A 54797-nucleotide genomic window follows, 5' to 3' on the forward strand; every position below is an offset into this window, starting at 1 on the left:
CGGGAGAGGGTTAGGCTGAGGGGAAACTAGCTCTGTCTTAGCTGCAAATCCAGCGGCGTCTTGCTCGGTTCACCGCCAATCTCACGCGCCAGCTTCGGCACCATATAACCTGACACCAGCGTTAACAGTTCACGCACGATCTGCCGGGCTTCTTCATCCGTCACCATGAAATGGGCCGCACCCTGAACGCGATCCAGCACGTGCAGGTAATAGGGCATCACTCCCGCATCAAACAGCGCATTGCTGAGGTCCGCCAGCACGCGGGCATTATCATTTACACCGCGCAGCAGCACGCTCTGGTTCAGAAGCGTCACGCCTGCCTTGCGTAAACGCACCATTGCCGCACGAAATGCATCATCAATTTCATTGGCGTGATTGATATGGTTCACCAGCAGCACCTGCAGGCGGGACTGCTCAAGGCGTGAGACCAGTCCGTCGGTGATACGTGCCGGAATAACAATCGGCAGACGGCTGTGTATGCGCAGGCGCTTAATATGCGGAATGGCTTCAAGCTGGATCAGCAGCCAGTCCAGCTCATGATCTTTCGCCATCAGCGGATCGCCACCGGAAAAAATGATCTCATCCAGCTCAGAATGGGCGGCGATATAGTCCAGCGCGACCTGCCAGTTGCGTTTATTGCCCTGATTTTCGGCATACGGGAAGTGTCGACGGAAGCAATAACGGCAATTTACCGCACAGCCACCTTTCACCAGCAGCAGCGCACGGTTCAGATACTTGTGCAGCAAACCGGGTACCACGCTGTTCTGCTCTTCCAGCGGATCGGTGCTATAGCCCGGTGCCGTAATGAACTCTTCCTGTGCGGTAAGCGTCTGTTTTAATAATGGATCGTCAGGATTGCCTTTCTCCATACGGGCAACAAACGCGCGGGGAACGCGCAGGGCGAAAAGCCGCTTCGCCTCCCGGCCGGCCAGCAAATCGGTATGCTGTTCGAGCTCAAGAAGACGCAGTAATTCATCAGGACTGGTGATTACATCGGCAAGTTGCGATAACCAATCTTCTCTGGACGGGGTGTTTAGGGTTACAATATGCGCCATTTTGTGGCTAAGCTACCAGTTAACAAATTTAGAGGGCCTTATGGCAACGTACTATAGCAACGATTTTCGTGCTGGTCTTAAAATCATGTTGGACGGCGAACCGTATGCGGTTGAAGCCAGCGAATTCGTTAAACCAGGTAAAGGCCAGGCATTTGCACGCGTTAAGCTGCGCCGCCTGCTGACCGGTACCCGTGTCGAAAAAACCTTCAAGTCTACTGACTCCGCTGAAGGCGCTGATGTTGTCGATATGAACCTGACTTACCTGTACAACGACGGTGAGTTCTGGCACTTCATGAACAACGAAACGTTCGAACAGCTGTCTGCTGACGCTAAAGCCATTGGCGATAGCGACAAATGGCTGCTGGATCAGGCTGAGTGCATCGTGACCCTGTGGAACGGCCAGCCTATCGCGGTTACCCCACCGAACTTCGTTGAACTGGAAATCGTTGAAACTGACCCAGGTCTGAAAGGTGACACCGCCGGTACAGGTGGTAAGCCAGCGAAACTGTCTACCGGTGCCGTGGTAAAAGTGCCACTGTTCGTACAGACTGGCGAAGTGATCAAAGTGGATACCCGCTCCGGCGAATACGTATCTCGCGTGAAGTAAGTGTTAAGGCGCAGCGTTGCTGCGCCTGATTTTTGCAGGCAGGGATGATGAAACGCACCGTTAAAATTCTGCTTCTGTTAGCGCTGTCCAGCGCGTTGCTTTCCGGCTGTAATACCACACGTGGAATGGGGGAGGATATCCAGGATCTCGGCCATATCATTTCTCACGCCGCCAGCTAATCCCGTCTAATTTTCCTAAAAATGCTTCCTTTTCCGTCAACTGGCGGGATCTTGTCTATTCTTAAGTTGCTATACACAAAACAACTCTGGCTATAAAAGGAAGATATTATGGTTAAGAAGACAATTGCAGCGATCTTTTCAGTTCTGGTACTTTCTTCAGTGTTAACGGCCTGTAATACCACGCGCGGCGTTGGTCAGGACATTTCTGAAGGCGGTAGTGCAATCTCCGGCGCGGCAACAAAAGCTCAGCAGTAATTTAAAAACGGTACGGGCCCGGACGGGTTTCGTACCGTCAGTTTTCTGATTCCTGCAGAGATAAAAACGGGGAAAAGCGCGTATCCATATGCAATTTCATGCGGATATTTCGCTTATAGGTATAGACCGTTTTTCCATTGATACTCAGGTGAGTGGCAATCTTCTGATTGCTTGCGCCATCCATCCACAGTGTCAACACCTTCTCCTCCTGGCGAGTCAACAGGGGGGCTGCGACCGCAGGGATCTCAACGCTTGCGCGAGTCGTCAGGGCGTCGTTGATGACCGTCGCCAGCGTCTCCAGTCCGGCATTTTTGGTAAGCGAAGCCCATATCGGAAATTGGGACAGAAAGCCTGCCATCTCTTTATCCTCCCCCGACTGCAGCAAAATGAAAGGCACTTTTTCACTGGCGTTCAACAGGGAAGAAAGCTGCTGGAAATGGTGAATGTCCTGCATAAAGCCGTGCAGATCGGCGATAACCACCGACGGATCCCACTGCAGAATATGCTCTCTGGCGAGGATGAGATTATTCAGCCCGGTCACGACGAAGTGCCCGGGAAACAAACCGGAATGATTGAGCCATGCTTCAAACCCCGCGCGGGTGAAGTGACAACGGTCAATCAAAAGAATTTTGAACATAATAGATTCGCAGTCGGCTAGTGGTTTGGCTTCCTGCCATCAGAAAGCACATCATGATAGAGAAGTCGGATGAGTGATAAATGCCTGAACTACGCGCCATACTGAGGCTATTTCTTGCCTTAACAGGTTCAGCACAAAGGGATTGAAAAAAAATCGTTCGTTAACCAAAATAAGTGACCTAATCTATGCCTTACGGGACGACCCGTAAGCGTTTCGTTCACCGGGGACGGCCCCAACTTGCAGTTAAGTTAAGGAGCCTGAAATGTCCTGGATTATTCTTGTTATCGCCGGTCTGCTCGAAGTGGTTTGGGCAATTGGTCTGAAGTACACCCACGGATTTACCCGCCTGACACCCAGCGTGATTACCGTTACCGCCATGATTGTGAGTATTGTGCTGCTCTCCTGGGCGATGCGCTCTTTGCCGGTGGGGACGGCCTATGCTGTCTGGACGGGCATTGGTGCAGTGGGCGCGGCGATTACCGGGATTTTGCTGCTGGGAGAGTCGGCGAGTCTGGCGCGTATCGCCAGCCTCGCGTTGATTGTGTGCGGTATCATTGGGCTGAAACTCAGCGCCCACTAATGCGGTTGTTCTACCCAGATGAGTTTTGACACATCAAACCCTTGCCGGGTCGCAACGTCCAGCATCTGCTGTTTCATCTCTGACGAAATGGTCGGCGTGCGGGAGAGTATCCATAAATAGTCGCGATCCGGCCCGCAGACCAGCGCATGGCGGTACTCTCTGTCGAGGGCGATGACATTGTACCCGCCATAGAACGGGCCAAAGAACGAGACTTTTAGCGCGGCCCGGCGCGGGTCGCCGGTAAAGTACGCTTTTCCCGTCGACTGTTGCCACATCTGCCGATCCGGATTGTATCCACGGTTGATCACCTGAATACCCCCGTCGTCCATCGAACTGTAATGTGCTGTGACTTTCTCTAACCCCCGCTCAAACCGATGATCGAGCCGGGCGATTTCATACCAGGTTCCGAGGAAACGTTGAGCGTCGAAATTACTTACAACAGTGACGCCGGAGGGAGGGGTAGGGGAACTGCAGGCAACCACTAAAAACACGGCTGTCACCGCGGCGATAACAGGCAGAATGCGCATAGGAGTTTCCTTACTGTTTTTTGTTAAGTGTAGATGACAGCAGGGAAATTGCGGAAGATTGTGCAGCGTGTTTCGCCGGGTGGCGCTGCGCTTACCCGGCCTATACAACGCGTAAATTTTGTAGGCCGGGTAAGGCGAAGCCGCCACCCGGCAAAGGTTTACTGTAGCGTCTCGAGAATACGGTAAGCCGTTTCCACCCGTACCGGGTTCGGATAGCTTTTATTTGCGAGCATCACAATACCGATCTGCTTTTCAGGAATAAACGCCACGTAGCTGCCAAACCCACCCGTAGAGCCCGTTTTATGCACCCAGGAGGCTTTTACTGGCGGAGCCGGAGGATTCACTTCTGCGACCGGCAACGGCGCCAGTGCGACCTTATTGTCGCTGCCATCCACCACGGTTTTGGCGTCGACCGGCCAGTTGAGCATCTCCCAGCCTAACCCTTGATACATGGCACCCACGCGCCAGTAGCGAGACTGCGCCAGCGCAATACCCTGCTGCAGAGTGGACGGCGGGAGTGTCTCAGGTGCCATATTGGCCATCACCCAGCTCGCCATATCTTTGACATTAGATTTCACGCCATAGGCTTCTGCATCCAGCATACCAGGCGAAACGTGGACCGCTTTTCCCTCACGATAACCCCATGCGTAGTGCGGCTCTTCAGCGTGTGGAACGTTTATCCACGTATGGTTGAGTTTCAGGGGCTTAAAGACCCGCTCCGCCATGGCCTGCTCGAAGCGCATGCCGGACGGTTTAACGGCCAGTGAGCCAAACAAACCGATGCTGGTGTTGGCGTACAGACGCGTGGTACCCGGGGCCCACTTTGGCTGCCAGGACTGGTAGAAACGCAGCAGAGAGGCGTTATCGGTGACATCATCCGGTACCTGCAACGGCAATCCGCCTGCGGTATAGGTTGCCAGGTCTAGCAGGCGAATGCCTTGCCACTGCTTGCCCGTCAATTCAGGCCAATATTTCGTGACCGGGTCGGCCAGCGAAATCTCTTTGCGGCCAATGGCATCGCCACCCAGCACGCCGGTGAAGGTTTTGCTGACGGAGCCCAGCTCAAATAAGGTTTGCGGCGTGACGGGCTTATTCGCCGCAACGTCTGCTTTACCGAAAGTAAAATAGTGTGGCTGGCCCTGATAAATGACGGCCACGGCCATTCCGGGTATGGCCTGCGCCTTCATCAGGGGCGTAACGGTACGTTCCACGACGTCAGCCAGCTGTTTTTCTGACATCGGCGCGGCAAAAGCAGAGCAAGCAACGCTGAGCAGCAGGGCGCAGCTTAGGGATTTTTTCATCATCAGTTATCTTCCGTAATAGCGAATCAAGGGGATGTCCGGGCCCGTCAGACGTTCGTAGTCTGGGTGATTTGACTGAGGCTGACAAACGGTTAAATTTAGCATTAGCTGTTAATTTTTCTAACGGAAGGAACCATGACACGCAGCTATCTCCCTCTTAATTCGCTTCGGGCGTTCGAAGCCGCCGCCAGGCATCTCAGTTTTACTCATGCCGCGATTGAGCTGAATGTGACCCATTCCGCGATTAGCCAGCACGTTAAGGCGCTGGAGCAACACCTTAACTGCCAGCTGTTTGTCCGCGTTTCGCGCGGGTTGATGTTAACCACCGAAGGCGAGAATCTGCTGCCGGTGCTGAATGACTCCTTCGATCGTATCGCAGGCATGCTGGATCGCTTTGCTAACCATCGGGCGCAGGAGAAGCTGAAAATTGGCGTGGTGGGGACCTTTGCCACTGGGGTGTTATTCTCACAGCTGGATGATTTCCGTCGCAGTTATCCGCATATCGATCTTCAGCTTTCGACGCACAACAATCGCGTCGATCCGGCAGCGGAAGGGCTTGATTACACCATTCGCTACGGTGGGGGAGCGTGGCACGGCACGGAGGCGACGTTCCTCTGTTCAGCGCTGCTGGCACCACTTTGCACGCCTGACATTGCAGCCGCGCTGCACACCCCTGCCGATATCCTGAAGTTTACCCTGCTGCGCTCTTACCGGCGCGACGAGTGGACAGCCTGGATGCAGGCCGCCGGAGAAAACCCGCCTTCACCCACGCATCGGGTGATGGTGTTTGATTCGTCGGTCACTATGCTGGAGGCCGCACAGACAGGCACAGGCATTGCTATCGCCCCTGTCGATATGTTTACCCATCTGCTGAACAGCGAGCGCATTGTGCAGCCGTTTACGACGCAGATTGATCTTGGCAGTTACTGGCTAACGCGGCTGCAGTCACGCGCCCAAACCCCGGCAATGCGTGAATTTGCTCAGTGGCTGGTGGGGAAGATGCCGAAATAACAGGCCCGCCGGAGGGCGGGCCTGGTGTGTCAGATAGTGACTACGGCAATCAGTGTGACCACGGTCAGGATAGTTGCCAGACCGTAGAACACCCATTTACCGCTCGGTACGTGGATCTTCAGATCATGCATCGCATGATGGATACGGTGCAGGCCGCACCACAGCGGCAGGACAATCATCAGGAAGATGAATACCCGGCCAATAAAGCTACCTGCAAATGCCAGGACGCGCTCATAGCTCAGCGCATCACCGGGGAACAGACCCAGCGGCAGCGTAATGCCGACCAGCAGGATAATGACAGGCGCAATGATGGCACTCCACATGCCGCCTGCGCCAAAGAGGCCCCAGAAGACCGGCTCGTCTGAACGTTTTGGATTTGGATTGATCACAATAGTCTCCTTACCAGAACAGTGCGACAAACAGAATGACCACAGAGACCACTGCCGTCACTGCCCAAAGCCCTTTAATGACCGGCTCTGGCCCCATTTTCTCGCCTTTTACGATAATATTCGCCGCTTTTGGCGCCAGTTCAAACCAGGTTTTGGTATGAAGCAGGGCGGCTGCGAGCACAATCAGGTTCAGGATCACGATGATCGGGTTTTGCAGGAACCCGACAAAACTGGCCCAGGTTTCAGGACCATGTTTGAGGGCAAAGACGCCATACATCAGTTCAAGGCTGAACCAGACCGCAGGCACCGCAGTGCCTTCACGCAGCATATAGAAGCGATAAAACGGCAGTTTCTTCCACCAGGTGGACGGCATCGGCCGCACGTAGGCTTTGCGTTTAGTCGTCATCATGCACTCCTTAGCGTGGTTTCAGGGTGGCGATAAGAAAGTCTTTCGAGCTTTCCACTTTACCCTGCTGAATAGCGGCGGCCGGGTCGACGTGCTTCGGACAGACTTCGGAGCAGTAGCCCACAAAAGTACAGCTCCAGACGCCGTTCTGGCTGTTAAGCTGCGGCATACGTTCTTTTTTACCGTGGTCGCGGCTATCCTCGTTGTAGCGGTGCGCCAGCGTGATCGCCGCCGGGCCGATGAACTCAGGGTTCAGGCCAAACTGTGGACACGCGGCGTAGCAAAGACCGCAGTTGATGCACCCGGAGAACTGATGGTATTTCGCCATCTGGGCGGGTGTCTGGGTATTCGGTCCCTGATCCGGCGTGCGCGGGTTGCCAATGATGTACGGCTTAATGGCTTCCAGGCTTTCGATAAAGTGGGTCATATCGACCACCAGATCGCGCTCAATCGGGAAGTTGCCCAGCGCTTCAACCTTGATGCCTTTGGTGTAATCACGCAGGAAGGTTTTACAGGCCAGTTTCGGTACTTTGTTCACCATCATGCCGCAGGAGCCGCAGATGGCCATGCGGCAGGACCAGCGATAGCTCAGGTCCGGTGCCAGGTTATCCTTGATATAGCCGAGCGCATCCAGCAGAGAGGTTTGCTCGTCATAAGGCACTTCATAGAAAGCGCTGTGTGGCGCGGTGTCCACTTCCGGGTTGTAGCGCACCACTTCAACTTTCAGTGTTTGCATCTCAGCCATTCGCCTTCTCCTTCTTCTCGGCGGCTTCTGCTTCTGCGCCGTAAACGCGTTTAGCCGGTGGCAGCGTTGTGATCTTCACGTCGCTGTAGTCCAGACGAGTGGTGCCATCCGCGTCGCGCCAGGCGAGGGTGTGTTTCAGGAAATTGACGTCGTCACGCTCGGTGCAGCCCTCATCAAGACGCTGATGCGCCCCGCGTGACTCTTTGCGTGCCAGCGCAGAGTGCGCCATACATTCCGCGACGTTCAGGCCGTGACCGAGCTCGATGGTATAAAGCAGGTCGGTGTTGAACACGCTGGAGGTATCGGTGATGCGCACGCGTTTGAAACGCTCCTGCAGTTCCGCCAGCTTATCGACAGTTTTCTGCATCAGCTCTGGTGTACGGTAGATACCGCAGCCCTCTTCCATCGACATGCCCATTTCGTCGCGGATTTTCGACCAGTTTTCGTTGCCTTCCTGGTTGACCAGATCCTTCAGCCGTTTCTCGACATCAGCAACCTGCGCGTCCAGTGCTGCGCCGTTGGCTTCGCCCGCCGTTGCGGCACGCTCCATTGCGCGTTCGCCCGCCATGCGGCCAAAGACAACCAGCTCAGCCAGTGAGTTTGACCCGAGACGGTTGGCACCGTGCAGGCCGACAGAGGAGCATTCGCCGACGGCGAACAACCCTTTGATGCGCGTTTCACACTGCTGGTCGGTTTCGATCCCACCCATGGTGTAGTGTGCTGTTGGGCGTACCGGAATCGGCTCTTTCACCGGGTCGACACCCACGTAGGCTTTTGCCAGCTCGCAAATGAACGGCAGACGTTCCAGCAGTTTCTTCTCGCCGAGGTGACGCAGATCGAGGTAGACCACATCGCCACGCGGCGTGGAGATCGTGTTGCCTTTGCGCCACTCATGCCAGAAGGCCTGAGACACTTTGTCGCGCGGGCCGAGCTCCATGTATTTGTTTTTCGGCTCACCGAGCGGCGTTTCCGGGCCCATGCCGTAATCCTGCAGATAACGGTACCCATTCTTGTTGACCAGAATACCGCCTTCGCCGCGGCAACCTTCCGTCATCAGAATGCCGGAACCCGGCAGGCCGGTAGGGTGATACTGGACAAATTCCATATCGCGCAGCGGTACGCCGTGGCTGAGCGCCATGCCCATACCGTCACCGGTGACGATACCGCCGTTGGTGTTGTAGCGGTAAACCCGGCCCGCGCCGCCCGTTGCCATCACTACCGCGTTAGCGCGGATCTGCACGAGCGTGCCTTCCATCATGTTCATCGCCACCAGACCACGCGCGTGACCGTCATCGACCAGAATATCGAGGACAAAATGTTCGTCAAAACGCTGGATTTGTGGGAACTGAAGGGAGGTCTGGAACAGGGTGTGCAGCATATGGAAGCCGGTCTTATCGGCGGCAAACCAGGTGCGTTCAATTTTCATTCCGCCGAAGCGGCGAACGTTGACGCTGCCGTCCGGACGGCGGCTCCACGGGCAGCCCCACTGTTCAAGCTGGGTCATCTCCGTTGGACAGTGATGTACAAAGTAGTCAACGACATCCTGTTCGCAAAGCCAGTCGCCCCCTGCAACCGTGTCGTGGAAATGGTATTCGAAGCTGTCATGATCCTGCGCAACGGCGGCGGATCCTCCTTCTGCGGCAACTGTGTGGCTGCGCATCGGATAGACTTTTGAAATCAGTGCGATTTTAGCGTTGGGATTAGCCTGTGCTGCAGCAATCGCAGCACGTAATCCCGCTCCGCCAGCGCCTATTACGGCAAGATCGGCTTGAAAAGTTTGCACGACATTCCTCCAGATTTTTGTTATTTCGCAACGCGATAAACTAAAGGTAGCCCACCTGTCCGCAAGGACGATTGCGAAAGCGTTTCCACTGCTCCTTTATGGGTAAAGAAGTATAACCGCGCGAACGGCAGGGAAATTTGACGTGTTCGATTTTTTTGCTGTTCTGTGCGGTGATTTATCATCATGAATGATGAATTCCGTCACGTGATAGTTGCCCTAAATGAAATGCGATTTTTATTGCGCAAAATTTGTCTCTGTCCGTGCTAACGAGTAGACTTCGTGCCCTTGTCTGAAATCGGAGAATTACCCATGAGCGAAACGGCCACCTGGCAGCCGAGCGCATCCATCCCCAATCTGCTGAAACGCGCTGCAATTATGGCGGAGATCCGCCGCTTCTTTGCCGACCGCGGAGTCCTTGAGGTGGAAACGCCGTGCATGAGTCAGGCTACGGTAACGGATATTCATCTGGTGCCGTTTGAAACCCGTTTTGTTGGCCCCGGCCATTCACAGGGCATGAACCTCTGGCTGATGACCAGCCCGGAATACCATATGAAACGCCTGCTGGCGGCAGGGTGTGGCCCGGTGTATCAGTTGTGCCGCAGTTTCCGTAATGAAGAGATGGGGCGTCACCATAATCCGGAATTCACCATGCTGGAGTGGTACCGTCCGCATTACGATATGTACCGCCTGATGAACGAGGTAGACGATCTGCTGCAGCAGGTTCTCGACTGCTCAGAAGCGGAAACGCTCTCTTATCAGCAGGCTTTCCAGCGTTATCTGGAAATTGATCCACTGTCAGCGGATAAAACCCAGCTGCGCGAAGTCGCGGCAAAACTGGATCTGAGCAACGTGGCGGATACTGAAGAAGATCGCGACACGCTGCTGCAACTGCTCTTCACCTTTGGGGTTGAACCGCAGATTGGCAAAGATCGTCCGACTTTCGTCTACCACTTCCCGGCAAGCCAGGCTTCTCTGGCGCAGATCAGCACTGAAGATCACCGCGTGGCGGAGCGTTTTGAGGTCTATTACAAGGGCATTGAGCTGGCGAATGGCTTCCATGAACTGACCGACGCCCGCGAACAGCAGCAGCGTTTTGAGCAGGATAACCGCAAGCGCGCCGCGCGAGGTCTGCCGCAGCAGCCTATTGATACTAACCTGCTGGAGGCCCTGAAAGCGGGTCTGCCGGATTGTTCTGGCGTGGCGTTGGGTGTGGATCGTCTGGTGATGCTGGCGCTGGGCGCGGAACAGCTGGGCGATGTGATTGCTTTTACCGTCGATCGAGCCTGACGGCAGTACCCCCTCTCCCATGGGAGAGGGGGTACTGGCTGGCTTACAAACTCCCCGCCGGGCGTTTACGCGCCGCAGAGGTTAATGTTTTTCCTGTCTTAAGTCCGTCCAGGCTTTCCAGACGCATCTGGAACGGTGGGAACGGCATATCAATACCGTGCTCACGGAAGCCAGCCAGAATCAGCTGGTGGATCTCATGGCGTAGCGGCATACGGTGCCCCATTTCGGCGGCGTAAATACGCAATTCGAAAATCTGGATACCCTGCTGGAGATCGACCAGGAACACTTCCGGCGCCGGGTTATCAAGGACCAGCGTGCAGCGTTCGGCGGCGGTGTAGAGGATCTGTGTGACCTCTTCACTGTTGGCATCCGAGGGCGCCGGTACCGTCAGTACCACACGCGTGACGGAGTCTGACAGCGACCAGTTGATAAACTGCTCGGTGATAAACGCCTTGTTGGGCACGATGATCTCTTTGCGATCCCAGTCGCTGATCGTGGTGGCGCGGGTGTTGATTTTGGTGATGCTGCCTGTCAGATCGCGGATCGTCACCGTATCGCCAATACGAATCGGTTTTTCAAACAGGATAATCAGGCCGGACACAAAGTTAGCGAAAATCTCCTGCATGCCAAAGCCCAGACCAAACGTCAGCGCGGCAACCAGCCACTGCAATTTAGACCACTCAATACCAATCATAGAGAACCCCACCATCCCGCCAAAGAGCAGAATCAGGTATTTGGTGATGGTGGTAATGGCATAGCCCGTACCAGGAGTTAAATCCAGGTGCTGCAACAGCGCCAGCTCCAGCAGTGCCGGGAAATTACGCACCAGCTGCGTGGTGATGATCAACACCAGAATGGCAATCAGCACCGCACCTAAGGTTATGGGCTCCAGGCTCTCCACACCCTGCACCGTGGACGTCACATCCCACAGCGAGATGTTCTCCAGGAAACCAAACGCGGAGTGGATTTCTGACCACAGGAAGATCACCGACAGCAGCGCAATCAGCATCAGGATGGAGCGTACCAGACGCAGAGACTGGGTGCTGATAGCGTCGAGATCCAGCTCAACCTCGTCCGCATCTATCGTGCCTTCGGTGCTGTTGACGTGGTTTGGCTCATCCTCGCCTCGCGCACGCTGGGCGAGGATCTCTGCCCGACGGTGCTTGGCGCGGTCAAACGCCAGACGGCGTCGCTGGATCAACATCCCCCGGCGGATGACGTGATAGATCACCAGCAGCAGGAACCAGATGGCAACGGAGGTTTCCAGTCGCGCCAGCAGTGCCTGCGAGGTCGCCAGGTAACCCACCGCTGCTGCCAGCATGGCAACCAGGGGGGCGCACAGCAGCAGGTTCCAGAGCATGCGGTTAAACATGTTGTCGCCGCTGCCGGTTTTATCCAGATAGAGCGGTATACCAGCCCGTTTCAGGCTGAGCGTGACGATGGCCAGCGCACCGCATATCAACATAAAGCAGAGACGGCCCAGCGATCCCGAAAACTCCCGGTCATTGAGATTATCAAACATGATCAGTGCCATAATCAGCGGCACAATCAGCCCGATGCTCATCAGGTAGTAACGCATGGCGCGCGCCACGCGGTTACGCGGCCAGCCAAAGTGAGCAATGAACAGACCATTCGGTCGCGCAAACGTGGCGCAAATCATCACTACCCACAGCAGGGGGACGGTAGCGGTCACGCCATCGCCAATGGCGACCGCGAGCGGGTAGGGCCAGGCCTCCCGCAGTCCATAACCGAGCGTCATCCACAGGACCGGCAGCGGCGAGGCGACAAGTATTGACCAGAACACGGTACGCAGCGTCAGCCAGAAGTGATCCTGCGTAACCTTACCCACCCGGGCGCTGGAGCGTTCCAGGAAGCGGGTGAAGTGTCTGCGTGAGTAAATGCTAAAGCCCACCAGAATCAACGCGCCCAGAAGAGGGAAAATGGTCTCTTTGCTGGTGAGCATCATCACGCTGGCTTTTCCAAGCTGGCTAAAGGTATCCAGCGAGATCAAACGGCGCAGATCCTGAACGATCTCGATTGGCCATGAGAAGGTCATTGGGCGCACGTCAGAGGTCCAGAAGAGATAACGGTGCGTTGCCTCGTTCACCTCTTTCAGCGCATCTTCCAGCTGACTGTTGGAGACCTTCAGCTTGGTCAGCTCCAGAATCAGCGTATCCCCGCCCTGTAACAGGGAGTTCAGCAGCTCGCGCTGGGTCCGCAACTGGGCTTCCAGAATACGGTTTTGCTCGCTGGTGAGAGGCTGCCCATCGGCCTGACGGATCTGGCGGATTTGCGGCTGTTTATTGAGAAGGTCTTCATAGTGCAGGCGTTGAACACGCAGCTGCGCCATCTCGGTATCCAGCTGCTGCGGTTTTGGCATCTCCGGCAGGCGTGAAACCTGGGCGCGTAATGCCTCTCCCAGCAGGTTGGACGAGCCCAGCCACTGAGACTGCTCGCGCAGGGTGTTGAGCGCCTGGCGAACCTGAAGGGTTTGATTGGTGGCCTGACGTTGCTGGGACGCCACCAGATCCATACGCTGCGCCTGCTGATTCAGTGCAGCAGAGAGTTCACGGTTAACCTTAAACTGGTCAACGATGCCCGCTGGCAGGTTATCGCTGTTTTCTGCCAGCAGCTCGGTGCTTTCCAGCGCGCGCTCAGCTTCACGCTGGCGCTGGCTGTTAAGTTGATTACGTAAAGCCTGCAGGTAAGCATCGAGCTGTTCGCTCTGCTTTTGCGCCAGTTCGGAGCGCATCCGCGACAGCTCCTGGCGGTTGTTTGCCGAGAGCTGCGCCAGCTCCAGTTCATCGACCAGTGCTTTAAGTCTGGCTGATTCAGCCTGAAGCGACAGATTTTGCGCCTGGTTCTGCGGTGTGTTACCCGTTTGGGTACCGATACGGCGCTCAACCTCGTTGAGCTGACGGCGGGCATCGGTTTGCTGTTGCGGAAGCTGGCTCAGCGAGTCGGCGATTTCACGTGCGCGTTCCTGCTCCTGCTGTGCCAGACGGCTCTTTTCCAGAAGCTGACTGCTAACCTGCAGGATCTCCTGATTCAACGCGTCAGAGGTCATGCCAGCAGGCACATCGCGCGGTTCATCGCGCAGATTGCTCAACTGATTGCGTAGCGTTTGCGAGAGTTTGGGGAAGTTGTCGATAACCTGCTGATATTGCTGAGCGCGCTCGAGGGAGCCTTTCCGCTCCTCAAGCGCATTCAGTGCAGACTGGAGCGACTCCACGGTCTCTGGCTGAGCGGGTTTTGCCGCTTTCGCCTGCTCCAGTTCCTGGGTTATCTGTTTTGCGTCGGGGGCTGTCGCTGCGTACGCCCCCATGCTGAGGAACCAGGCCATCAGTAGTACGATAATCGGGCGCACGTCAGCGTTCCTTCTGTTGTTAGCCTTCGTCTTTTTTGTCGTCAACCAGCGGGCTGGCGTCAAGTTCGGCCTTGATCTCTTCTTCCGGGAGCGGTGCAGGCTCTGCGTCCGGCGTCACGAAAGGTTCAGTCGAGACCGCCAGCGGCTGGCCGAGTTTGGTGACCGACAGGCTCTGGAGCTGTTCAACCAGTTTCACTTTGCCAGGGGCAAAGAGGTTGATAACCGTGGAACCCAGCTTGAAGCGACCCATCTCCTGGCCTTTCAGCAGAGCGACCGCGCCTTCTTCTTCACCGGCAGGCCAGGTCCAGCGTTTGATCACGCCTTCACGTGGCGGGGTGATGGTTCCAGCCCAGACCGTTTCGATGCTGCCGACAATCGTTGCACCCACCAGAATCTGCGCCATTGGGCCAAATTCAGTATCAAACAGGCAGATGACGCGTTCGTTACGCGCGAACAGGTTGGGAACGTTTTGCGCGGTCAGGTGGTTCACGGAGAACAGATCGCCCGGCACGTAGATCATTTCACGCAGGATCCCGTTGCACGGCATGTGCACGCGGTGATAGTCACGCGGAGAGAGATAGGTGGTGGCGAAGGTACCGTTGCGGAACAGATCCGCCATCAGGTAGTTGCCCGCCAGCAGCGCTTCCAGGCTGTAGTTGTGGCCTTTTGCCTGCAGGATTTTATCGTCTTCGATGTTACCCAGCTGGCTAATCACGCCATCTGCAGGCATGACCAGCACGTTAGGATCGGTATCAACCGGGCGGACTTCGTCACGCAGTGGGCGCACGAAGAATTCGTTGAAGGTGCGATAGCTGGCGGTATCTGGCTTCTGCGCCTCTTTCATGTCGACCTTGTAATATTTTACGAAAAGGTCGATGACCAGTTTGGTCAGCCAGCCCGCTCGTTTGCTCGCGCCCCAGCCCGCCAGGCGAGTGAGCCACAGTTTTGGCAGAATGTATTGAAGCGAAAGTTTAAATGCGTTTAACAAGGTAGCCTCCAGGCCATTTTTTGTCGTTCCTGATCCGGCTGTAATCAGCCGGAACCTGAAAAAAGGGGACGATTTTAGCGGTGCTTAGCTTAGTTGTCAGTTATCAGAATCAGAAAAGTTTTTACGCGTTTTTACCTGATCCATGCTCTCAAGAATGCGGTGGTAGTTATCAAAGCGGGTCTCCGCAATCTCACCTTTCTCGACCGCTTCGCGGATGGCACAGCCCGGGTCGTTATCGTGTTTGCAATCCCGGTATTTGCAAGCCCCTAAATAATCATGGAATTCGACAAATCCGTTGAAGATTTGTTCCGGTTCAAGGTGCCACAAACCGAATTCGCGCACGCCCGGAGAGTCAATCACATCGCCGCCATGCGGGAAGTGGTAGAGACGAGAAGCGGTAGTGGTGTGCTGGCCCAGGCCCGAGACATCAGAGACATCGTTAGTCAGAATTTCTTGCTGGAGACCGAGAAGATTATTCAGCAGGCTGGATTTCCCCACGCCGGACTGACCCGCAAAGATACTGATGCGCCCGGTCAGCGCTTCTTCTAAGGGTTTCAGGCCATCTTTGGTGTAGCTGGAGACCATCAGCACGCGATAACCGATCTTGCGGTAGATATCCATCTGCTCATTCACGAAGTCCATACCTTCATCATCCAGCAGATCGATCTTGTTCAGAACAATGATTGGCTCAACCTGTAACGTTTCGCAGGCAACAAGGTAGCGGTCGATAATATTGAGCGACAGCTCGGGCAAAATCGCCGAGACGATGACGATCTGGTTGATATTGGCGGCAATGGGTTTAACCCCGTCGTAGAAATCGGGACGGGTAAGTACCGACGTGCGCTCGTGAACCGCTTCAACGATACCTTTGACCGTTACGCCTTCCGCCGCCTCTTTACCTGGACGCCAGACAACGCGATCGCCGGTAACCAGCGAACGAATAGTTCGTCGAATATTGCAACGGTGGATCTCACCGTCGGCGGATTCCACGTCGGCATGCATACCGAAACGGCTGATGACGACGCCTTCCGTCGGCTCACCAAACAGGTTGTCGTCGTAATCGACCTTCTCCGAAGTGGTTTTAAGACGGCGCTGGTGATTGGCATTCACGCGGCGCTGCTGCCCTTTGGAGAGTTTATTTTTACTCAATCGCGCTGGCTCCTGGTCGCCCGTAAGGGGCAAAACCTCTATGATACACTCTAATTAATACTAGTTAACCTGCTACAGCCGGTTATGCGAGAAGGGTGGAAAATAACATGAGCGCGGATGAAAACAACCTGATTTGGATCGATCTTGAAATGACCGGGCTGGATCCCGAGCGCGATCGCATTATTGAGATTGCCACGCTGGTCACCGATGCAAACCTGAATATTCTGGCGGAAGGGCCAACCATTGCGGTGCACCAGTCCGACGATCAGCTGGCGTTGATGGATGAGTGGAACGTGCGTACCCACACCGGCAGCGGGCTGGTTGAACGGGTGAAGGCGAGCACGATGGGCGACCGCGAGGCGGAGCTGGCGACGCTTGAGTTTCTGAAACAGTGGGTCCCGGCGGGCAAATCCCCTATCTGTGGTAATAGCATTGGCCAGGATCGTCGTTTCCTGTTTAAGTACATGCCGGAGCTGGAGTCTTACTTCCACTACCGTTATCTGGACGTGAGCACCCTTAAAGAGCTGGCGCGCCGCTGGAAACCCGAAATCCTCGATGGCTTTAAAAAGCAGGGTACGCATCAGGCGATGGACGATATCCGTGAGTCCGTCGCGGAGCTGGCGTACTATCGCGAAAACTTTATTAAGCTGTGATTTTGAGACCTGGCGCCTTGCGTGGCCGGGTTTTTGTCGTTAAATTGTTCAGCTTGCCGATTAAATAAGCACTTGAACTGATTTTCGAAAAAATCGCGTTGAGGGGGGTTGCAGCTAAAAGGATTTCTCGTATAATGCGCCTCCCGTAACGACAGAGAAATACGCGTTACGACAGCAACAAAAGCAGTACAAATTTGCGGGAATAGCTCAGTTGGTAGAGCACGACCTTGCCAAGGTCGGGGTCGCGAGTTCGAGTCTCGTTTCCCGCTCCAAAATTTGAAAAGTATCGCAAGATACGCCAGCACCAGAACACCCAAGCGGGAATAGCTCAGTTGGTAGAGCACGACCTTGCCAAGGTCGGGGTCGCGAGTTCGAGTCTCGTTTCCCGCTCCAAAATTTGAAAGTATCGCAAGATACGCACAGCTTCAGAACACCCAAGCGGGAATAGCTCAGTTGGTAGAGCACGACCTTGCCAAGGTCGGGGTCGCGAGTTCGAGTCTCGTTTCCCGCTCCAAATTCTTCTTGATATCAAAAATATCCACAGCGATAAAATGCGTTGGGGACGTTTTCTATTACTTCCGAAATACTCTTGTAAACAGAGTTATCCACAGATTTTGGGTATGACCGAAACCGTGTGAAAAGTTAGCAGGGTGAATAGTATCTCTGTAACTTGCTGTATATGCTTGAGAAAATTTGATTTCAAAATGTTATTGAGATCACTTGACCTCATCTCCAGCCCTGATGCTGCTTGAGTTTGTAATTTTATTCACAGGCTGTGAATAGTTCACGCATCCCGCGGAAGCCCTTTTTCTATCACCCTCACCAGGCGTTGTTTTTGCGGTGGTTGCACCTCAACCACGCAGGCATTTCGCTTCTCGATTTGCTGCGCAATCGCCCACTCTATGTGTTCATCGAGAAGTGGGTGCTCACCTCTACGGCTCTCAAGCGCCCGGATATTCGCTTCATCCCACGGGGCATTCCCCAGCGCAACGGCGACATTACGCAGCCAGCGCAGATGGCCAATACGGCGAATGGCCGAACCTTCCGTCACTTTCAGGAACCAGGCTTCACTCCAGGCGAACAGTTCAATGAGCTGTGGCGCATGCAGCGCCTTACGCGGGCTAAAATCCTCTTCGTCTGTGAGCTGCGAATAACGGTTCCACGGGCAAATTAACTGGCAGTCGTCGCAGCCGTAGATGCGATTGCCAATAAGTGGTCGGAATTCTTCAGGGATCGCCCCTTCCAGTTCGATGGTGAGGTAAGAGATGCAGCGTCGGGCATCCACCGTATAGGGCTCAACGATAGCGCCCGTCGGGCAGATAGTCATACAGGCCACGCAGCGCCCACAACCTTCTTCTACCGGGCCGTCTACCGGCAGTGGTAAATCAATCAGCAGTTCACCAAGGAAAAAGAACGATCCGGCGTCGCGGCTCAGAATAAGTGAGTGCTTACCAGTCCAGCCAAGCCCGGCTTTTTCAGCGATAGGGCGCTCAAGAACAGGCGCGGAGTCGACAAACGGTCTAAAATTCAGCGAAACACAGTGCTGCTGAATAGTTTCGCCGAGTTTTTTTAGTCGGTTACGCAGAAGCTTATGGTAATCACGCCCCAGGGCATACCGGCTAACGTAACCGAGAGAGGGATTTTTTAACGTACGCGCAAAAGCCGCGTTGGCGGGAAGATAATTCATGCGTACGCTGATAACGCGTAACGTACCCGGCAACAGCTCGTGTGGACGGGCCCGCATCATGCCATGACGCGCCATCCACTCCATTTCGCCGTGGTATTGTTTATCCAGCCAGGCCTGCAGTTTTGGCTCGCTGGCGGAGAGATCGGTGTCGGTGATCCCCACCTTCTGGAAGCCCAGTTCAGCACCCCACTGTTTTATTTTTTGCGCTAACTGATTGAGATCGAGGGGCTGTGACATGACGGACCATACTGTGAAGAAAAACCCCGCAAGTATACCACATTCCATCTGGCATGCGGATGACCTCAGACGCGCCGAAAAAGAGGCTGCAGACAGTCTTGGCATTACCCTTTATGAGCTCATGCAACGGGCGGGTGAGGCGGCATTCAACATTGCCCGCAGTGCGTATCCGCAATCCGGCCACTGGCTCATTTTATGCGGACACGGCAATAACGGCGGCGATGGTTACGTTGTCGCCCGTCTGGCGGTCGCGGCAGGTCTCCGCGTTACGTTACTGGCGCTGGAGAGCGATAAGCCGCTGCCGGAAGAAGCCAGCGCCGCGCGGGAAGCCTGGCTGAATGCAGGCGGAGTGATTCATGCATCCGATATCGTCTGGCCAGAGGATGTTGATCTGATTGTTGATGGTCTGCTGGGCACCGGGTTACGTAGTGCGCCCCGTGATAACGTAGCCGCTCTGATTGCGCGCGCCAATGCCCATACCGCGCCGGTGGTGGCGCTGGATATTCCCTCTGGTCTGATGGCAGAAAGCGGTGCGACACCGGGAGCGGTGATCCTGGCCACGCATACCGTCACGTTTATTGCCCTGAAGCCCGGGTTACTCACCGGGAAAGCGAGGGATGTGGTGGGCTCGTTGCACCATAACGCCCTGGGGCTGGAGAGCTGGCTTGCCGGGCAGGAGACACACCTTTCCCGCTTTGATGCTACTCAGCTTAGCCACTGGCTGCCGCCGCGTCGGCCAACGTCGCACAAGGGCGACCACGGCAGGCTGGTCATCATTGGAGGCGATCACGGCACGGCTGGCGCAATCCGGATGACGGGGGAAGCTGCGTTGCGCAGCGGGGCGGGGCTGGTCCGGGTGCTGACGCGCAGTGAAAATATCCCGCCCATTATTACGGCCCGACCAGAGCTGATGGTGCATGAGCTTACGCCGCAGACCCTTGAAGAGAGTCTTGAGTGGGCGGATGTGGTGGTGATTGGCCCGGGACTCGGGCAACAGGCCTGGGGTAAGCAGGCGCTGCAAAAGGTCGAGAATTTTCGTAAACCGATGCTCTGGGATGCCGACGCGCTGAACCTTCTGGCAATCAACCCGGATAAGCGTCACAATCGCATCCTGACGCCACACCCCGGCGAAGCCGCGCGGCTGCTTAACTGCAGCGTGGCAGAAATTGAAAGCGATCGCTTACTTTCTGCTCGCCGTCTGGTAAAACGTTACGGAGGTGTTGCCGTTCTCAAAGGGGCGGGAACCGTCATCGCAAGCGATGAGGCACTGGGCATTATTGATGCCGGAAATGCGGGCATGGCGAGTGGCGGAATGGGCGATGTGCTTTCAGGTATCATCGGCGCATTGCTCGGGCAGAAACTTCCCCTTTATGATGCAGCCTGTGCCGGCTGCGTGGCTCACGGTGCGGCGGCTGACAGCCTGGCTGCACGGTATGGCACACGCGGTATGCTGGCCACCGATCTTTTTTGCACGCTGCGGCGTGTTGTTAACCCGGATGTGATTGACGTAGAAAATGACTAATCGAGCGATTCCTTTACCTGATGAACAAGCCACTTTAGAACTCGGCAAGCGCGTGGCGCAGGCCTGTCAGGGGGCGACTGTCATTTATCTTTATGGTGATTTAGGTGCGGGTAAAACCACCTTCAGCCGGGGTTTTTTGCAGGCGTTAGGCCATAACGGGAATGTGAAAAGCCCAACCTACACGCTGGTAGAACCGTACACTCTTGAAAATCTCATGGTGTATCACTTCGATTTATACCGACTTGCGGATCCTGAGGAGCTGGAATTTATGGGGATCCGTGATTATTTTGCCAATGATGCCATCTGCCTGGTGGAGTGGCCGCAACAAGGTGCGGGTGTGTTGCCTGACCCGGATGTCGAAATTCACTTAGATTACCAGGCACAAGGGCGTGAGGCGCGCATCAGTGCTGTTTCCTCATCAGGCAGTTCCTTACTGGCGCGTTTAGCCGGTTGAGCGTAGGGATGACGGGATGATAAATCGCGTTAAAGGTTGGTTATTGGCTGCCACAGTGCTGCTGTGCGCGCAGGCTGGTGCGGCAAGCCTCTCGGATATTCAGGTGTCGAACGGGGAGAGTCAGGCCCGGATCACGTTCAGTTTTATGGGCGACCCTGAATATGCTTTTTCTCAACCAGACAGCCGAAGCGTGGCGCTGGATATCAAACAGACGGGTGTGATCCAGGGGTTGCCCTTGCAGTTCAGCGGTAACAACCTGGTCAAAAGTATTCGTTCCGGTACGCCAAAAGACAGTCAGTCATTGCGCCTGGTGGTCGATCTGACCGAAAAGGGTAAAACGCGGGCGGTGAAGCAGCAAAACGGCGCGAATTATACGGTGGTCTTTACCATCAATGCCGATGCGCCTCCGCCACCGCCACCGCCACCGCCGCCGGTTGTGGCGAAACGGGTGGAAGAGCCGGTTTATACCCCGCGCCCGTCTGAACCTGCGCGTAATCCGTTTAAAACCGACAACGATCGCATCACCGGCGTCACCAGTAGTAATACCGTGACGCGCCCGGCGGCCAGCGCGCGTCGGGTGGTCAGCGGTGATAAAGTGATTATCGCCATTGATGCCGGTCATGGCGGGCAGGATCCTGGTGCAATTGGTCCAGGTGGTACGCGCGAGAAAAACGTGACCATCGCCATTGCCCGTAAGCTACGGACGCTGTTGAACAATGACCCGATGTTTAAGGGCGTAATGACCCGTGACGGCGATTATTTTATCTCCGTGATGGGACGCTCAGACGTGGCGCGTAAGCAAAATGCTAACTTCCTGGTCTCCATTCATGCGGATGCCGCGCCAAACCGTAACGCCACGGGGGCATCGGTGTGGGTGCTGTCAAACCGTCGGGCGAACAGTGAAATGGCTAACTGGCTTGAAGAGCATGAGAAGCAGTCCGAACTGTTGGGTGGTGCGGGCGATGTGCTGGCCAACAGCCAGTCTGACCCGTATCTCAGCCAGGCGGTGCTCGATTTACAGTTCGGTCATTCTCAGCGCGTCGGGTATGATGTCGCCACCAACGTACTGAATCAGCTGCAAGGCATCGGGGCATTGCATAAACGCCGTCCGGAGCATGCGAGCCTTGGGGTTCTGCGTTCGCCGGACATTCCATCGATCCTCGTGGAAACGGGCTTTATCAGTAATAACAGCGAAGAGCGTTTGCTGGGCAGCGACAGCTATCAGCAGCAAATTGCCGAAGCGATTTATAACGGTCTGCGTAAATACTTTGAGGCTCATCCGCTGCAGTCTGCGCCGCAGGGCGGTGCAGCCCAGACGGCCAGCGCCGTGCTGCCGGGTGAGATGACCGCGACCAACTAAGGAGAATTCATGCCGATTCAGGTTCTACCGCCGCAGCTTGCGAACCAAATCGCCGCCGGTGAGGTGGTGGAGCGCCCTGCGTCGGTGGTGAAGGAGCTGGTCGAAAACAGTCTTGATGCGGGAGCTACCCGCATCGATATTGATATCGAACGTGGTGGCGCAAAGCTGATTCGCATTCGGGACAACGGGTGCGGTATCAAAAAAGAGGAGCTGGCGCTGGCGCTGGCGCGTCACGCGACCAGTAAAATCGCCTCTCTGGATGACCTGGAAGCGATCATCAGCCTCGGGTTTCGCGGCGAGGCGCTGGCCAGTATCAGCTCGGTTTCCCGTTTAACGCTAACCTCCCGTACGGCCGAACAGCAGGAAGCCTGGCAGGCCTATGCCGAAGGGCGCGATATGGACGTCACGATTAAACCTGCGGCGCATCCTGTTGGCACGACGCTCGAAGTATTGGATCTCTTCTACAACACTCCCGCCCGCCGTAAGTTTATGCGCACCGAGAAGACCGAATTCGGTCATATCGATGAGATTATCCGCCGTATCGCGCTGGCGCGTTTCGATGTCACCATCAACCTCAGCCACAACGGCAAGGTGATGCGCCAGTACCGCGCAGTAGCGGAGGGCGGGCAGAAAGAGCGTCGTCTGGGGGCAATCTGCGGCACGCCGTTTCTGGAACAGGCGCTGGCCATTGAATGGCAGCACGGTGATTTGGCCTTACGCGGTTGGGTTGCCGACCCGAACGCCAGCAGCGCCGCCTTCGCGGAGATCCAGTATTGCTACGTAAACGGCCGCATGATGCGCGACCGTCTGATCAACCACGCCATTCGTCAGGCCTGTGAAGATAAGCTCGGCGCGGATCAGCAGCCTGCGTTTGTGCTTTATCTGGAAATCGACCCGCATCAGGTTGATGTTAACGTCCATCCTGCCAAGCATGAAGTTCGGTTCCATCAGTCGCGGCTGGTGCACGATTTCATCTATCAGGGCGTGCTGAGCGTTTTGCAGCAGCAGGTTGAACCCACGCTGCCGCTGGAAAAAGAAGAGCCCGCTCCGCGTCCAATACCGGAAAACCGTGTTGCGGCGGGGCGTAACCATTTTGCCGAGCCAGCTGTCGCGCGTGAACCGGAAGCGCCACGTTTCTCGTCGGCAGGAAGCGCGCCGCGACCCACCGGTGCGAACTATCCCAACGCTCAGCCCGGCTATCAAAAGCAGCAGGGGGCGTTGTACCGTAAACTGCTGGAAACTCCCGCAGTCACGCGTAAAGAGCACAGTGAGGTACAAGCGCCTTCGCTGGAAGGGCATAGTCAGAGCTTTGGCCGGGTACTGACGATTATTGCGCCGGATATGGCGTTACTCGAACGCGAGGGCAAGCTCATGCTCCTGGCCCTGCCGGTTGCAGAACGCTGGCTAAAACAGGTGCAGCTGACCCCGGGAGAAAACGCGGCTTGTGCGCAACCGCTTTTGATCCCGGTTCGACTAAAAATATCCACTGAAGAAACAAGGGTACTGCAGCGCGCAGAGGCCCAACTGGCGCAGATGGGGATTGAAATGGTACTGGAATCACAGCATGTGACAATTCGCGCAGTGCCTTTACCCTTACGCCAACAAAATTTACAAAACTTGATTCCTGAACTGATAGGCTACCTGGCGCAACAAACAACGTTTGATGCCGCCAACACCGCGCAGTGGATCGCCCGCCATTTGGCCAGCGAACATACGCCGTGGAGTATGGCACAGGCGATTAGCGTGCTGGCAGAGGTGGAACGCCTTTGCCCGCATCTGGTGAAAGCACCGCCGGGTGGATTATTACAACCTGTTGATTTACAAACGGCGATGACTGCCCTTAAAGATGATTGATGTCAGTAAGGCGAGCCTGCCTAAGGCGATTTTTTTGATGGGCCCTACGGCCTCCGGCAAAACGGCGTTAGCCATTGAGCTACGTAAAGTTTTGCCCGTAGAGTTGATTAGTGTCGATTCTGCCCTCATCTACCGAGGAATGGACATTGGCACGGCGAAGCCCGACGCAGCCGAACTGCGCGCGGCTCCGCATCGTTTGCTGGACATACTCGACCCGGCGCAGGCTTACTCCGCAGCGGATTTTCGCCGCGATGCCTTAGCCGAGATGGCCGAGATAACGGCGGCGGGACGTATACCGCTGTTGGTTGGCGGCACCATGCTCTATTTCAAGGCGTTGCTGGAGGGGCTCTCTCCTCTGCCATCGGCGGACCCTGAAATAAGAGCAAAAATTGAACAGCAGGCGGCAGAGCAGGGATGGGACGTTTTGCATCAGCAACTGGCAGAGATTGACCCGGTTGCCGCAGCACGGATCCATCCAAATGATCCGCAAAGGCTTTCCCGGGCACTGGAAGTTTTTTTCATTTCGGGTAAAACTTTAACGGAACTGACGCAAACGTCAGGAGACGCTCTGCCGTATCAGGTGCATCAGTTCGCTATCGCCCCGGCGAGCCGTGAACTGCTCCATCAACGAATTGAGCAGCGTTTTCATCAGATGTTGGCTTCAGATTTTGAAGCAGAAGTGCGGGCGTTATTTGCCCGTGGAGATTTGCATACGGACATGCCTTCCGTTCGTTGTGTGGGATACCGCCAGATGTGGTCATATCTTGAAGGCGAGATTTCATATGATGAAATGGTTTATAGAGGTGTTTGCGCCACGAGACAGTTAGCGAAGCGCCAGATCACCTGGTTGCGCGGTTGGGAAGGGGTTCACTGGTTAGACAGCGAAAAACCGCAACAGGCGCTAAACGAAGTGATTGAGGTTATTGGTGATATCGCTCACTGAATGTGTACAATTGAGACGTATCGTGCGCAATTTTTCAGAATCGCAAGGTTCTAAGTACAAAACAAGCATATAAGGAAAAGATAGAATGGCTAAGGGGCAATCTTTACAAGATCCGTTCCTGAACGCATTGCGTCGGGAACGTGTTCCAGTTTCTATTTATTTGGTGAATGGTATTAAGCTGCAAGGTCAGATTGAGTCTTTCGATCAGTTCGTGATCCTGTTGAAAAACACGGTCAGCCAGATGGTCTACAAGCACGCTATTTCTACTGTTGTTCCGTCCCGTCCGGTATCTCATCACAGCAATAACGCTGGCGGCGGCACTGGTAGTAACTACCATCATGGCAGCAACGCGCAGGGTTCTTCTGCTCCTGCGCAGGACAGCGACGAGACCGAATAAGGTTTCGCACTGTTATCCACACGGGGAGCCAGGGATCCTGCGTTCCCCGCTGATATTTTTAGAGGGTTTTACGCTTGTTTGACCGTTATGATGCCGGTGAGCAGGCGGTGCTGGTACACATCTATTTTTCGCAAGACAAAGATATGGAAGACCTCCAGGAGTTTGAATCTCTGGTCTCTTCCGCCGGTGTCGAAGCAATGCAGGTGATTACCGGTAGCCGTAAAGCGCCGCACCCAAAGTATTTTGTTGGTGAAGGTAAAGCAGTAGAAATTGCGGATGCCGTAAAAGCAACCGGTGCGTCAGTCGTGTTGTTTGATCATGCGCTGTCTCCGGCTCAGGAGCGTAACCTGGAAGCGCTTTGCGAATGCCGTGTTATCGATCGCACGGGGTTGATTTTAGATATTTTTGCTCAGCGTGCACGTACCCACGAGGGTAAGCTGCAGGTTGAGCTGGCGCAGCTGCGCCATCTGGCCACGCGTCTTGTACGTGGCTGGACCCACCTTGAACGACAAAAAGGCGGGATTGGTTTGCGCGGTCCGGGTGAAACCCAGCTCGAAACCGACCGCCGTTTGCTGCGCGGCCGTATTACCCAGATCCTCTCTCGTCTGGAAAGAGTCGAGAAACAGCGTGAGCAGGGACGTCGGGCGCGTACGAAAGCCGACATCCCGACGGTGTCGCTGGTGGGGTATACCAACGCCGGTAAATCCACCCTGTTTAACCAGATTACCGAGGCCCAGGTCTATGCCGCAGACCAGCTGTTTGCGACCCTGGACCCAACGTTGCGTCGTATCGACGTGGCGGATGTGGGTGAAACCGTGCTGGCGGATACCGTAGGGTTTATCCGCCACCTGCCGCATGATCTGGTGGCCGCGTTTAAAGCCACCCTGCAGGAGACGCGTCAGGCGACCCTGCTGCTGCACGTGATTGATGCTGCAGATGTCCGCGTGCAGGAAAACATCGACGCGGTGAATGTGGTGCTCGAAGAGATCGAGGCCCACGAGATCCCAACGCTGTTGGTGATGAACAAGATCGACATGCTGGATGATTTTGAGCCGCGTATCGATCGTGATGAAGAGAACAAACCAATTCGGGTCTGGCTTTCCGCCCAGACCGGTATTGGCGTGCCACTGCTTTTCCAGGCTTTGACAGAACGTCTTTCCGGTGAGGTAGCCCAGCACACGCTGCGACTGCCACCACAGGAAGGCAGGCTGCGCAGCCGGTTTTATCAGCTTCAGGCGATAGAAAAAGAGTGGATGGAGGATGACGGCAGCGTGGGGATGCAGGTGCGTATGCCGATCGTTGACTGGCGTCGCCTCTGTAAACAAGAACCTGCGCTGGTCGACTATATCGTCTGATCGGAAAGGGGATGCCTGAATAATTCGCCCTTGCATAACAAATATGGAGCATATACATGGCGTGGAATCAGCCCGGTAATAACGGACAGGACCGCGACCCGTGGGGAAGCAGCAATAATCAAGGCGGCAACTCTGGGGGAAATGGCAACAAAGGTGGTCGCGATCAGGGGCCGCCGGATCTGGATGATATCTTCCGCAAGCTAAGCAAGAAGCTTGGTGGGCTTGGTGGAGGAAAAGGGTCTGGCTCGGGTGGCAATTCTACCCAGGGCCCGCGTCCGCAAATGGGTGGTCGCATCGTGGGCATTGTGGCCGCTGCCGTGGTCATCATCTGGGCAGCCAGCGGGTTCTACACCATTAAAGAAGCCGAGCGCGGCGTGGTCACCCGTTTTGGTAAGTTCAGCCATCTGGTTGAGCCGGGCCTGAACTGGAAACCGACCTTCATTGACGACGTCACTGCAGTGAACGTGGAGTCGGTGCGTGAGCTGGCCGCTTCCGGCGTGATGCTGACCTCTGATGAGAACGTAGTGCGCGTTGAGATGAACGTGCAATATCGTGTTACGGACCCAGAACGTTATCTGTTTAGCGTGACCAGTGCCGATGACAGCCTGCGTCAGGCGACCGACAGCGCCCTGCGTGGCGTGATCGGTAAATACACCATGGACCGCATTCTGACTGAAGGTCGTACCGTTATTCGTAGCGATACCCAGCGTGAGCTGGAAGAGACCATTCGTCCGTACAACATGGGTATCACCCTGCTGGACGTCAACTTCCAGGCTGCTCGTCCGCCGGAAGAGGTGAAAGCCGCGTTTGATGACGCGATTGCCGCGCGTGAGAACGAACAGCAGTACATCCGTGAAGCGGAAGCGTACGCCAACGAAGTTCAGCCACGTGCTAACGGTCAGGCGCAGCGTATTCTTGAAGAAGCACGCGCGTATAAGACCCAGACCATCCTGGAAGCGCAGGGTGAAGTGGCACGTTTCGCGAAAATCCTGCCGGAATATAAAGCGGCTCCGGAAATTACCCGCGAGCGTCTTTATATCGAAACCATGGAAAAAGTGCTGAGCCATACACGTAAAGTGCTGGTTAACGACAGCAAAGGTGGAAACCTGATGGTACTGCCGCTGGATCAGATGCTGAAAGGCGGTTCTGCACCGGCAGCAAAAGACAACAGCGGTGCGAATAACCTGCTGCGTCTGCCACCTGCATCGTCCGGTAGCTCCAGCGCAACAACCACGCCTTCTTCGAACGATGGTGACATTATGGACCAACGCCGTGCTAACGCGCAGCGTAACGACTACCAGCGTCAGGGGGAATAAGGATGCGTAAGTCAGTTATTGCGATCATCGTCATCGTACTGGTCGTACTTTATACCTCTATCTTTGTGGTGAAAGAGGGCGAGCGCGGGATTAAGTTCCAGTTCAGCAGCGTCGTCCGTGACAGTGACAAGCGTCCGGTGATTTATGAGCCGGGTCTGCACTTCAAGGTTCCTTTTATCCAGTCAGTGAAGACGCTTGATGCGCGTATCCAGACCATGGATAACCAGGCCGACCGTTTCGTGACCAAAGAGAAGAAAGACCTGATCGTTGACTCTTATATCAAGTGGCGTATCAGTGATTTCAGCCGTTACTTCCTGGCAACAGGCGGCGGTGATGTTTCTCAGGCGGAAGTGCTGTTGAAACGTAAATTCTCTGACCGTCTGCGTTCTGAAATTGGTCGTCTGGATGTGAAAGACATCGTGACCGACTCTCGTGGTCGTCTGACGCTGGAAGTGCGCGATGCGCTGAACTCCGGCACCGCGGGTACGGAAGACGAAGTTGAAACGCCAGCTGCGGACGATGCAATTGCTAAAGCGGCGGAACGTGTTCAGGCTGAAACCAATGGTAAAGTGCCTGTAATCAACCCGAACAGTATGGCTGCGCTGGGTATCGAAGTGGTGGATGTGCGTATTAAGCAGATCAACCTGCCGGCGGAAGTGTCTGAGGCGATCTACAACCGTATGCGCGCCGAGCGTGAAGCGGTAGCCCGTCGTCACCGTTCACAGGGTCAGGAAGAAGCGGAAAAACTGCGTGCGGCCGCGGATTACGAAGTGACCAAGACGCTGGCGGAATCTGAGCGTCAGGGCCGTATCCTGCGTGGTGAAGGTGATGCGGAAGCCGCGAAACTGTTCGCCGATGCGTTTAGCCAGGATCCAGACTTCTACGCCTTTATCCGTAGCCTGCGTGCTTACGAGAATAGCTTCCAGAGCAACCAGGATGTGATGGTGCTCAGCCCGGACAGCGATTTCTTCCGTTATATGAAGACGCCGACTAACGCAACGCGATAAACTCAGTCTCGTTTGAGTATTCAAACCACCGCTCTTAACGGAGCGGTGGTTTTCTTTTATAAGGATTAAAAATGAATTCAACGATCTGGCTGGCACTGGCGCTGGTTTTAGTCCTGGAAGGCCTGGGCCCGATGCTCTATCCGCGCGCCTGGCGTCGCATGATCGCCACCCTGAGCCAGTTGCCGGATAATATTTTGCGCCGATTCGGCGGCGGTCTTGTGGTTGCTGGCATTGTTATCTACTACATGTTGAGGAAAACGATTGGCTGATCAAAAAGTGATCGGTTTTGGCATATTTTGGGGTCAAAAAGTGCTGTATATCTGAAAAAGCGATGGTAGAATCCATTTTTAAGCAAACGGTGATTTTGAAAAAAATGGGTAACAACGTCGTCGTACTGGGCACCCAATGGGGTGACGAAGGTAAAGGGAAGATTGTTGATCTTCTGACTGAACGGGCTAAATATGTTGTACGCTACCAGGGCGGTCACAACGCAGGCCATACTCTCGTAATCAACGGTGAAAAAACCGTCCTCCATCTTATTCCATCAGGCATTCTCCGCGAAAACGTCACCAGCATCATCGGTAACGGCGTAGTGCTGTCTCCGGCTGCGCTGATGAAAGAGATGAAAGGTCTGGAAGACCGTGGTATCCCGGTTCGCGAGCGTCTGCTGCTCTCCGAAGCCTGCCCGCTGATCCTTGATTATCACGTGGCGCTGGACGTTGCGCGTGAAAAAGCGCGTGGCGCTAAAGCGATCGGCACCACCGGTCGTGGTATCGGCCCGGCTTATGAAGACAAAGTGGCTCGTCGCGGTCTGCGCGTGGGCGACCTGTTCGATAAAGCCACCTTCGCTGAAAAACTGAAAGAAGTGATGGAATATCACAACTTCCAGCTGGTGAACTTCTACAAAGCAGACGCTGTTGACTACCAGAAAGTGCTGGATGATGTCATGGCGATTGCAGACATTCTGACCGGCATGGTAGTTGATGTGTCCGATCTGCTGGACCAGGCGCGCAAGCGTGGCGATTTCGTCATGTTCGAAGGTGCGCAGGGTACGCTGCTGGATATCGACCACGGTACCTATCCGTACGTAACCTCCTCTAACACCACCGCAGGTGGCGTGGCGACCGGCTCTGGCCTGGGTCCACGTTATGTGGATTACGTTCTGGGCATCATCAAAGCGTACTCCACTCGTGTAGGTGCGGGTCCATTCCCGACCGAGCTGTTTGATGAAACCGGCGAGTTCCTGTGCAAGCAGGGTAACGAGTTTGGCGCGACCACCGGTCGTCGTCGTCGTACCGGCTGGCTGGATGCAGTGGCTGTGCGTCGTGCAGTGCAGATCAACTCCCTGTCTGGCTTCTGCCTGACCAAACTGGACGTCCTGGACGGCCTGAAAGAGGTGAAAATCTGCGTCGGCTACCGCATGCCAGATGGCCGTGAAGTGACCACCACTCCGCTGGCTGCTGACGACTGGGAAGGTATCGAGCCAATCTACGAAACCATGCCAGGCTGGTCTGAGACCACTTTCGGTGTGAAAGAGCGTAGCGGCCTGCCGCAGGCGGCGCTGGATTACATCAAGCGCATTGAAGAACTGACCGAAGTGCCGATCGACATTATCTCTACCGGCCCGGATCGTACTGAAACGATGATTCTGCGCGACCCGTTCGACGCATAATCTTCGTGACTGCTGGCCTGCGGGGAAACCCGTAGGCCGGATAAGCGTAGCGCCATCCGGCGACCGCTCCTGGATATCCGCTTTTTCGCCCCGTCTGTCAAATAAATTAGCCCCTAACTATCTGGCTGGTTTATCATCATTAATGAATATCTCTGCGGTTTTACCGCGTTTTCCCTTTTTTCCTGAGGTTGATGTGCAGTTAACAAGTTTCACCGATTACGGCTTACGCGCGCTAATCTACATGGCGTCGTTACCCGATGGGAAAATGACCAGTATCTCTGAAGTGACAGAGGTCTACGGCGTGTCCCGTAATCATATGGTCAAAATAATCAATCAACTTAGTCGTGCCGGATACGTTGCTGCCGTCCGCGGGAAAAATGGTGGGATCCGTCTCGGTAAACCGGCGCAAAGTATTCGTATTGGGGATGTGGTGCGTGAACTGGAGCCTTTGTCTCTGGTGAACTGCAGCAGTGAGTTCTGCCACATTACACCCGCTTGTCGCCTGAAACAGGCGCTTTCTCTGGCCGTGCAAAGTTTTCTTAAGGAACTGGATTACTACACGCTGGCCGATTTGGCTGAAGAGAATCAACCGCTTTATAAATTATTGCTGGTGGAATGAAGAAAATTTCCACCGGAGCTGACAACGGAGGAACCGATATGTCACATGATCCTTTCCAGGAACGCGAAGCTGAAAAATACGCGAATCCTATCCCCAGCCGCGAGTTCATCATTGAACACTTAACAAAACGCGAAAAACCCGCCAATCGTGAAGAACTTGCTGTTGAATTAAACATTGAAGGTGAAGAGCAAACTGAAGCCCTTCGCCGCCGCCTGCGCGCCATGGAGCGCGACGGGCAACTGGTCTTTACCCGCCGCCAGTGCTATGCGCTGCCAGAACGCCTCGACCTGTTGAAAGGGACCGTCATTGGTCACCGCGACGGTTACGGTTTTTTGCGCGTAGAGGGCCGCAAAGACGACCTCTACCTCTCATCCGAACAGATGAAGATGTGTATTCACGGCGACCAGATCCTGGCGCAGCCGCTGGGTGCCGATCGTAAAGGCCGCCGCGAAGCACGCGTGGTTCGCGTGTTGGTGCCAAAAACCAGCCAGATCGTTGGCCGCTACTTTACCGATGCCGGTGTAGGCTTTGTGGTACCGGATGACAGCCGTCTGAGCTTCGATATCCTGATCCCGCCTGAAGAGGTGATGGGCGCGCGCATGGGCTTTGTGGTAGTAGTGGAACTTACCCAACGTCCAACGCGTCGCACCAAAGCGGTAGGTAAAATCGTCGAAGTGCTGGGCGATAACATGGGTACCGGCATGGCTGTTGATATGGCCCTGCGTACGCATGAGATCCCTTACATCTGGCCAAAAGCGGTTGAAGAGCAGATTGTGGGTCTGAAGGAAGAGGTGCCGGAAGAGTCCAAAGCGGGACGCGTGGATCTCCGCAGTTTGCCGCTGGTCACCATTGATGGTGAAGATGCCCGCGACTTCGATGACGCCGTATACTGCGAGAAAAAACGTGGCGGCGGCTGGCGTCTGTGGGTTGCTATCGCCGACGTGAGCTATTACGTTCGTCCCCATACGCCGCTCGATAACGAAGCGCGCAGCCGTGGTACGTCGGTTTACTTCCCGTCTCAGGTGGTACCGATGCTGCCGGAAGTGCTCTCCAACGGCCTCTGTTCCCTGAACCCGCAGGTTGATCGCCTGTGTATGGTTTGCGAGATGACCATCTCCAGTAAAGGTCGCTTAACCGGTTATAAATTCTACGAAGCGGTAATGAGCTCCCATGCACGTCTGACCTACACCAAGGTCTGGCATATGCTGCAGGGCGATCAGGATCTGCGTGAACAGTATGCGCCGCTGGTGAAGCACATCGAAGAGTTGCATAACCTCTACAAAACGCTGGATCAGGCGCGTGAAGAGCGTGGCGGGATCTCGTTTGAGAGCGAAGAGGCGAAGTTCATTTTCAACGCTGAACGCCGCATTGAGCGTATTGAACAGACCCAGCGTAACGATGCGCATAAGCTGATCGAAGAGTGTATGATCCTGGCGAACATCTCGGCGGCCCGTTTTGTCGAGAAAGCTAAAGAGCCGGCGCTGTTCCGTATCCACGATAAACCGTCTACGGAAGCCATTACTGCGTTCCGCTCCGTACTGGCTGAACTCGGTCTGGAGCTGCCTGGCGGTAACAAGCCAGAGCCGCGCGATTATGCTGAGCTGCTGGAATCCATTGGCGATCGTCCGGATGCAGAAATGCTGCAGACTATGCTGCTGCGCTCCATGAAGCAGGCAATTTACGATCCGGAAAACCGTGGTCACTTCGGTCTGGCGCTGCAGTCTTACGCGCACTTTACATCGCCGATCCGCCGTTATCCGGACCTGTCTTTGCACCGTGCGATCAAGTATCTGCTGGCGCAGGAGCAGGGCCATAAAGGGAACACGACTGAAACCGGCGGGTACCACTATTCAATGGAAGAGATGCTGCAGCTTGGCCAGCATTGTTCCATGACCGAACGCCGTGCCGATGAAGCGACGCGCGAAGTCTCTGACTGGCTGAAATGCGACTTTATGCTGGATCAGGTCGGTAACATTTTCAAAGGTGTTATCGCCAGCGTGACCGGGTTTGGTTTCTTTGTTCGCCTTGACGAGCTGTTTATCGACGGTCTGGTGCATGTCTCCAGCCTCGATAACGACTATTATCGTTTCGACCAGGTTGGACAGCGCCTGATTGGTGAGTCGGGTGGACAGACCTATCGCCTTGGCGACCGGGTGGAAGTCAAAGTCGAAGCCGTCAACATGGACGAGCGTAAGATTGACTTCAGTCTGATCTCCAGCGAGCGCGCGCCGCGCAACGTAGGTAAAACCGCGCGTGAGAAGGCGAAAAAAGGCGGTAACGGCAACGCGAGCGGCAAACGTCGTCAGGCGGGTAAGAAAGTGAACTTCGAGCCAGACAGCGCCTTCCGCGGTGAGAAAAAGCAGAAGCCAAAAGCGGCGAAGAAAGAGGCTCGCAAGGCGAAAAAGCCGTCCGCGAAAACGCAGAAAATTGCTGCTGCGACCAAAGCGAAGCGTGCAGCGAAGAAACAGCAGGCGGAGTAAATTCTCCCCTCACCCTGACCCTCTCCCCACTGGGGAGAGGGGGAAATACCTTTTATGAGAATCATCAATGAGTGAAATGATTTACGGCATCCACGCGGTGCAGGCCCTGCTGGAGCGCGCACCGGAGCGTTTTCAGGAAGTGTTCATTCTGAAAGGGCGTGAAGACAAACGTCTGATGCCGCTGATCCACGCACTGGAAGCGCAGGGCGTGGTGATCCAGCTGGCCAACCGCCAGTTCCTGGATGAGAAAAGTGAAGGCGCGGTTCACCAGGGGATTATTGCCCGCGTGAAGCCAGGCCGTCAGTATCAGGAAAACGATCTGCCGGATTTGATCGCTGCACTGGATAACCCGTTCTTCCTGATCCTGGATGGCGTGACCGATCCGCACAACCTCGGCGCGTGCCTGCGCAGCGCCGATGCGGCGGGCGTGCACGCGGTGATCGTACCGAAAGATCGTTCTGCACAACTGAACGCAACGGCGAAGAAAGTGGCCTGCGGTGCAGCGGAAAACGTTCCGCTGATCCGCGTCACCAACCTGGCGCGCACCATGCGTATGCTGCAGGAAGAGAATATCTGGATCGTCGGTACCGCCGGTGAAGCGGATCATACTCTGTATCAGAGCAAAATGACCGGCCGTCTGGCGCTGGTAATGGGTGCGGAAGGTGAAGGCATGCGTCGCCTGACGCGTGAGCACTGCGACGAGCTGATCAGCATCCCGATGGCGGGCAGCGTGTCGTCCCTGAACGTTTCTGTTGCAACGGGTATTTGCCTGTTTGAAGCGGTACGTCAGCGCGGCGAATAAACAGCAAGGCCGTCCTGTGGACGGCCTTTTGTGTTTTATCTCTCTCCCGGTGGGTGAGGGCACCAGACGGTGACAGCCTTACTCCTCCAACGCCCGCAAATGGTCATCCTTCCTGAGCGTCATCAGCGCCACAATACTCACCACCGCCGTCGCCATGACGTAATATGCCGGAATGTCGAGGTTTCCCGTCTCCTTAATCAACCCGGTAATAATAAGCCCCGCACACCCCGAGAAAATGGCATTCGACAAGGAATACGCCAGACCAAGCCCGGTATAGCGTACACGCGTCGGGAACATCTCTGAGAGCATTGCCGGCCCTGGACCTGCCAGCATGCCCACCAGTCCGCCAGCTATCAATACCACGATCGCTTTTACCGCGAGGGTACTGGACTCCGCCTGCAGAATTTTCAGCAGCGGCAGGGCGAGGATCAGCAGTAACGCGGTGGCGATAAGCATCACCGTGCGGCGGCCAATCCTGTCGCTCAGGATCCCCGACGGAATAATGGTGAGCGCAAAGCCGACATTCGAAATCACGGCTATCAACAGTGCCTGGTTAAATCCGGTGTGCAGTGCCGATTGCAGATAGGTCGGCATAATCACCAGATAGGTATATCCCGCCGCCGACCAGACCATCACCCGGCCAATTCCCATCACGATCGCTTTAATTGTGGCGACGGTACTGGCCTGCGCGATCAGCGGTTTTTCCTGCTGCTGCACGAAGCTCGGCGTCTCTTCCATACTCACCCGCAACCAGAGCGCCACCACCCCCATAGGCAGGGCCAGGAAAAATGGGATACGCCAGCCCCAGTCATGCAGGGCTTCCGGTGTCAGTAAGGCAGAAAGCAAGGCGACAATACCCGCGCCCGCTAATAGCCCCAGCGCCACCGTGAACGATTGCCATGCACCATACAGACCACGTTTACCGCGTGGTGCAAATTCCGTCATCAAGGAAACCGCACCACCGTACTCACCCCCCGCGAACAATCCCTGCAGGATGCGCAGCAACGTAACGATCAGCGGCGCAGCGATACCGATGCTGGCATAGACTGGCACAACACCGATGGCGGCGGTGGCGAGTGTCATCAGCACCAGCACAATAATCAGCGTCGGTTTGCGGCCAATCCGGTCGCCGATGCGGCCAAATACCACCGCCCCCAGTGGGCGGAAAAAGAAAGCGATGGCAAACGAGGCGTAGGTGAGGATCAGGCTGGTCAGCCCCGACTCGCCTTCAAGCTGGAAGAAGTTTTTCGCAATCACGGTGGCCAGAAAGCCGTAGACCGCAAACTCATACCATTCGATGAAATTACCAATGGAGCCTGCAATTAACGCACGCTTATGCGCATTCGGTTGCATAACTTTCCTCACTGAAAGGGGTAAGAATAAATTATTCAATAAAAGTGAAGTGATGAAATAGTTTATTCTTATGTTCTGTGAGCTATTTCACGAATGATATCAGCGGGATCGCTACCGTGTGACCTTACTCCCATGCAGCGTGCACAGGGTCTGTCCATACTTATCTTCATTGCCACTGAAGGAGGGAGACAGCATGCACTGGCAAACACATACCGTTTTTAACCAACCCGCACCGCTTTCGAACAGCAACCTTTTTCTCTCTGATTGTGCCCTGCGTGACGCGGTTGCCCGCGAAGGCGCGGAGTGGGATAGCGAGTTGCTGGCCAGTATCGGCCAGCAGTTAGGTACGGCGGAGTCGCTGGAGCTTGGCAGGCTGGCGAACGTCAATCCGCCGGAGTTACTTCGCTATGACCCCACCGGTGAGCGGCTGGATGATGTCCGTTTTCACCCCGCCTGGCATCTTCTGATGCAGGGGCTGTGCGCTAACCGGGTGCATAACCTGGCGTGGGAAGAGGAGGCGCGTAAAGGCTCCTTTGTCGCTCGCGCCGCGCGCTTCGTGTTGCATGCTCAGGTTGAGGCCGGAACGCTGTGCCCCGTGACCATGACGTTTGCCGCCACGCCGCTGCTGCAACAGGCGCTCCCTGAACCTTTCCAGAACTGGCTCACGCCGCTACTGAGCGATCGTTATGATCCTCACCTTGCCCCTGGAGCCCAAAAGCGCGGCCTGCTGATCGGCATGGGGATGACGGAAAAACAGGGCGGCTCGGACGTACTCAGCAACACCACTAAAGCGGAAAAGTGCAGCGACGGCAGCTACCGGTTGGTGGGACACAAGTGGTTTTTCTCCGTGCCACAAAGCGATGCGCATCTGGTGCTGGCGCAGGCGAAAGGCGGGTTGTCCTGCTTTTTTGTTCCTCGCTTTTTGCCTGACGGGCAGCGCAACGCCGTGCGCCTGGAGCGGCTGAAAGACAAGCTCGGCAACCGCTCTAACGCCAGCAGTGAAGCGGAGTTTCTGGATGCGTCCGGCTGGCTGTTAGGGGAAGAGGGGGAAGGGGTACGACAGATCCTTCGCATGGGCGGGTTAACGCGTTTTGACTGCGCTCTGGGCAGCCATGGGTTGATGCGTCGGGCATTATCCGTGGCGCTGTACCACGCCCATCAGCGGCAGACGTTCGGGAAAAACCTCATCGATCAGCCACTGATGCGCGACGTCCTGAGCCGCATGGCGCTGGTGCTGGAGGGGCAAACGGCGCTGCTGTTTCGTCTTGCCCGGGCGTGGGATAAACGCGCCGATCCGCAGGAGGCGGCCTGGGCGCGGCTTTTCACGCCAGCCGCGAAATTCAGCGTCTGCAAAGCGGGTATCCCGTTCGTGGCAGAGGCGATGGAGGTATTGGGCGGCATCGGGTACTGCGAGGAGAGTGAACTCCCCCGTCTGTATCGCGAGATGCCGGTGAATAGCATCTGGGAAGGCTCAGGGAACATCATGTGTCTGGATGTTCTGCGCGTTCTGGCGAAGCAGCCGGGTATGTTCGATCTGCTGGCAGAGGATTTTGCGCAGGTGAAAGGTCAGGACAGACACTTCGATCGCAGCTGGCGGCAGTTGCAGCAAAAACTGCGTAAACCGCAGGAGGCGCAGGGGCGGGAGATTGCGCATCAGCTATTCCTGCTGGGCGCCGGAAGCCAGATGCTGCGGCACGCCTCTCCGCCCGTCGCGCAGGCCTGGTGCCGCATGATGCTGGATACCCGTGGCGGCACGCTGATGACAGAGCAGGTTCAAAGCGATCTTCTGCTACGCGCCACGGGCAGGGTAGGCTAGTTTTTAAGCTGGAACAGGCTCACCAGTTGAGTGAGGTGCGACCCTTTCTCGCGCAGTGATTGTGCGGTTTGCTCGCTGCGCGAGACGCGATCGGCGTTGATGTGGGAGGCTTCACCAATATGGGTCATGGCCAGATTCACCTGACGGATCCCCGCCGACTGTTCGCGGGATGCATGGTTAATCTCGGTCACCAGTTGGTTGATGTTATCGATGTGCGCGATGATGGCATCCATCGCCAGACGCGTCTGCTCTGAGAGCGCATGGCCTTCACTCACCTTGTTCAGCGTGTCGCCAATCAACTGCTCAATCTCTTTCACCGCATTAGCGCTGCGTGCCGCCAGGGCGCGCACTTCCTGCGCGACCACAGCAAACCCTTTTCCGTGTTCGCCGGCGCGTGCTGCTTCAACCGCTGCATTAAGCGCCAGAATGTTAGTCTGGAAAGCAATCGACTCAATCACACGCGTGATGTCCTCGATGCGCTTTGAGGCGTCGCGAATATCGTCCATGGTGGAGACTGCGTTCGTCACCGTCTCGCCCCCCTGATGCACCGCGCGTGAGGTTTCCCCCACCAGCTGCTGCGTCTGTTCCATATTGGCCGCGTTTTGCTGCACGGTTGCAGCGAGTTGTTCCATACTCGCGGAGGTCTCTTCAACGCTACTGGCCTGTTTGTTGATCTGCTCTGAGATCTCACCAGTATCAGAGGCCAGGGCGTTAGTGCCCAGATGGATCTCGCCTGCGGCCTCGCGTACCTGCAGGACAATCTTTTGCAGACCGCCGCCGATCCCGTTGATGGCGTCGATAAGCTGGCCAACCTCATCCTGGCGGGTAACGGACAGGCTGGCACGCAGATCGCCTGCCGCATATTGTCGGGCAAGGTGAATGACGTTACGCAGCGGACGCGTCAGCATGCGACGAATGATGATGACAAACAGCGCGGCAAACAGGACTGACAGCGCCACGCCTGCCAGCAGGAAGCGATCCCGCATCGTGGTGACGCTTGAGAGCAGCACCGATTTATCCACTTCCCCCACTATGGTCCAGTTCCAGCCTGGCAGCGGCGTGTAGGCCATTTTCAGTATGCGACCATCCTCACTTGTGCGTTCCAGCGTGCCCGGGGTATTGCTCAGCAACTGCTGCTGGGTGGCGCTGTCCCACTCAGGAAGCTGGCCTTCCCGGTTCGAGTGGAACAGGAACTGTCCGCGCGTTTTACCGTTGCTGCGATCCAGCACGAAGAAGTGTCCGCTGTCACCTAAACGACGATTGAGGATTTTTTCGCGCATCACGTTCCAGGAGTGGGTGATATCCACACCAACAAAAATGATCCCAATGACCTGGCCTTCTGCGTTTTTGAACGGCTGATACTGGGTGATATAGCGCTTACCGAACAGCAACGCCAGACCGCGATAGACCTCGCCTTTGGTGACGGCCGCATAGGCCGGACTGGCTGTGTCCAGAACGGTACCCATTGCCCGATCGCCGTTCTCTTTGCGCAGGGAGGTGGCGACACGGACAAAGTCATTACCGCTACGCACAAACAGGGTCGAGATTGCCCCTGTACGCGTCAGGAAGTCGTCAGAAAGTGCATTGTTTTCATGCAGGCCCGTTTCACTCCCTTTCAGAAGGGGAACGCTAAGCCCGTTAATGGTCTGGAATTGACTGCTGTCGACGCTCAAAGGCTGCGGTAAAAAGGTGGTGAACAGCCGGGTATAGCTCTCGACCTCTTCGCTCAGACTGGTGTTAAACATCTGTACCATATCAACCATACCGGTGGACTGGTTATGCAGGTCTTCTACCGCAAGGGCTTCAAGCTGCTGGCTGGCTTTATGGCTGAGCAGAAAAGTGAAAAGCAGAAACAGCGTGGCGACACTCACGCCGGTAAGAAGCGATAGCTTTGCGCCCAGACCCGCACGGCGAAAAAAGGTGATCATAAATTGCTCATTATTGAAAAGGTATGGCTTTTCAACGGCAGGACAGAGCTAACATTTACTTAAATAATGTAACAAAATGTTATCAAATTGTTTTTAATGGGGTTGAAAGAAGATAAAAAATTTGCAAAAACGAAAAGCCACTAAAAATAAGTGGCTTTTATCGGAGGTGATTAGACGTAGAGAATAGCCTGTACGCGCCAATGATCGCTGCGGTTATCTTCCTGCATCTGAATAATTCGATACCAGGAAGCGCCCTGTTCATCGGCTTTTAGTGCCACGACACGTTCAACATCTTGCGGGCTCCCCGAAATGTTATTGACGGAGATCTGGCCAATTTCATTAAGGCCAGTGACGCAATCAGCACTGGCGAATTCTGCTGACTGTGCAGTCGTGCTCACAAGGCCTACTGAGAGCAACAGAGAGGTCAAAGCAAGAGTTCGTTTCATTGTCAGCTCCATTTCACATTTCTCCGGTATCCGCCGGGCACTCCTTCGCAAATAAACTCACTTCCATTGTCGCGGGCATGGAGTTTATTGTGGACAGGAAAATGTCTATGGACGCAAAGCAGTGTAAATGTCGTTCAAATGAAGATCGTTATTTACGGTACAAAATAGCCTGTGAATACCACTGTCCCGTAATGATGGTTTCATCGATCATAATGATGACGTAATAATCTGCTTTGGCGGCGGCAGCTTGCGCCTTTATTGACTCCTCTGCGTCATCCGGGGATCCGCGAACCAGCGCGGAGACGGTACCCATTCGTTGTAATCCTTCCGTCTGATTACGACGAATCTCCTGCGGATGGTTGGCGACCGGGGGAGCGGGTTGCGGTGTCCCCTGTAGTGCACTACAGCCACTGAGCAGAACCAGCAACAATAAAGTAGCAAACCTGCGCATAACCATATCTCGTTTCCTGATAGCCATAGTGTAGTTGTCTGCGAATTTAGTTTTGGGGGAATGTTCCCGAAGTGTTATCTGGTACGTATATTTCGAATGAAAATATCGTGAAAGCGTAATCCAGTTCTCAACATTATGAATCATTCATCAGCACAGGGTCGACAATGATTGAAATTGAAACTCGCCGCCTCGGCAATCATGAAATATTACACGCTATCCCTGCGGGAAAAAGTGCACACCCGCTGCCTGTTGTGATTTTTTATCACGGCTTTACTTCATCGAAGCTGGTTTACAGCTATTTTGCGGTGGCGCTGGCGCAGGCCGGTTTTCGGGTTGTGATGCCGGATGCACCCGATCACGGTGCACGTTTTACGGGTGATGAACAGGTGCGACTGGGGCAGTTCTGGCAGATTTTGCACGGTAGCCTGAGCGAATTTGCCGGGCTGCGCGATGCGCTTTACCAGGCGGGGCTGGTGGCGGATCAACGGCTGTCGGTGGCCGGCGCATCGATGGGGGGAATGACGGCGCTCGGGATCATGGCTCGTCATCCTGAGGTGACCTCTGTGGCGTGCCTGATGGGCTCGGGCTATTTTACGTCATTGTCAAAAACGCTGTTTCCACCGCAAGACGCGACGGAGATTGATGCGTTGCTGGCCGAATGGGAAGTGACCCGGGCGTTACCGCGTCTGGCCGATCGCCCGTTGCTGTTGTGGCATGGTGACGCGGATGATGTGGTGCCCCCTGGCGAAACCTTCCGTCTCCAGCAGGCACTACAGCGCGAAGGGCTGGACGGCAACCTGACCTGTCTGTGGGAAGCGGGAGTTCGCCACCGTATCACGCCAGCGGCGCTGGACGCGACGGTGGACTTTTTCCGCCAGCATCTTTAAACGCGCAGAATTTTGACGCCCTGATCTTCCAGCTTCTGCAGGATCTCTGGATTGGCATGTTTGCCGGTGATCACCATGTCAATCTGTTCGGCGCGGCTGAACAACATGCCAGCTCGCTCGCCGACTTTGCTGCTATCGACCAGTACGACGAGCTTGCCCACGACGTTAAGCATATTTTGCTCTGCCATCGCGGTTAACATGTCGGTTTTGTAGAGCCCGTCCGCGGTCAGGCCTTTGCCGCTGGTAAACATCCAGTGCCCGGCATAGAGGCTGTTTTCGCTATCCTGGGGACTGAGGGTAATGGACTGGCTCTTATTATACTGGCCGCCCATGATCACCACGCTTTCATGTTCCTGATCGATAAGATAGTTAGCCAGCGGCAGATAGTTGGTGATGATTTGCACCGGTTTACCGCACATCTCGCGGCCCAGCAGAAATGCCGTGGAGCCGCAGTTGATCACCACGCTCTCACCCGGGTTGACCAGCTGTGATGCGGCTCTGGCAATGCGCACTTTTTCATCGTGGTTTTGCGCCTGATGGATGTTCATCGGCGTCCAGCGGGGGCGCTGCTGGCTGATGGCTTCCGCGCCGTTACGGACTTTTTTCAGCTTACCGCTCTCATCCAGCTTGTTGATATCTCGTCGTGCCGTCGCGGGGGAAATCCCTAAACGTTCGATCACTTTCTCGACGGTGATAAACCCTGTTTGCGCCAGGAGTTCCAGTAATATTTGATGCCGTTGCGCTTCCGTCATGAGCTATTCCGATAAGAATTGATTTGAAAAGATGATATTTGAAATAGCGTGAAATTACTAAAATAAATATGAAATCGCCAGACGCAAGGTCTGGCGATGGGGTTTCACAATCAGAGGAATGACTTGAATGGCAGGTCTGGCTCAATGGTGAAGCAATCATCGAAACCGCGTGGGTAGTGATACTCGAGATTGTCTTTGTCCAGCGGCCAGGTGAACTTGCCGCCTACCTGCCAGATAAATGGCTTGAAGCCATACTTCAGACGGTCTTTTTTCATCTCCCACAATACGCGGATTTCCTGCGGATCGGCCTGGAAGTTTGACCAGATATCGTGGTGGAAAGGAATCACCACTTTGGTGTTCAGTGCTTCCGCCATGCGCAGCATATCGGCGCTAGTCATTTTGTCGGTGATGCCGCGTGGGTTCTCGCCGTAGGAGCCCAGCGCCACGTCAATCTGATGCTCGTTACCATGCTTCGCATAGTAGTTGGAGTAGTGAGAATCACCGCTGTGGTACAGGGAACCGCCGGGGGTTTTAAACAGATAGTTCACTGCTCGCTCATCCATGCCGTCTGGCAGGACGCCTGCGGCTTTCTGGTCAGCAGGCAGGGTGATCAGCGCGGTGCGGTCAAAGGCGTCCAGCGCATGGATTTCAATGTCTTTAATTTTCACCACGTCGCCTGGCTTCATGACGATGCAGCGCTCTTTCGGCACGCCCCAGCCAATCCAGAGATCCACGCAGGTCTGCGGCCCGATAAACGGCACGTCGTCCGCGCAGTTTTGCATCACCGCTGCCGCCACGTTTACATCGATGTGATCGTTATGATCGTGGGTGGAAAGGACGGCGTCGATCTGGCGAATGGCAAAAGGATCAAGAACAAACGGCGTGGTACGCAGGTTCGGCTGCAATTTTTCGACACCTGCCATGCGCTGCATCTGATGACCTTTTTTCATCAGCGGATTGCCGTGGCTCTGTTTGCCGGTACCGCACCAGAAATCAACGCAAATATTGGCGCCACCCTCGGATTTCAACCAGATGCCGGTGCAACCCAGCCACCACATTGCAAACGTACCAGGAGCAACCTGTTCCTGCTCAATCTCTTCATTCAGCCAACTGCCCCATTCCGGGAAGGTGCTCAGAATCCATGATTCACGGGTGATGGTGTTCACTTTACTCATCGTTTTGACTCCTGGTTTAATCAAAAGTAATCATTTGGTGATTTTTTGTGATTAATGCTGGCACTCTTTGAATCGGTTTGCAACGAGTAAATTGAGGAAATTTATCTTCGCCATGTCACATATAATCCATTTCTACGTTGTTGGAATATCCGCTATCAATGATTAATTGTATGAATTATAAGAAATAATTTATGCGTGAGAATCGGTAGTGAAAATCATTACTAACACCATGGAAATAATTTGCGTGATACGTCACAAATAATCAAATGCAATCTTGTGGTGATTATTTGTGATTAATAGAGTGATGGCACCAACCGAACAGGGATTACCCCCTCGTGTTCTCATTTCTGGAGAGAGTTATGGAGATCCTCTACAACGTCTTTACCGTGTTCTTTAATCAGGTAATGACTAACGCCCCGCTTTTGCTGGGTATCGTGACGTGCCTGGGCTACATCCTTCTGCGCAAAAGCGTCAGCGTCATCATCAAAGGCACAATCAAAACCATCATCGGTTTCATGCTGCTGCAGGCGGGTTCAGGCATTCTGACCAGCACCTTTAAGCCTGTGGTTGCGAAGATGTCGGAGGTGTATGGCATCAACGGCGCCATCTCTGACACCTACGCGTCGATGATGGCCACCATTGACCGCATGGGAGATGCTTACAGTTGGGTGGGTTACGCGGTACTGCTCGCGCTGGCGTTGAACATCATTTACGTTCTGCTGCGCCGCATTACCGGCATCCGCACCATCATGCTGACTGGCCACATTATGTTCCAGCAGGCCGGGCTGATTGCGGTGTCTCTCTATATCTTCGGCTACCCCATGTGGACCACGATTATCTGCACCGCCGTGCTGGTATCGCTCTACTGGGGTATCACCTCCAACATGATGTACAAGCCGACGCAGGAGGTCACCGACGGCTGCGGTTTCTCCATCGGCCATCAGCAGCAATTCGCCGCCTGGCTCGCTTACAAGGTCGCACCGTACCTGGGTAAAAAAGAGGACAGCGTAGAAGATCTCAAGCTGCCGGGCTGGCTGAATATCTTCCACGACAACATCGTCTCAACCGCCATTGTGATGACCATCTTCTTCGGCGCCATTCTGCTCTCCTTCGGGATTGATGTAGTACAGGCGATGGCGGGGAAAACGCACTGGACGGTTTATATCCTGCAGACCGGTTTCTCCTTCGCGGTAGCCATTTTCATCATTACCCAGGGCGTCCGTATGTTTGTTGCCGAACTGTCTGAAGCCTTTAATGGGATCTCCCAACGCCTGATTCCTGGTGCGGTGCTGGCCATTGACTGTGCGGCTATCTACAGCTTTGCGCCAAACGCGGTGGTCTGGGGCTTCATGTGGGGCACCATCGGCCAGCTGATTGCGGTAGGCATTCTGGTCGGCTGCGGCTCATCCATTCTGATTATTCCTGGCTTTATCCCAATGTTCTTCTCCAACGCCACCATTGGCGTCTTTGCTAACCACTTTGGCGGCTGGCGCGCGGCGCTCAAGATCTGTCTGGTGATGGGCATGGTGGAGATCTTCGGTTGCGTGTGGGCGGTCAAGCTCACCGGCATGAGCGCCTGGATGGGCATGGCGGACTGGTCAATCCTGGCACCGCCAATGATGCAGGGTTTTGCGTCCGTCGGGCTGGTCTTTATGGCCGTCATCATCCTGATTGCTCTGGCTTATATGTTCTTCGCTGGCCGTTCTCTGCGAGCTGAAGAAGATGCGGAAAAACAAACAGCAGAAGTTTCTGCTTACTAAGGAGTTTCGATTATGACCGTACGTATCCTGGCTGTGTGTGGCAATGGGCAAGGTAGCTCCATGATCATGAAGATGAAAGTGGACCAGTTTTTAACCCAGTCAAACATTGACCACACGGTGAACAGCTGCGCGGTGGGTGAATACAAAAGTGAACTGAACGGCGCCGATATCATCATCGCGTCTACCCATATCGCCGGTGAAATTAGCGTTTCTGGCAACAAATATGTCGTGGGGGTACGCAACATGCTCTCCCCTGCGGATTTCGGCCCAAAACTGCTGGAAGTGATCAAAGCGCACTTCCCCCAGGACGTGAAGTAAGGACGCCACATGAAACTACGTGATTCGCTGGCAGAGAATAACTCCATCCTTTTACAGGCCGAGGCCAGCACCTGGCAGGAGGCGGTCAAGCTGAGCGTGGACCTGCTGGTTAAGGCTGATGTTGTCGAACCGCGGTATTACCAGGCCATTCTTGATGGTGTGGCGCAGCATGGTCCTTATTTTGTCATCGCGCCAGGCCTTGCAATGCCGCACGGTCGCCCGGAAGAGGGCGTGAAGAAAACCGGCTTCGCGCTGGTAACGCTGAAAACGCCTTTGGTGTTTAACCATGAAGATAACGACCCGGTCGACATTCTGATCACCATGGCGGCCGTCGATGCCAATACCCATCAGGAGGTTGGCATCATGCAGATCGTTAACCTGTTTGATGACGAAGCGAATTTTGATCGTTTACGCGCCTGCCGCACTGAGCAGGAAGTGCTGGATTTAATTGATAACGCCACAGCGGCGGCAGTTTAAGAAGGAATTGAAAATGTCATTACCAATGTTGCAGGTCGCGCTGGATAACCAGACTCTGTCCGATGCGTATGAAACCACCCGCTTGATTGCGGAAGAGGTGGATATTATTGAAGTTGGCACCATTCTGTGCGTAGGCGAAGGCGTGCGCGCCGTTCGCGATCTGAAAGCGCTCTACCCGCATAAAATCGTGCTGGCCGATGCCAAGATTGCCGATGCAGGCAAAATTCTCTCCCGCATGTGTTTTGAAGCCAATGCCGACTGGGTCACTGTGATCTGCTGTGCAGATATCAACACCGCGAAAGGCGCGCTGGATGTGGCGAAAGAGTTCAACGGCGATGTGCAGATTGAACTGACCGGTTTCTGGACCTGGGAACAGGCCCAGGCGTGGCGCGATGCTGGCATTCAGCAGGTCGTTTATCACCGCAGCCGTGATGCGCAGGCCGCCGGCGTGGCGTGGGGAGACGCGGATATCAGCGCCATTAAACGTCTTGCTGACATGGGCTTTAAAGTGACCGTTACCGGTGGCCTGGCACTGGAAGATCTGCCGCTGTTTAAAGGTATCCCTATTCACGTCTTTATCGCGGGTCGCAGCATTCGTGATGCCGCGTCTCCGGTGGAAGCGGCACGTCAGTTCAAACGTTCAATCGCTCAGCTTTGGGGCTAAGGAGCGGGTATGTTGTCTAAACAGGTCCCGCTTGGCATCTATGAAAAGGCACTCCCCGCGGGGGAGTGCTGGCTGGAGCGGCTGAAACTGGCGAAACAGTTGGGCTTCGATTTTGTCGAAATGTCCGTGGATGAGACCGATGAACGTCTTTCTCGCCTCGACTGGAGCCAGGAGCTGCGTCTGGCGCTGGTGAGTGCGGTCGCCGAAACGGGCGTACGCGTGCCGTCTATGTGCCTCAGTGCCCACCGTCGTTTTCCGCTTGGCAGTGAAGATGATACGGTGCGCGCGCAGGGGCTGGAGATCATGCGTAAAGCCATTCGTTTTGCGCAGGATGTGGGTATTCGCGTGATACAGCTTGCCGGGTATGACGTTTACTATCAGGAAGCCAATGACGAAACGCGTCGTCGTTTTCGTGATGGCCTGAAAGAGAGCGTTGAAATGGCTAGCCGCGCGCAGGTGACGCTGGCGATGGAGATCATGGACTATCCGTTAATGAACTCGATCAGCAAGGCGTTGGGCTACGCACATTACCTGAACAATCCGTGGTTCCAGCTCTATCCTGATATCGGCAACCTGTCGGCGTGGGATAACGACGTACAAATGGAACTGCTGGCGGGGATGGGCCATATCGTCGCGGTTCATGTCAAAGATACGCGTCCTGGGGTATTCAAAAACGTTCCGTTCGGCACCGGGGTGGTGGATTTCGAACGGTGCTTCCAGACGCTCAAACAGGCGGGGTATTGCGGACCTTACCTGATTGAGATGTGGAGCGAAACGTCAGATGACCCGGCAGGTGAAGTGACTAATGCTCGCGACTGGGTACGGGAACGTATGGCACGGGCCGGCTTACTGGAGGCTGAATATGCTTAAGCTTAAGCAGCAGGTCTTTGACGCTAATATGGATCTCCCTCGCTATGGGCTGGTGACCTTCACCTGGGGAAACGTCAGTGCTATCGACCGAGAGCAGGGACTCGTGGTGATTAAGCCTAGCGGCGTGGCATATGACGCCATGAGCCCTGACGATATGGTGGTGGTTGATCTTGAGGGTAACGTTGTCGACGGCAAATGGCGCCCTTCTTCAGATACAGCCACCCATCTGGCGCTCTACCGGCGTTACCCTTCTCTTGGCGGCGTAGTTCATACGCACTCTACGCATGCCACAGCCTGGGCGCAGGCGGGGCGGGCCATTCCGGCTCTTGGAACCACGCATGCGGACTACTTCTTTGGTGACATTCCGTGCACGCGGGCACTCACGCAGACAGAAGTGGAAGGCGAGTATGAGCTCAACACCGGCAACGTCATTATCGAAACGCTGGGTGAGAGCGAACCGCTGCATACGCCGGGCATTGTGGTCTATCAGCACGGTCCGTTCGCCTGGGGAAAAGATGCGCATGACGCTGTCCATAACGCGGTAGTCATGGAGGAGGTGGCACGCATGGCGTGGATCGCTCGCGGCATCAACCCACAGCTTCAGGGCATTGATGATTACCTGATGAACAAGCATTTCATGCGCAAGCACGGTCCAAACGCCTATTACGGGCAGAAGTGAATAAGTGCTCTGGAATACCGAAAACAGTTGTAACCGGTGGTATTTCAGAGCCATTCATAAAAAAAAGCCCCCGGGCAGGGGGCAAGTAAAACGATGGCTATATTCTTTTTGTTGGCTTTCCTGGTGCTAGCGTCAAAGCGTTATCGGTAAATATCTGCACTGGCGTGCATGTTGCCATTGCTGCCGGGCTCACGCATCAGAATGACATGGTAGTAATTTGCCCCCTGAGCATCGGTTTCTTTATTAAGCGCCTGATCTGCTTCGCTCTCTGTGGCGAAATGGTGATTGATGTAAATAACGCCTAAGCTCTGCACATCATCCATGTTTCTGGCCTGTCGGCCGTCTATCTTGATGGCTGCCATCGCGTTTGCACTGAGCAAAAGCGCAGCCATTACGGCAATTGCGATTTTTTTCATGATATGCGCTCCACGACTGCGTGCTGTGAGACGGTTGTTTGCTCCCCTCCGGTATTTATATGGTCTCTGATTAAAGTGTAATCACTTATCCGGCGAGGATGCGTGACCATTTCTGATGCAGTTGTTCAAAAAAACAACGCTTCCTGATGTGGTTAATTTTAAATCACCCACTTAGACCAGCTTTGCGGTTTGTGCGAATTATTTGTGCAATCAGCTTGAGTTTCCTGGGGGGCGCAAGTATTATGACGCGTCAATTTTTCAGCCGACCTTTAACACGTTCCTTGCCTCCCCGGGCCTCGGCTGACCCAGACAGGAGGCTGAATAATCCGTAAGGAGCAATTCGATGCGTCATTACGAAATCGTTTTTATGGTCCATCCTGACCAGAGCGAACAGGTTCCGGGTATGATCGAGCGTTACTCTGCTGCCATCACTGGTGCAGAAGGTACGATCCACCGTCTGGAAGACTGGGGCCGCCGTCAGCTGGCTTACCCGATCAACAAACTGCACAAAGCACACTACGTTCTGATGAACGTTGAAGCTCCGCAGGAAGTGATCGATGAGCTGGAAACTACCTTCCGCTTCAACGATGCCGTTATCCGCAGCATGGTTATGCGTACCAAACACGCAGTTACCGAAGCATCTCCGATGGTTAAAGCGAAAGACGAGCGCCGTGAGCGTCGCGATGATTTCGCAAACGAAACCGCAGATGATTCTGATGCTGGGGATTCTGAAGAGTAATTTCTGATGACCAACCGTCTGGCGTTGTCCGGCATCGTATGCAGGGCTCCCCTTCGAAAGGTCAGTCCATCAGGAATTCCGCATTGCCAGTTCGTGCTTGAGCATCGTTCTGTGCAAGAGGAAGCCGGGTTTCACCGGCAGGCGTGGTGCCAAATGCCCGTTATCATTAGCGGACACGAAAACCAGGCCATTACTCACAGTTTAACGGTCGGTAGTGCAGTAATCGTTCAGGGGTTCATCTCTTGCCACAAGGCAAAGAACGGTCTGAGCAAAATGGTTCTGCATGCCGAGCAGATTGATTTGATAGATTCTGGAGACTAGCCATATGGCACGTTATTTCCGTCGTCGCAAGTTCTGCCGTTTCACCGCGGAAGGCGTTCAAGAGATCGACTATAAAGATATCGCAACGCTGAAAAACTACATCACCGAAAGCGGTAAGATTGTCCCAAGCCGTATCACCGGTACTCGTGCAAAATACCAGCGTCAGCTGGCTCGCGCTATCAAACGCGCTCGCTACCTGTCTCTGCTGCCGTACACTGATCGTCATCAGTAATCGGGCACGGTCCATTAATACGACTTTAAGAGGATAAGGTAATGCAAGTTATTCTGCTTGATAAAGTAGCAAACCTGGGCAGCCTGGGTGATCAGGTAAACGTTAAAGCGGGCTACGCTCGTAACTTCCTGGTTCCACAGGGCAAAGCTGTTCCTGCTACCAAGAAAAACGTAGAGTTTTTCGAAGCACGTCGTGCTGAACTGGAAGCCAAACTGGCTGACGTTCTGGCGGCTGCTAACGCTCGCGCTGAAGCAATCAACGCACTGGGCACTGTTACCATCGCTTCCAAAGCTGGCGACGAAGGTAAACTGTTCGGTTCCATCGGTACCCGCGATATCGCTGATGCAGTTTCTGCAGCAGGCGTTAAAGTGGCTAAGAGCGAAGTTCGTCTGCCGAACGGCGTTCTGCGTACCACTGGTGAGCACGAAGTTGACTTCCAGGTTCACAGCGAAGTGTTCGCTAAACTGGTTGTTAACGTTGTAGCTGAGTAATTTTTTACTCTGCTCGCGTCGAAGCGCCGGCCTTGTGCCGGCGTTTTGCTTTTTAAAGCCCGACGAACCTCTCTTTTAGCTTGTATGGTCGCGATTCCTGACGCATTCTCTGATAATAAAATGAAACGCAATTTTATCTTTGAGATTTGCCATGGAAACCGCTCTGTCTACGCCTGTCTTTGCCCGTCGCAATGTGGCTTACGCCTGCGCCACACTCTGCTGTCTGCTCTGGGGTAGCTCTTACCCGGCCATTAAAAGTGGCTATGAACTCTTTCAGATCGCAACCGATGATATCCCGTCAAAAGTCGTCTTTGCCGGATACCGTTTTCTGTTTGCCGGAGCACTGCTGCTGCTGTTTGCGCTGGCACAGCGTAAACCCATCGCCAGGCTCACGCCCACGCAGTTTGGCCAGCTTACGATCCTGGGACTGACGCAGACCACCATTCAGTACACCTTCTTTTATATCGGGCTGGCATACACCACGGGCGTTAATGGCTCGATCATGAACGCCACCGGCACCTTCTTCAGCGTACTGCTGGCGCATTTTATCTACCACAACGACAAGCTCAGCTATAACAAAACGCTGGGCTGTATTCTGGGGTTTGCCGGGGTGATGCTGGTGAATTTCCACAGTGGTATTCGTGATTTCCGCTTTGTCTGGAATGGTGACGGGTTTGTGGTGCTGGCGGCGTTCATCCTCTCCGCCGCCACGCTTTACGGCAAACGGATTTCCCAGACGGTTGATCCCACGGTGATGACCGGCTGGCAGCTAGGCATTGGTGGTCTTGCGCTGGTGGCAGGGGGATATGCAACGGGCGGGACGCTGGAGGTGCATAGCCTTACCGCGGTGGCGGTATTAGGGTATCTGACGTTGCTCTCATCCGTCGCCTTCGCCCTGTGGAGCGCGCTACTGAAAGTGAACCGCGTCAGTATGATTGCCCCGTTCAACTTTGTGATTCCCGTCGCCGGGACGGTACTGTCCGCTATTTTCCTTGGCGAAAACATCCTTGAGATTAAATACGCGATTGCGCTGGTGCTGGTCTGCTCGGGGATCTGGTGGGTGAATAAACGGAGTGCCTGAGAACAAAAGTGCCGGGTGGCGGCTTCGCCTTACCCGGCCTACGCCATTACCGTGCTCTGATAAAACTGCCGTCTGGCTGGCGGGTAAACAGCACCTGTTGGCCATTACCCGTATCAATCGTTAGCCCGGTGACCACGCCGCTGGCATTCTGGCGGATCTGCACCATCTGGCCGTTCTGCAGGTTACTGAGCGGCTTACCCGCACCTTCTACCTGAGCCATCGCATAGACATCGGTTGGCGGCAGGTTATGGTCGCGGAACAGCTGAGCAAGCGTTTTGCCCGCCTCCACGCGGTAGGAACGCCATTGCTGCTCAATGCCGGTTGGCTGCTGCGTCTGGGGTTCAGATGGGGCTGCGGCCTGCTCCTGCGGCTGTTCTTCCTGAATAGGCTCTGGCTCAACCGGTGCAACCTGTCCCGGATCGTTAGACGGCGTCACAAGCTGTGTCTGCATGGGTTGCGTGTCAGGCTGCGGGCGCGTTTGCGACTGAAGATCCAGTTGCGCATTGCGGGTGACCGGTGCGGTGTCGACATTATCGCCGCCAGAAGGGAGCAGGAAACCGACGATCACCAGCAGCGCGCCTATGATAATCCCTCTGCGATGCAGAGGAGGTAGCGGGTCCATAATGCGAAAATTGTCCGGCGCATGCCAGATTTTCGCCAGGGTAGGTTTCAGTTCAAATCGCCCGGGCATGGCTCTCCTCCTGCTCCGCGTCTTTTTTATCCTGTGCTCCGAAGTATAGTTCGCTAACTGCCTGAACGGCGTAGCAAACCCGACATCCGTGACATCCATTCGGGATTAATCCTGGTTACCTCTATTGTTTCTGTTTCGTCGCAGTTTGTCACCTTAACTTCAGACAAAGTTTTACCCATAAGGGCATGGCTGCTATGCTGCCCGCTACTTTAAATGTGATGGAAGGAAAACCCATGACCACCCCGACTTTTGACACTATCGAAGCGCAGGCAAGTTACGGTATCGGCTTGCAGGTAGGACAGCAACTGAGCGAATCCGGCCTGGAAGGTCTGTTACCAGAAGCGCTGGTGGCGGGTATCGCTGACGCGCTGGAAGGCAAACAGCCAGCCGTTCCGGTTGATGTTGTGCACCGTGCGCTGCGTGAAATCCACGAACGTGCGGACGCTGTGCGTCGCGCGCGCTTCGAAGAGATGGCGGCAGAAGGCGTGAAATATCTGGAAGAGAACCGTGAGCGTGAAGGCGTGAACAGCACCGAGTCTGGCCTGCAGTTCCGCGTGATCAACCAGGGCGACGGCGCTATCCCGGCACGCACTGACCACGTTCGCGTACACTACACCGGTAAGCTGATCGACGGTACCGTGTTCGACAGCTCTGTTGCACGCGGCGAACCGGCTGAATTCCCGGTTAACGGCGTTATCGCAGGCTGGATTGAGGCTCTGACCCTGATGCCAGTCGGCTCCAAATGGGAACTGACTATCCCACACAACCTGGCGTACGGTGAGCGTGGCGCTGGTGCGTCCATCCCACCATTTAGCACCCTGGTGTTTGAAGTCGAGCTGCTGGAAATCCTGTAATCGGCTTTTCTTATTTCCTCTCTCCGTCCGGGGAGAGGAAAATAGTGTTAAAACCTATAGTTACGTCGGAATCAATATTTTATCTTGCAAACGAAACTGTTGCGTGTATTTTTGTGAGCTGTTACGCGCTGTATGAGTGATATGACACTCACTTCCAACATATTATTAACATAATATCTAAATCATAGTATTCATCCCGCCGATTCTTACCTAATATCGATAAACCCTTACAAAGGGACCGTCATTTATTTGACGTTTTTAAAGGCCAGAAGAGCCTTAACAACACAGACAGGCATAAACAGGAAAATTACATGGTAGATCAGGTCAAAGTCGCCGCGACAGAAGAGGCGACGTCTGAACAGTCGCTACGGCGCAATCTCACAAACCGTCATATTCAGCTTATCGCCATCGGGGGTGCCATCGGTACCGGGCTGTTTATGGGCTCAGGCAAAACCATCAGTCTTGCCGGGCCGTCGATCATTTTTGTTTATATGATCATCGGTTTTATGCTCTTTTTTGTGATGCGTGCAATGGGTGAATTGCTGCTCTCCAACCTCGAATACAAATCTTTCAGCGATTTTGCTTCCGACCTGCTCGGTCCCTGGGCGGGTTATTTCACCGGCTGGACCTACTGGTTCTGCTGGGTCGTGACCGGCATGGCGGATGTCGTCGCCATTACTGCCTATGCGCAGTTCTGGTTCCCGGGGCTGTCGGACTGGGTCGCTTCGCTGGCGGTGATTGTTCTGCTGCTGAGCCTCAACCTCGCCACCGTTAAGATGTTCGGTGAGATGGAGTTCTGGTTCGCGATGATCAAGATTGTCGCTATTGTGGCGCTGATTGTGGTGGGCCTGGTAATGGTGCTGACGCACTTCCAGTCGCCAACCGGCGTGCAGGCTTCGTTTACCCATCTGTGGAATGACGGCGGCTGGTTCCCGAAAGGCATCAGCGGCTTCTTTGCCGGCTTCCAGATTGCGGTATTTGCCTTTGTGGGGATTGAACTTGTCGGAACCACCGCTGCGGAAACCAAAGACCCTGAAAAATCCCTGCCGCGTGCAATCAACTCCATTCCGGTTCGTATCATCATGTTCTACGTCTTTGCGTTGATCATTATTATGTCCGTGACGCCGTGGAGCTCGGTTGTGCCAAGCAAGAGCCCATTCGTTGAACTGTTCGTGCTGGTGGGACTGCCTGCGGCAGCGAGCCTGATTAACTTCGTGGTGCTGACATCTGCAGCGTCATCGGCGAACAGCGGTGTGTTCTCAACCAGCCGCATGCTGTTTGGCCTGGCGCAGGAAGGCGTTGCGCCGAGCGCGTTCGCGAAGCTCTCTAAGCGTGCTGTTCCGGCGAAAGGGCTGACGTTCTCCTGCATGTGCCTGTTGGGTGGGGTGGTAATGCTCTACGTGAACCCGAGCGTTATCGGTGCGTTCACCATGATCACCACCGTTTCGGCGATCCTGTTTATGTTCGTCTGGACGATCATCCTTTGTTCGTACCTGGTGTATCGTAAACAGCGTCCGCATCTGCATGAGAAATCGATCTATAAGATGCCGCTGGGCAAGCTGATGTGCTGGGTGTGCATGGCGTTCTTCGCGTTCGTTCTGGTTCTGCTGACGCTGGAAGATGACACCCGTCAGGCGCTGATCGTCACGCCGCTGTGGTTCATTGCCCTGGGATTGGGCTGGCTGTTCATTGGTAAGAAACGAATGGCAGGCGTAAGGTAAAAGCAAAACGGCAACTTCGGTTGCCGTTTTTAGTTTTTGCACCCTCTCCCC

56 protein-coding genes and 3 tRNA genes are annotated in these 54797 nt (G+C 54.9%); 39 read left to right on the forward strand and 20 right to left on the reverse strand.

All coding sequences use genetic code 11. The features are described 5' to 3' along the window. Positions 1 to 26: 26 nt before the first annotated feature. Entirely contained in the window at positions 27 to 1055 is a 1029-nt protein-coding gene (gene epmB / locus M8370_RS15875) for an EF-P beta-lysylation protein EpmB (RefSeq protein WP_058683928.1), read from the reverse strand. Positions 1056 to 1095: 40 nt separating this feature from the next. On the opposite strand from epmB, the gene efp reads away from it, so the two are divergent. The 3 genes from efp (at position 1096) to ecnB (ending at position 2096) form a co-directional block, all read left to right on the forward strand. After that, positions 1096 to 1662: an elongation factor P gene (gene efp, locus M8370_RS15880; protein WP_014830362.1), complete on the forward strand. Its 567-nt coding sequence runs from the start codon at positions 1096 to 1098 to the stop codon at positions 1660 to 1662. A gap of 47 nt (positions 1663 to 1709) precedes the next feature. Continuing rightward, positions 1710 to 1841, forward strand: a complete 132-nt coding sequence (locus tag M8370_RS15885) for an entericidin A/B family lipoprotein (protein WP_013095266.1) — start codon at positions 1710 to 1712, stop codon at positions 1839 to 1841. A 108-nt stretch (positions 1842 to 1949) separates the two neighbouring features. Then, on the forward strand, positions 1950 to 2096 hold the full coding sequence (gene ecnB, locus M8370_RS15890; protein WP_003025482.1) for a lipoprotein toxin entericidin B: 147 nt from the start codon (positions 1950 to 1952) through the stop codon (positions 2094 to 2096). A gap of 37 nt (positions 2097 to 2133) precedes the next feature. On the opposite strand, the gene M8370_RS15895 is transcribed toward ecnB, so the two are convergent. Beyond that, the gene (locus M8370_RS15895; protein WP_045295574.1) at positions 2134 to 2733 is read right to left on the reverse strand and encodes a response regulator transcription factor; all 600 of its coding nucleotides are present in this window, start codon (positions 2731 to 2733) and stop codon (positions 2134 to 2136) included. Positions 2734 to 2995: 262 nt separating this feature from the next. On the opposite strand from M8370_RS15895, the gene sugE reads away from it, so the two are divergent. Further along, on the forward strand, positions 2996 to 3313 hold the full coding sequence (sugE, locus tag M8370_RS15900; protein WP_013095268.1) for a quaternary ammonium compound efflux SMR transporter SugE: 318 nt from the start codon (positions 2996 to 2998) through the stop codon (positions 3311 to 3313). Here the strand turns inward: sugE and M8370_RS15905 are convergent. Beyond that, positions 3310 to 3840 carry a lipocalin family protein gene (locus M8370_RS15905; RefSeq protein WP_058678917.1) on the reverse strand — a complete coding sequence of 177 codons (531 nt, stop codon included), beginning with the start codon at positions 3838 to 3840 and terminating at the stop codon, positions 3310 to 3312. The two genes, sugE and M8370_RS15905, sit on opposite strands and share 4 nt — an antisense overlap. Positions 3841 to 3998: 158 nt before the next feature. Further along, positions 3999 to 5144: a CMH family class C beta-lactamase gene (blaCMH, locus tag M8370_RS15910; protein ID WP_250021350.1), complete on the reverse strand. Its 1146-nt coding sequence runs from the start codon at positions 5142 to 5144 to the stop codon at positions 3999 to 4001. 132 nt (positions 5145 to 5276) lie between these two features. Between blaCMH and ampR the strand changes: the two genes are divergently transcribed. Further along, entirely contained in the window at positions 5277 to 6152 is an 876-nt protein-coding gene (gene ampR, locus M8370_RS15915) for a LysR family transcriptional regulator AmpR (RefSeq protein WP_250021351.1), read from the forward strand. 29 nt (positions 6153 to 6181) lie between these two features. Here ampR and frdD read toward each other — a convergent pair whose 3' ends face one another. The 4 genes from frdD to frdA are packed head-to-tail and all read right to left on the reverse strand — an operon-like array spanning position 6182 to position 9475. After that, positions 6182 to 6541, reverse strand: coding sequence for a fumarate reductase subunit FrdD (gene frdD / locus M8370_RS15920; protein ID WP_250021353.1), 360 nt, complete (start codon positions 6539 to 6541; stop codon positions 6182 to 6184). A 10-nt stretch (positions 6542 to 6551) separates the two neighbouring features. Further along, the gene (gene frdC, locus M8370_RS15925) at positions 6552 to 6947 is read right to left on the reverse strand and encodes a fumarate reductase subunit FrdC (protein WP_013095273.1); all 396 of its coding nucleotides are present in this window, start codon (positions 6945 to 6947) and stop codon (positions 6552 to 6554) included. Positions 6948 to 6957: 10 nt separating this feature from the next. Beyond that, a complete protein-coding gene (frdB, locus tag M8370_RS15930) occupies positions 6958 to 7692 on the reverse strand; it encodes a fumarate reductase iron-sulfur protein (protein WP_013095274.1) in 735 nt (244 codons plus the stop codon). Continuing rightward, positions 7685 to 9475: a fumarate reductase (quinol) flavoprotein subunit gene (gene frdA / locus M8370_RS15935; RefSeq protein WP_013095275.1), complete on the reverse strand. Its 1791-nt coding sequence runs from the start codon at positions 9473 to 9475 to the stop codon at positions 7685 to 7687. Before frdA ends, frdB begins: the two co-directional genes overlap by 8 nt. Positions 9476 to 9784: 309 nt before the next feature. Here frdA and epmA point away from each other — a divergent pair, with 309 nt between their 5' ends. Continuing rightward, on the forward strand, positions 9785 to 10762 hold the full coding sequence (epmA, locus tag M8370_RS15940) for an elongation factor P--(R)-beta-lysine ligase (RefSeq protein ID WP_014830371.1): 978 nt from the start codon (positions 9785 to 9787) through the stop codon (positions 10760 to 10762). Between the two features lie 43 nt (positions 10763 to 10805). Here the strand turns inward: epmA and mscM are convergent, their stop codons facing one another. From mscM to rsgA, 3 genes are all read right to left on the reverse strand, one after another. Beyond that, the gene (mscM, locus tag M8370_RS15945; protein ID WP_250021361.1) at positions 10806 to 14129 is read right to left on the reverse strand and encodes a miniconductance mechanosensitive channel MscM; all 3324 of its coding nucleotides are present in this window, start codon (positions 14127 to 14129) and stop codon (positions 10806 to 10808) included. A 19-nt stretch (positions 14130 to 14148) separates the two neighbouring features. Beyond that, positions 14149 to 15117, reverse strand: a complete 969-nt coding sequence (gene asd / locus M8370_RS15950; protein WP_038984051.1) for an archaetidylserine decarboxylase — start codon at positions 15115 to 15117, stop codon at positions 14149 to 14151. Positions 15118 to 15213: 96 nt separating this feature from the next. Beyond that, positions 15214 to 16266: a small ribosomal subunit biogenesis GTPase RsgA gene (gene rsgA, locus M8370_RS15955; RefSeq protein ID WP_013095279.1), complete on the reverse strand. Its 1053-nt coding sequence runs from the start codon at positions 16264 to 16266 to the stop codon at positions 15214 to 15216. A 107-nt stretch (positions 16267 to 16373) separates the two neighbouring features. Here rsgA and orn point away from each other — a divergent pair, with 107 nt between their 5' ends. The 4 genes from orn to M8370_RS15975 all read left to right on the forward strand — a co-directional run bounded on the left by orn (position 16374) and on the right by M8370_RS15975 (position 17433). Next, entirely contained in the window at positions 16374 to 16919 is a 546-nt protein-coding gene (orn, locus tag M8370_RS15960; RefSeq protein WP_013095280.1) for an oligoribonuclease, read from the forward strand. A 196-nt stretch (positions 16920 to 17115) separates the two neighbouring features. After that, positions 17116 to 17191: transfer RNA gene (locus M8370_RS15965), tRNA-Gly, on the forward strand. Positions 17192 to 17236: 45 nt separating this feature from the next. After that, positions 17237 to 17312, forward strand: a tRNA-Gly gene (locus M8370_RS15970). A gap of 45 nt (positions 17313 to 17357) precedes the next feature. Next, a tRNA-Gly gene (locus M8370_RS15975) sits at positions 17358 to 17433 on the forward strand. Positions 17434 to 17703: 270 nt separating this feature from the next. Here the strand turns inward: M8370_RS15975 and queG are convergent. Beyond that, positions 17704 to 18843 (reverse strand): tRNA epoxyqueuosine(34) reductase QueG, encoded by a 1140-nt coding sequence (gene queG, locus M8370_RS15980; RefSeq protein WP_013095281.1) that lies wholly within the window; start codon positions 18841 to 18843, stop codon positions 17704 to 17706. On the opposite strand from queG, the gene nnr reads away from it, so the two are divergent. The 14 genes from nnr to rlmB all read left to right on the forward strand — a co-directional run bounded on the left by nnr (position 18842) and on the right by rlmB (position 34624). Next, complete coding sequence (nnr, locus tag M8370_RS15985; protein WP_250021362.1) at positions 18842 to 20365, forward strand: bifunctional ADP-dependent NAD(P)H-hydrate dehydratase/NAD(P)H-hydrate epimerase; 1524 nt, start codon at positions 18842 to 18844, stop codon at positions 20363 to 20365. The two genes, queG and nnr, sit on opposite strands and share 2 nt — an antisense overlap. Next, a complete protein-coding gene (gene tsaE, locus M8370_RS15990) occupies positions 20358 to 20819 on the forward strand; it encodes a tRNA (adenosine(37)-N6)-threonylcarbamoyltransferase complex ATPase subunit type 1 TsaE (RefSeq protein WP_013095283.1) in 462 nt (153 codons plus the stop codon). The genes nnr and tsaE overlap by 8 nt, the downstream gene beginning before the upstream one ends. Before the next feature lie 16 nt (positions 20820 to 20835). Beyond that, positions 20836 to 22179 carry an N-acetylmuramoyl-L-alanine amidase AmiB gene (amiB, locus tag M8370_RS15995; RefSeq protein ID WP_250021364.1) on the forward strand — a complete coding sequence of 448 codons (1344 nt, stop codon included), beginning with the start codon at positions 20836 to 20838 and terminating at the stop codon, positions 22177 to 22179. A 9-nt stretch (positions 22180 to 22188) separates the two neighbouring features. After that, complete coding sequence (mutL, locus tag M8370_RS16000) at positions 22189 to 24033, forward strand: DNA mismatch repair endonuclease MutL (RefSeq protein WP_061772495.1); 1845 nt, start codon at positions 22189 to 22191, stop codon at positions 24031 to 24033. Beyond that, a complete protein-coding gene (gene miaA, locus M8370_RS16005) occupies positions 24026 to 24976 on the forward strand; it encodes a tRNA (adenosine(37)-N6)-dimethylallyltransferase MiaA (protein WP_020688973.1) in 951 nt (316 codons plus the stop codon). Before mutL ends, miaA begins: the two co-directional genes overlap by 8 nt. A gap of 85 nt (positions 24977 to 25061) precedes the next feature. Continuing rightward, positions 25062 to 25373, forward strand: coding sequence for an RNA chaperone Hfq (gene hfq / locus M8370_RS16010; protein WP_013095287.1), 312 nt, complete (start codon positions 25062 to 25064; stop codon positions 25371 to 25373). A gap of 74 nt (positions 25374 to 25447) precedes the next feature. After that, positions 25448 to 26728, forward strand: a complete 1281-nt coding sequence (gene hflX, locus M8370_RS16015) for a ribosome rescue GTPase HflX (RefSeq protein ID WP_013095288.1) — start codon at positions 25448 to 25450, stop codon at positions 26726 to 26728. A 56-nt stretch (positions 26729 to 26784) separates the two neighbouring features. Continuing rightward, complete coding sequence (gene hflK / locus M8370_RS16020; RefSeq protein ID WP_013095289.1) at positions 26785 to 28044, forward strand: FtsH protease activity modulator HflK; 1260 nt, start codon at positions 26785 to 26787, stop codon at positions 28042 to 28044. 2 nt (positions 28045 to 28046) lie between these two features. Beyond that, positions 28047 to 29051: a protease modulator HflC gene (hflC, locus tag M8370_RS16025; protein ID WP_013095290.1), complete on the forward strand. Its 1005-nt coding sequence runs from the start codon at positions 28047 to 28049 to the stop codon at positions 29049 to 29051. A gap of 71 nt (positions 29052 to 29122) precedes the next feature. Next, positions 29123 to 29320 (forward strand): DUF2065 domain-containing protein, encoded by a 198-nt coding sequence (locus M8370_RS16030; protein ID WP_013095291.1) that lies wholly within the window; start codon positions 29123 to 29125, stop codon positions 29318 to 29320. A gap of 104 nt (positions 29321 to 29424) precedes the next feature. Next, positions 29425 to 30723 (forward strand): adenylosuccinate synthase, encoded by a 1299-nt coding sequence (locus M8370_RS16035; RefSeq protein WP_006178975.1) that lies wholly within the window; start codon positions 29425 to 29427, stop codon positions 30721 to 30723. Between the two features lie 193 nt (positions 30724 to 30916). Beyond that, positions 30917 to 31342 (forward strand): nitric oxide-sensing transcriptional repressor NsrR, encoded by a 426-nt coding sequence (gene nsrR, locus M8370_RS16040; protein WP_250021366.1) that lies wholly within the window; start codon positions 30917 to 30919, stop codon positions 31340 to 31342. 38 nt (positions 31343 to 31380) lie between these two features. Further along, on the forward strand, positions 31381 to 33822 hold the full coding sequence (gene rnr / locus M8370_RS16045; RefSeq protein ID WP_013095293.1) for a ribonuclease R: 2442 nt from the start codon (positions 31381 to 31383) through the stop codon (positions 33820 to 33822). Positions 33823 to 33889: 67 nt separating this feature from the next. Further along, entirely contained in the window at positions 33890 to 34624 is a 735-nt protein-coding gene (rlmB, locus tag M8370_RS16050) for a 23S rRNA (guanosine(2251)-2'-O)-methyltransferase RlmB (RefSeq protein ID WP_013095294.1), read from the forward strand. A 78-nt stretch (positions 34625 to 34702) separates the two neighbouring features. On the opposite strand, the gene M8370_RS16055 is transcribed toward rlmB, so the two are convergent. Next, positions 34703 to 35977, reverse strand: coding sequence for an MFS transporter (locus M8370_RS16055; RefSeq protein ID WP_250021368.1), 1275 nt, complete (start codon positions 35975 to 35977; stop codon positions 34703 to 34705). 193 nt (positions 35978 to 36170) lie between these two features. Between M8370_RS16055 and M8370_RS16060 the strand changes: the two genes are divergently transcribed. Beyond that, the gene (locus M8370_RS16060; RefSeq protein ID WP_013095296.1) at positions 36171 to 37793 is read left to right on the forward strand and encodes an isovaleryl-CoA dehydrogenase; all 1623 of its coding nucleotides are present in this window, start codon (positions 36171 to 36173) and stop codon (positions 37791 to 37793) included. Here the strand turns inward: M8370_RS16060 and M8370_RS16065 are convergent. The 3 genes from M8370_RS16065 to bsmA form a co-directional block, all read right to left on the reverse strand. Further along, entirely contained in the window at positions 37790 to 39721 is a 1932-nt protein-coding gene (locus M8370_RS16065; RefSeq protein WP_250021369.1) for a methyl-accepting chemotaxis protein, read from the reverse strand. The two genes, M8370_RS16060 and M8370_RS16065, sit on opposite strands and share 4 nt — an antisense overlap. Before the next feature lie 170 nt (positions 39722 to 39891). Further along, a complete protein-coding gene (yjfN, locus tag M8370_RS16070) occupies positions 39892 to 40179 on the reverse strand; it encodes a DUF1471 family protease activator YjfN (protein ID WP_013095298.1) in 288 nt (95 codons plus the stop codon). 136 nt (positions 40180 to 40315) lie between these two features. Next, positions 40316 to 40645: a biofilm peroxide resistance protein BsmA gene (bsmA, locus tag M8370_RS16075; protein ID WP_250021371.1), complete on the reverse strand. Its 330-nt coding sequence runs from the start codon at positions 40643 to 40645 to the stop codon at positions 40316 to 40318. A 137-nt stretch (positions 40646 to 40782) separates the two neighbouring features. Here bsmA and yjfP point away from each other — a divergent pair, with 137 nt between their 5' ends. After that, a complete protein-coding gene (gene yjfP, locus M8370_RS16080) occupies positions 40783 to 41505 on the forward strand; it encodes an esterase (protein WP_250021373.1) in 723 nt (240 codons plus the stop codon). Here yjfP and ulaR read toward each other — a convergent pair. Together ulaR and ulaG are read right to left on the reverse strand one after the other, a co-directional pair. Then, positions 41502 to 42257 (reverse strand): HTH-type transcriptional regulator UlaR, encoded by a 756-nt coding sequence (gene ulaR / locus M8370_RS16085; RefSeq protein WP_013095301.1) that lies wholly within the window; start codon positions 42255 to 42257, stop codon positions 41502 to 41504. The genes yjfP and ulaR overlap by 4 nt on opposite strands. Positions 42258 to 42367: 110 nt before the next feature. Continuing rightward, positions 42368 to 43432, reverse strand: coding sequence for an L-ascorbate 6-phosphate lactonase (gene ulaG, locus M8370_RS16090; RefSeq protein ID WP_010427455.1), 1065 nt, complete (start codon positions 43430 to 43432; stop codon positions 42368 to 42370). A 359-nt stretch (positions 43433 to 43791) separates the two neighbouring features. On the opposite strand from ulaG, the gene ulaA reads away from it, so the two are divergent. Genes ulaA through M8370_RS16120 form a run of 6 tightly spaced genes read left to right on the forward strand, consistent with a single transcriptional unit; the run spans position 43792 to position 48200 of the window. Continuing rightward, the gene (gene ulaA / locus M8370_RS16095; RefSeq protein ID WP_250021375.1) at positions 43792 to 45192 is read left to right on the forward strand and encodes a PTS ascorbate transporter subunit IIC; all 1401 of its coding nucleotides are present in this window, start codon (positions 43792 to 43794) and stop codon (positions 45190 to 45192) included. A gap of 12 nt (positions 45193 to 45204) precedes the next feature. Then, the gene (gene ulaB / locus M8370_RS16100; RefSeq protein ID WP_004109091.1) at positions 45205 to 45510 is read left to right on the forward strand and encodes a PTS ascorbate transporter subunit IIB; all 306 of its coding nucleotides are present in this window, start codon (positions 45205 to 45207) and stop codon (positions 45508 to 45510) included. 9 nt (positions 45511 to 45519) lie between these two features. Next, positions 45520 to 45987, forward strand: coding sequence for a PTS ascorbate transporter subunit IIA (gene ulaC / locus M8370_RS16105; protein WP_013095304.1), 468 nt, complete (start codon positions 45520 to 45522; stop codon positions 45985 to 45987). Between the two features lie 13 nt (positions 45988 to 46000). Continuing rightward, on the forward strand, positions 46001 to 46651 hold the full coding sequence (gene ulaD, locus M8370_RS16110; protein ID WP_013095305.1) for a 3-keto-L-gulonate-6-phosphate decarboxylase UlaD: 651 nt from the start codon (positions 46001 to 46003) through the stop codon (positions 46649 to 46651). A gap of 9 nt (positions 46652 to 46660) precedes the next feature. Continuing rightward, positions 46661 to 47521: an L-ribulose-5-phosphate 3-epimerase gene (locus M8370_RS16115; RefSeq protein ID WP_250021377.1), complete on the forward strand. Its 861-nt coding sequence runs from the start codon at positions 46661 to 46663 to the stop codon at positions 47519 to 47521. Further along, entirely contained in the window at positions 47514 to 48200 is a 687-nt protein-coding gene (locus M8370_RS16120; RefSeq protein WP_013095307.1) for an L-ribulose-5-phosphate 4-epimerase, read from the forward strand. Before M8370_RS16115 ends, M8370_RS16120 begins: the two co-directional genes overlap by 8 nt. 140 nt (positions 48201 to 48340) lie before the next feature. Here M8370_RS16120 and yjfY read toward each other — a convergent pair whose 3' ends face one another. Beyond that, entirely contained in the window at positions 48341 to 48616 is a 276-nt protein-coding gene (gene yjfY, locus M8370_RS16125; protein ID WP_038418536.1) for a DUF1471 family protein YjfY, read from the reverse strand. A gap of 343 nt (positions 48617 to 48959) precedes the next feature. Here yjfY and rpsF point away from each other — a divergent pair, with 343 nt between their 5' ends. From rpsF to M8370_RS16150, 5 genes are all read left to right on the forward strand, one after another. After that, positions 48960 to 49355 (forward strand): 30S ribosomal protein S6, encoded by a 396-nt coding sequence (gene rpsF / locus M8370_RS16130; protein WP_003856034.1) that lies wholly within the window; start codon positions 48960 to 48962, stop codon positions 49353 to 49355. A gap of 6 nt (positions 49356 to 49361) precedes the next feature. After that, on the forward strand, positions 49362 to 49676 hold the full coding sequence (priB, locus tag M8370_RS16135) for a primosomal replication protein N (protein WP_008502895.1): 315 nt from the start codon (positions 49362 to 49364) through the stop codon (positions 49674 to 49676). Between the two features lie 4 nt (positions 49677 to 49680). Next, positions 49681 to 49908, forward strand: coding sequence for a 30S ribosomal protein S18 (gene rpsR / locus M8370_RS16140; protein ID WP_000135199.1), 228 nt, complete (start codon positions 49681 to 49683; stop codon positions 49906 to 49908). 41 nt (positions 49909 to 49949) lie between these two features. Continuing rightward, positions 49950 to 50399: a 50S ribosomal protein L9 gene (rplI, locus tag M8370_RS16145; protein WP_008502894.1), complete on the forward strand. Its 450-nt coding sequence runs from the start codon at positions 49950 to 49952 to the stop codon at positions 50397 to 50399. Between the two features lie 151 nt (positions 50400 to 50550). Then, positions 50551 to 51480, forward strand: a complete 930-nt coding sequence (locus M8370_RS16150; RefSeq protein ID WP_013095309.1) for a DMT family transporter — start codon at positions 50551 to 50553, stop codon at positions 51478 to 51480. A gap of 46 nt (positions 51481 to 51526) precedes the next feature. Here the strand turns inward: M8370_RS16150 and M8370_RS16155 are convergent, their stop codons facing one another. Further along, positions 51527 to 52171 (reverse strand): OapA family protein, encoded by a 645-nt coding sequence (locus M8370_RS16155; RefSeq protein WP_029882394.1) that lies wholly within the window; start codon positions 52169 to 52171, stop codon positions 51527 to 51529. 233 nt (positions 52172 to 52404) lie between these two features. On the opposite strand from M8370_RS16155, the gene bamJ reads away from it, so the two are divergent. Then, positions 52405 to 53025: a BamJ family beta-barrel-assembly machinery protein gene (gene bamJ / locus M8370_RS16160; protein WP_008502892.1), complete on the forward strand. Its 621-nt coding sequence runs from the start codon at positions 52405 to 52407 to the stop codon at positions 53023 to 53025. Positions 53026 to 53336: 311 nt separating this feature from the next. Further along, positions 53337 to 54746 carry a D-serine/D-alanine/glycine transporter gene (gene cycA / locus M8370_RS16165; RefSeq protein WP_013095311.1) on the forward strand — a complete coding sequence of 470 codons (1410 nt, stop codon included), beginning with the start codon at positions 53337 to 53339 and terminating at the stop codon, positions 54744 to 54746. Positions 54747 to 54797 lie beyond the last annotated feature (51 nt).

This window comes from Enterobacter cloacae complex sp. OE43NF, assembly GCF_023544405.1.
Classification (GTDB): Bacteria; Pseudomonadota; Gammaproteobacteria; order Enterobacterales; family Enterobacteriaceae; genus Enterobacter; species Enterobacter cloacae.

Bases quoted from the DNA above. Each gene is read 5' to 3' on its own strand.
- epmB (WP_058683928.1), bottom strand. From the start codon at position 1,055: ATGGCGCATATTGTAACCCTAAACACCCCGTCCAGAGAAGATTGGTTA.
- efp (WP_014830362.1), top strand. From the start codon at position 1,096: ATGGCAACGTACTATAGCAACGATTTTCGTGCTGGTCTTAAAATCATG.
- M8370_RS15885 (WP_013095266.1), top strand. From the start codon at position 1,710: ATGAAACGCACCGTTAAAATTCTGCTTCTGTTAGCGCTGTCCAGCGCG.
- ecnB (WP_003025482.1), top strand. From the start codon at position 1,950: ATGGTTAAGAAGACAATTGCAGCGATCTTTTCAGTTCTGGTACTTTCT.
- M8370_RS15895 (WP_045295574.1), bottom strand. From the start codon at position 2,733: ATGTTCAAAATTCTTTTGATTGACCGTTGTCACTTCACCCGCGCGGGG.
- sugE (WP_013095268.1), top strand. From the start codon at position 2,996: ATGTCCTGGATTATTCTTGTTATCGCCGGTCTGCTCGAAGTGGTTTGG.
- M8370_RS15905 (WP_058678917.1), bottom strand. From the start codon at position 3,840: ATGCGCATTCTGCCTGTTATCGCCGCGGTGACAGCCGTGTTTTTAGTG.
- blaCMH (WP_250021350.1), bottom strand. From the start codon at position 5,144: ATGATGAAAAAATCCCTAAGCTGCGCCCTGCTGCTCAGCGTTGCTTGC.
- ampR (WP_250021351.1), top strand. From the start codon at position 5,277: ATGACACGCAGCTATCTCCCTCTTAATTCGCTTCGGGCGTTCGAAGCC.
- frdC (WP_013095273.1), bottom strand. From the start codon at position 6,947: ATGACGACTAAACGCAAAGCCTACGTGCGGCCGATGCCGTCCACCTGG.
- frdB (WP_013095274.1), bottom strand. From the start codon at position 7,692: ATGGCTGAGATGCAAACACTGAAAGTTGAAGTGGTGCGCTACAACCCG.
- epmA (WP_014830371.1), top strand. From the start codon at position 9,785: ATGAGCGAAACGGCCACCTGGCAGCCGAGCGCATCCATCCCCAATCTG.
- orn (WP_013095280.1), top strand. From the start codon at position 16,374: ATGAGCGCGGATGAAAACAACCTGATTTGGATCGATCTTGAAATGACC.
- nnr (WP_250021362.1), top strand. From the start codon at position 18,842: ATGACGGACCATACTGTGAAGAAAAACCCCGCAAGTATACCACATTCC.
- queG (WP_013095281.1), bottom strand. From the start codon at position 18,843: ATGTCACAGCCCCTCGATCTCAATCAGTTAGCGCAAAAAATAAAACAG.
- tsaE (WP_013095283.1), top strand. From the start codon at position 20,358: ATGACTAATCGAGCGATTCCTTTACCTGATGAACAAGCCACTTTAGAA.
- amiB (WP_250021364.1), top strand. From the start codon at position 20,836: ATGATAAATCGCGTTAAAGGTTGGTTATTGGCTGCCACAGTGCTGCTG.
- mutL (WP_061772495.1), top strand. From the start codon at position 22,189: ATGCCGATTCAGGTTCTACCGCCGCAGCTTGCGAACCAAATCGCCGCC.
- miaA (WP_020688973.1), top strand. From the start codon at position 24,026: ATGATTGATGTCAGTAAGGCGAGCCTGCCTAAGGCGATTTTTTTGATG.
- hfq (WP_013095287.1), top strand. From the start codon at position 25,062: ATGGCTAAGGGGCAATCTTTACAAGATCCGTTCCTGAACGCATTGCGT.
- hflK (WP_013095289.1), top strand. From the start codon at position 26,785: ATGGCGTGGAATCAGCCCGGTAATAACGGACAGGACCGCGACCCGTGG.
- hflC (WP_013095290.1), top strand. From the start codon at position 28,047: ATGCGTAAGTCAGTTATTGCGATCATCGTCATCGTACTGGTCGTACTT.
- M8370_RS16030 (WP_013095291.1), top strand. From the start codon at position 29,123: ATGAATTCAACGATCTGGCTGGCACTGGCGCTGGTTTTAGTCCTGGAA.
- M8370_RS16035 (WP_006178975.1), top strand. From the start codon at position 29,425: ATGGGTAACAACGTCGTCGTACTGGGCACCCAATGGGGTGACGAAGGT.
- rnr (WP_013095293.1), top strand. From the start codon at position 31,381: ATGTCACATGATCCTTTCCAGGAACGCGAAGCTGAAAAATACGCGAAT.
- rlmB (WP_013095294.1), top strand. From the start codon at position 33,890: ATGAGTGAAATGATTTACGGCATCCACGCGGTGCAGGCCCTGCTGGAG.
- M8370_RS16055 (WP_250021368.1), bottom strand. From the start codon at position 35,977: ATGCAACCGAATGCGCATAAGCGTGCGTTAATTGCAGGCTCCATTGGT.
- M8370_RS16060 (WP_013095296.1), top strand. From the start codon at position 36,171: ATGCACTGGCAAACACATACCGTTTTTAACCAACCCGCACCGCTTTCG.
- M8370_RS16065 (WP_250021369.1), bottom strand. From the start codon at position 39,721: ATGATCACCTTTTTTCGCCGTGCGGGTCTGGGCGCAAAGCTATCGCTT.
- yjfN (WP_013095298.1), bottom strand. From the start codon at position 40,179: ATGGAGCTGACAATGAAACGAACTCTTGCTTTGACCTCTCTGTTGCTC.
- bsmA (WP_250021371.1), bottom strand. From the start codon at position 40,645: ATGGCTATCAGGAAACGAGATATGGTTATGCGCAGGTTTGCTACTTTA.
- yjfP (WP_250021373.1), top strand. From the start codon at position 40,783: ATGATTGAAATTGAAACTCGCCGCCTCGGCAATCATGAAATATTACAC.
- ulaR (WP_013095301.1), bottom strand. From the start codon at position 42,257: ATGACGGAAGCGCAACGGCATCAAATATTACTGGAACTCCTGGCGCAA.
- ulaG (WP_010427455.1), bottom strand. From the start codon at position 43,432: ATGAGTAAAGTGAACACCATCACCCGTGAATCATGGATTCTGAGCACC.
- ulaA (WP_250021375.1), top strand. From the start codon at position 43,792: ATGGAGATCCTCTACAACGTCTTTACCGTGTTCTTTAATCAGGTAATG.
- ulaB (WP_004109091.1), top strand. From the start codon at position 45,205: ATGACCGTACGTATCCTGGCTGTGTGTGGCAATGGGCAAGGTAGCTCC.
- ulaC (WP_013095304.1), top strand. From the start codon at position 45,520: ATGAAACTACGTGATTCGCTGGCAGAGAATAACTCCATCCTTTTACAG.
- ulaD (WP_013095305.1), top strand. From the start codon at position 46,001: ATGTCATTACCAATGTTGCAGGTCGCGCTGGATAACCAGACTCTGTCC.
- M8370_RS16115 (WP_250021377.1), top strand. From the start codon at position 46,661: ATGTTGTCTAAACAGGTCCCGCTTGGCATCTATGAAAAGGCACTCCCC.
- M8370_RS16120 (WP_013095307.1), top strand. From the start codon at position 47,514: ATGCTTAAGCTTAAGCAGCAGGTCTTTGACGCTAATATGGATCTCCCT.
- yjfY (WP_038418536.1), bottom strand. From the start codon at position 48,616: ATGAAAAAAATCGCAATTGCCGTAATGGCTGCGCTTTTGCTCAGTGCA.
- rpsF (WP_003856034.1), top strand. From the start codon at position 48,960: ATGCGTCATTACGAAATCGTTTTTATGGTCCATCCTGACCAGAGCGAA.
- priB (WP_008502895.1), top strand. From the start codon at position 49,362: ATGACCAACCGTCTGGCGTTGTCCGGCATCGTATGCAGGGCTCCCCTT.
- rpsR (WP_000135199.1), top strand. From the start codon at position 49,681: ATGGCACGTTATTTCCGTCGTCGCAAGTTCTGCCGTTTCACCGCGGAA.
- rplI (WP_008502894.1), top strand. From the start codon at position 49,950: ATGCAAGTTATTCTGCTTGATAAAGTAGCAAACCTGGGCAGCCTGGGT.
- M8370_RS16150 (WP_013095309.1), top strand. From the start codon at position 50,551: ATGGAAACCGCTCTGTCTACGCCTGTCTTTGCCCGTCGCAATGTGGCT.
- M8370_RS16155 (WP_029882394.1), bottom strand. From the start codon at position 52,171: ATGCCCGGGCGATTTGAACTGAAACCTACCCTGGCGAAAATCTGGCAT.
- bamJ (WP_008502892.1), top strand. From the start codon at position 52,405: ATGACCACCCCGACTTTTGACACTATCGAAGCGCAGGCAAGTTACGGT.
- cycA (WP_013095311.1), top strand. From the start codon at position 53,337: ATGGTAGATCAGGTCAAAGTCGCCGCGACAGAAGAGGCGACGTCTGAA.